Origin of the sequence: Methanoculleus sp. UBA291 (genome assembly GCF_002499755.1) — an archaeon.
GTDB classification, from domain to species: Archaea; Halobacteriota; Methanomicrobia; order Methanomicrobiales; family Methanoculleaceae; genus Methanoculleus; species Methanoculleus palmolei.
In genome coordinates, this window is the sequence record NZ_DANC01000059.1 from 43,757 (window position 1) to 92,413 (window position 48,657).

The window sequence follows — 48,657 nt, forward strand, 5'->3', positions numbered from 1 at the left end:
TCAAGTGTCTTCATGGTATGAAGAACGTAGATTTCTGGAGAATAAGATTCTGTCGATTATCCGGGATTTTCAGGGAATGCACGCTCGTCACGTGGATAGAAATGCTTTATATGGAGAACGTCATACGTATAAGTTACTCGCATAAGCAGGCTGTTTGAGCTGACAGACCTATTTGAGTGGAGGATATATCATGGCAGTTGAAAAGCCCCACATGAATTTAGCAGTAATCGGACACATCGACCACGGGAAGTCTACTACCGTCGGCCGGCTGCTCTTTGAGACGGGAGCCGTACCGCCCCACATCATCGAGACGTACAGAAAGGAGGCTGAAGCCAAGGGTAAGGGCTCATTCGAGTTCGCCTGGGTTATGGACAGCCTCAAGGAAGAGCGTGAGCGTGGTATCACCATCGATATCGCCCACAAGCGGTTCGATACCGACAAGTTCTATTTCACCGTCGTGGACTGCCCCGGACACCGTGACTTCGTCAAGAATATGATCACGGGAGCATCCCAGGCAGACGCCGCACTCTTGATCGTCGCCGCACCCGACGGTGTGATGGAGCAGACCAAGGAGCACGTCTTCCTTTCCCGCACACTCGGCATCAACCAGTTGATCATCGGCATCAACAAGATGGACGCCGTCAAGTACGACGAGAAGCGTTTCAACGAGGTTAAGGAGCAGTTATCCCAGTTGCTCAAGATTGTCGGTTACAAGCCCGACAGCATCAGCTTCATCCCGATCAGTTCGTTCGTCGGCGACAACATCTCGAAGCCCAGTGCAAATACCCCATGGTACAAGGGACCGACGGTGCTCGATGCGCTCAACGCGCTTAAGGAACCCGAGAAGCCCACAACCCTGCCCATGCGTCTCCCGATCCAGGATGTCTACTCCATCTCCGGTATCGGAACGGTGCCCGTCGGCCGTGTCGAGACCGGTATCATGAAGAAGGGAATGAAGGTCAGCTTCATGCCCGCGAACAAGGAGGGTGAAGTCAAGTCCATCGAGATGCACCATGAGGAGATCCCGCAGGCGCTCCCGGGCGACAACGTCGGGTTCAACGTCCGTGGCATCGGCAAAGGGGACATCCGCCGCGGCGATGTCTGCGGTCCCGCCGATGTGCCGCCGACCGTCGCAGACGAGTTCATCGCACAGGTTGTCGTGCTCCACCACCCGAGCGCCCTGACAGTCGGTTACACCCCGGTCTTCCACTGCCACACCGCTCAGGTTGCGTGCACCTTCGTCGAACTCCAGAAAAAACTCGACCCCCGCACGGGTCAGGTCAAGGAAGAGAACCCCACGTTCCTCAAGACCGGCGATGCCGCGATCGTCAAGATCAAGCCGACCCAAGCCATGGTCATCGAGAAGGTCAAGGTTATCCCGCAGCTTGGACGGTTCGCCGTTCGTGATATGGGCTCCACCATTGCCGCAGGCGTGTGCATCGACATCACGCCCAAGCAGATGAGATAAGAAGGTACCCATAATTTTTTGGTGGTAGATATGCAGAAGGCCAGAATACGTCTTTCCGGAACCGATTTTGAAAAGATCGAGATGGTCTGTGATAGGATCAAAGAAATAGCAGAGCGTACCGGCGTCAATCTGGCAGGCCCAATTCCGCTGCCCACGAAGAAACTCGTCGTGCCCACCAGGAAAAGCCCTGACGGCGAAGGTACCGCAACATGGGACCGCTGGCAGATGCGGGTGCACAAGAGGCTCATTGACATTGACGCCGACGAGCGCGCACTGCGCCAGTTAATGCGTATCCAGGTTCCAAAGGACATCGGCATCGAAATTGTGCTGGAGAGTTGAGGTGGGAGCGGCGTGAAGACCGCCGTGGTCACGGCCCGAATCCGTGAACGACTCTCATTCGAGGGGATTTTCCTCCTCATATTTCTGGCCGCAATTATTCTTCGCTTTTACACTCTCGACTTAAAGCTTTTTCATCACGATGAGGCTATTCACGCGTGGTTCTCCTATAAACTCCTGACCGAAGGGACCTATATCTACGATCCCATGTACCACGGGCCGCTGCGCTACTACGTCACGGCCGGGATGTTCGCGCTCTTCGGGGATTCCGACCTTGTAGGAAGGCTCATCCCGGCGCTGCTCGGCACCCTGCTCGTCCCGCTGCTCTACCCGATCTACAGACTCGGCTACCTCGATAAGAAGCAGACCCTGGTAGCGGCGCTTTTCCTCGCCGTATCGCCGAACATGGTCTACTTCTCACGGTTCCTCCGGGACGATCCCTTCATCATCTTCTTCACGATGGTGCTCCTCATCGCCCTTCTCTACTACTTCGAGCGGCAGAAGACGCGGTATGCACTCCTTGCCGGGGCGGCGGTCGGCCTCGGGATGTCCACGATGGAGAACATGCCGATAGTCATCCTGATCTTCGGAGCATACCTCCTTTACCTGGTCTGGACAGGAAAGGTTCGCCTTCCGACCCGCTGGGTCCGGGACCTCGCGCTCGGCGTCCTCCTCGCAGTCGGAATCGCGGCAGTCTTCTATTCGTCGTTCGGCGCCCATCCGGAGATGGTTCTGGACTGGTGGCTCCGGGCCATCGAGCACTGGACCGCCATGCACCAGATGCAGCGCCTCGGAGGACCGCCGTACTTCTACATCCTGCTCTTCATCCTCTACGAGTTGCCGATCCTGCTCCTCGCCATAGTCGGGGTCTTCCAGTTCATCAACATCCCCGCCCTTGTCTCTCAGTGGAGAGAGCGGAAGAGCCGCCATGCAGGAACCCCTGAGGATGGAGAAGGGGCCGAGGAGGCGGAAGAGGGGGTCCCGGAGGTTGCAGCCCCCCCCCCCATCCAGCCACAGGGCTGGAGGGACCGACTCCGCGAGATCCTTTCGGGCGGCGGGGAGATCCGGCCGATAGACCGGCAGAAGGAGTTCGCACGGTTCGCCATCATCTGGATGCTGCTCTCAATGACAGCCTACGCCTACATCGGCGAGAAGGTGCCGTGGCTGATCCTCCACCAGCTCCTGCCCATGATCTTCGTCGCGGTCTATGCGATGACCACGAAGAAGGCGGTCGTCGCCGTCGCGGCAAGCATCTTCCTGGTCGTCATGATGTTCCATGTGGCGTTCACCCCCGCAGACATCAACGAGCCTATCGTGCAGGTGCAGAACTCCGAAGACCTGCGGGAGGTCTTTAGAGTGATCAATGCCGCGGACCGGGTAGCGATCGCGACCGAGAATTATTGGCCGCTGCCCTGGTATTACCGGGGTGAAAACGCCTCGAAACTCAGTTACTACAGTCAGAAGGTAAGCGAATCGACGATCTACAGCGGCGATTACGACGTCGTGATCACCCATGATGCCGACACCTATCCGACCCTCGACGGCTACGTTAAGGAGACCTACCGGCTGAACTACTGGTTCTCGTATGAAGAGAATAAGGATCGGCTGATCGAGTATTACTTCCTGCGGGACGGGAAGTCGGGGAGCAGAAACATCGAGGTCTTCTCGAAGGTTCCCGGAGGGCCGACCGCCTGAGACCCGATGCAGGGCGGCCCCCCTGCCGACGCTCTTTTGAGATCCGATACTTCGCTCAAGCAACGGCTCTGTAGGAAGCCCCCGGAGGTCAAACTACCGCATTCCGGGGTCCGGGTACTGCTGACTCCCGTTACGGCGTCGCGGGAGACCGTATCGTTGCCGGACGCTCACATGACCGAAGCCCGGAAGATCGCGAGATTTCAGGGCTACGGATATCGTCATGACTGCCCCCGGCCCCCCGGGAGGCGAATAGCCGCTACGTTCCACTGCACGGAATATATCTCCAGAAGGACGTACGGATACCCTCCTGCGGGAGGGGGAAAATCCCCCTCGAAATCCTCCAGGTTTCTCAAGCTCGCTACGCTCGCACTCCACTCTCCGGCCTTGTCGACCCCACCCCTCCCGCACCTGCGGCGCTCCTCCCCCGTCCCCCCTTGGTGGGGGGGCGAGGGCAGTCATGGAGATATCCGATGAAAAATCGATTACGTCCTTCGAGGATGCACAATAAGGGACAATGAAATACCTTATTCCGGGACCGCCCCGGGTACTGTTTTTCATCAGGTTTCCCTTTGATCGCGCCTCAAACCTCTCCGGAATTTTCGCGTTTCAAACGTTCCATTTCCCGCATTTCGCACAAGATCACGGTGCTCGAATCTTTGCGTGAGAGTACTTCGCCTCCCCCCCAGGCGTCGGTTTGGGCGTCCCCGGCCTACAAGCCCCCTTGCCATATGCAGGATGAACATGCATTCGACCCAAGGGATGCCGTTCATCCGTACGGGCTGAGGATCGATTATGGCGGCAAGAAAAACGTCCAGTCAGAGACACTGGTGCCCCGCGAATACTCAAGGTCCGGGAGGGGCAGGATACGGACGAAAAAAGCTGGTGTGGAGAAGAGGGGAGTTAGTTGCCGGGGTCACCCGAGTTCGTCCCAGCCGGTCCTCTTTCGGTAGATCACAACACCCACAACGATCAGGATGATGACGACCCCGATGCCGATGTAGAGGAGGAGGTTGCCGCCGAGGCTGAATCCCTCACCGAGCTTCTCCCGGAGGGCGTTTGCATCGGTCAGGGCCTCGTTCGCCTTATTCAGACCATCGGCTGCCTTCGAACGCGCGAGAGAGTAGTTGTTCGCGTTCAGGGCATCCTTTGCCTGGGAGTAGAACTGGACGGAGCTCTCGCGCTTGGTCATGATGGCGACCACCTGCGGGTCGCTCGCCATCGAGCGGTTCTCGACGAAGTAGGTGATCATCCCGTCGAGAGACTCGATTGTCGCGGCGGCGTTCGAGACCTCCTTCTCGGCCCATGCCCTATCGAGGAGCGACTTCGCCTCGTCTATATTCTTCGTGGCGGTGGTGATGTAACCCGCTGCCTGTGACGGACTTGCCGCCGCGGCGCTCGTGAGCGCCTGGCTCGCGGCGTTGTACTTGGTCTGTGCGGCAGAGACGTCCACGCCCTCTCCGGCCTTTCCATCCATGTCGGCCTTCAGGTCCTTGAGGCGCTGCTGCTGGGCGGAGAGAGAATCCTCGACCTGACCCGCGCTCACAACGTCCCGGGTCACGGAATGAGTGTCCTTCACATCTTTATCCCGCAGGTGCTCGATCTTGGTCACCAGAATCGTTCCGCTCGCACTCGAAGGGACGGTGCCACGCACCTTAATGTCCAGTTCGGTATCACCCTGACCGTAGTCGATCTCGAACTCCAACAGGACCGGGTAATACCCGGCCTTCTTGATTGGGGTCCCAACCCCGTCGTGGTAGACCGTTATGTCCCAGGAGGGATTTTGCAGCCCGGTGCTGAGCTCGAACGTCTCATCGCTCAGGTCGGAGGTGATCATATCGTAGGTGAGCACATAACGCGCGCTCACCTGTTGACCGGGTTCGAGAGCGCCGCTCGACGGGTCAACGGTCTCGGTCTTGACGTCGAATGCCGATACAGCCTGCACGAAACAGAAGAGTGCGAGCAGGAGAACAATCCATTTGCCGCTGTTCGCCTTCATAATGCCCCCCTCACTCGAACAGCGGTTCAATGCCGTCATCGAACATAGTCGAGCGCTTTTCCTTCGATTTGATGACATCTTCCTTTGTAGCCTTTGCAATCTCAAGGAGATCGGTGATCCGGGGAGCGTCCCCGATCGTCGCAAGGACCACGACAGCTGCGACGTAGTCGCTCTGCACCGGGTAATCCCCGCCACGCACCTCGACGCCTGCGATGTTCTCCTCCACCCAGCTCTTCGACTTCTCCACACCCTTCCGGTCCATCTCATCGGGCGGGCCCGCGAGAAGAACCAAACCCCGCTCCGCCGTCGAGTAATCGCACGGCAGGGTGAGACGCCCGAGCATGGCACGCCTGACGAGAGCGATGATCTTCGCCGACTTGTCCTCCCCGGTCAGCACCTCTTCGGTCTTCTCCTTCTTGCGCATCAGGCCGGAGAAGAGCCCCTGATTCTGCTTTGTACGCGGGCTGACCTTCTCGCTGATGGCGTATCCGACGGTGCTGATGCCGCCGCCGCGCAGGGTGTTGATGACCTCGCTTGAGTCCACGACCATCTCCCCGACACCCGCCTTACCGACCTCGCCCGCACGGAAGAGCACGCCGAACCGGCGGACGATCTCGTCGTTCAGCCGGTTATAGGCGTCTTTAACGCTCTCTCCCTCGTTCTTCCAGGCGCTGTTGTCGAAGATGAAGGTATTATCCGCCTCGTTCACCAGGGTGCTCAGGGAACGGGCTGCATTGTATGAGTAGAGCCTGCCTTCCTCCGGAGCGGGAAGGATGCCGATCGCGTAGACCGGTTCCCGGTAGATGCGCTTCAGGTGCCGGGCAAGAACCGGCGAGCCCCCGGAACCGGTCCCGCCGCCGAGACCGGCGATGATGACGAAGGCATCGACATCATGCGTCCCCCTCGAGTCGATCGCGTTGATGATGGCGTCGATCTCATCGGCAGTCACCCGTGCACCGGTTACGTTATCGGTCCCGACGCCGTGGCCTTTGACCACCGTCTGCCCGATCAGGAGCCGATCTTTAAGTTCGATATTTTTAAGCCCCATCAGGTCGGTACGTGCTGTGTTGACTGCAATTCCCCTGAAATTCTGGGTCTGCATCCGCTTGTCCTGTCCAATGAACATATCGACAATTTTGCCCCCAGCCTGACCGAATCCTATAAAGAAGACCCTCATTCAGCTTCACACCCTCATATGGACTGGTTAATAATATCGCCGTTTATGTATAAAGACATTGTATACTTTATATTTCAAAAGTGTTCTTATAATTTTCAGTACATAGTGATGAGCAATGAAGATCTGCGTCGTAGGGGGAGGGTTGTGCGGACTTGTCTCGGCTCTCGAACTTGCCGAAACACACCAGGTAGATCTCTTCGAAAAACGCCCCATTCCGGGAGGATGCCTCAGTTCGTACCGGATTGACGATTACTGGATCGAAGAGTATTACCACCATTGTTTTGCCGGTGATACCAGCCTTCTCAGCCTATTCGATACGCTGCAGTTGACCGACCGGCTGGAATGGCTTCGAGGGTCCACCGGCTACTACGTCGACGGGACCATCCACCCGCTCACCACCCCGACCGAGATCCTGCGCTACCCCCACCTCACACTCGCCGAGAAAGCCCGCCTCGGCCTGCTGACCCTGCGCTCGCGGCGGCTCGACGTCTCAGCGCTCGACGGCGTCACCGCAAAGGAATATATCCTGGAACATCTCGGTCCCGGCCTCTACGCTTCGTTCTTTGAACCGCTCTTAAAGAGCAAATTCGGGGATCGTGCGGGCGAAGTCTCGGCGGCCTGGCTCATATCCCGCATCGCAATCCGATCCGACCGGGGTGTCCGGGGCGAGCGCCTGGGCTACCTGAAAGGGGGATTCCGACACCTCATCGCCCGACTCGAAGAAGCAGCAGCGAAGCGGGGCGCCTCGATCATGCTCGACTCCCCCGTCACGGAGATCCGGCCAAACGGCGACGGCTGGCTTGTCGACAACGAGGCCTACGACGCCGTCGTCTCGACACTCCCGCTGCAGGTGACTTCGGACCTCACCGGACTCGATATCACCCCGATTCCTTACCAGGGCGCCGCCTGCATGACCCTCGCACTCGACCGGGACGTAACCCGCGGCATATACTGGCTGAACATGAAGGACGCGGCCCCCTATGGTGCGGTGGTCTCGCACACCAACTTCGCCCCGCTCGCGTGGTACGGCGAACATCTTATCTACCTCGCGTCCTACTTCACCGACCGGCTCCCGGAAGGCTTCGAGCAGTCGATGCTCACGGATTTCTGCAGGCGATTTTCCGTCAGCGAAGATGAGGTGCACTGGCACCGGCTCGCTGTCGATAGGTATGCAGGCCCGGTCTACACGACCGGGCTCCGAAATCGCCTGCCTGCCTACGAAGAGCACGGCCTTTTCCTCGCCGGGATGTTCAGCCCCCCGAACTACCCGGAGCGGAGCATGAACGGCTCGGTCGTCGCCGGACAGGAAGCGGCAAAGCGGGTTCTCGCGAGGTTCCCGAATGCGTGAGATCGAGGTGAGCGCCGTCCTGCCGGTCTATAACGACCTTACGGCGCTCAAGACCGCCATACCGCGGTCGCTTGAGGCACTGGAGTCGATAGCCCCGGAGAGGTTCGAACTGATCGTCGCCGAGGACGGGAGCACCGACGGGAGCGCCGAGTTCGTCAGAGCGTACGAAACGAACGACCCCCGGGTCCGCCTGCTTCATTCCGACGAGCGGCTCGGGCGGGGTCGGGCCCTCAATCGTGCGTTTTCCGGGGCAAACGGGTCAATCGTCTGCTACTACGACGTCGACCTTGCCACCGACATGCAGCACCTCGCCGAACTCGTCGGCGCCGTCCGCGACGGCTACGATGCCGCAACGGGCTCCCGTCTCCTCCCGGAAAGCGTAATCACCCGGAGCGGGGGCCGGGAGATCGCGAGCCGCGGCTACAACATGCTGGTCAGGACGATCCTCGGAAGCTCGCTCCACGACCACCAGTGCGGGTTCAAAGCGTTCCGGCGCGACCGGCTCCTCGACCTGCTTCCATCGGTGACCGCAGGCCACTGGTTCTGGGACACCGAAGTGCTGATACGGGCCCAGAAGAACGAATATCGCATAAAAGAACTTCCTGTGAGGTGGCGGCAGGGGGAGGGGACGACCGTGCGCAGAAAAGACGTTGTCGAGATGGGATCGGCGATCTTACGCCTCTGGTGGAGACTCCATGTGGAAAAAGGCTAGCGCGATCGTCATTCCCACCCTGATCGCGATCGGGATCGTCGGCTACATGCTCTACCGCGTCTGGGACGACCTCCTGCTGACGCTCGAACACGCCGTGATACCCTTCCTCTTTGCCGCCGTCGGGATCTGCGTCGTCGCCTGGGTCCTCCGGGGGTTCCGGTACCGGTTCATCCTGAACGGCCTTGACATCAGAGAGAGTCTCGGGTTCTCGATCGCCTGCATCTTCGTCTCCCAGACGGCGAACCTCATCATCCCCGCACGCCTCGGCGACTTTGTGCGGATGCTCATCCTCAAGCACGAGGACGACGCCACCTACTCGCAGGGGTTCTCATCCATCGTCGTCGAGCGCGTCTTCGATATCATAATGATCGCGGTGCTCGGCGCCGTCGCGCTCCCGTTCGTCCTCGCGGTGCTCGACGTTCCCGACTGGTTCATCACGGTCATCATCGTCCCCCTCGCCGCAGGCGGCGTCTTCTTTGCCGTGCTCCTCTGGTCCGGCAGACTGAAGTCCGAGAACCGGATCGTCGTTGCCATCCAGAGGATGCTCGACGAGGTGAAGCAGGTCTCCCTCAATCCCCGGGCCCTTCTTACCCTCGGCGGGTCCTCGCTCCTCATATGGCTCGTCGATGTGCTGGTCTGCTACGCGGTCGTCCTGATGTTTCGGGAGTCAGTCCCGTTCGCCATCGTCGTCCTTGCAATCGTCATCGGGAACCTCGTCAAGGCGGTCCCGATCACCCCGGGGGGGGTGGGAACCTATGAACTCGCACTCGCGCTGACCCTCGGGCTCGCGGGAACCCCGGTCGCCACGGCGACACTGATCGCCGTCATCGACCACCTGGTCAAGAATCTGGTCACGCTCGTCGGCGGGGTCGGATCGATCTACTACTTAGGCAATTGGTCGATGGACCTCTTAAGAAAGGCTTTTTCCAGGGAGATCGAGAAGGAGGAGACGTTTGGCAGGTGAACTGATTGTCTCCGTGCTGCTCTGGCTTGCGGTTGTCAAACTGCTCCACCTCGGCACCTGGCCGGCACTCGACCGCACCTTCGGCACTCTCTCGGCCGCCGTCGCATACCCGGTATCGGTCCTCCTCTTCACGCTCGGGTCCTGGTACTGTGGACAACTTGGCCTCCCGGTCTGGCTCCCCCTCCTGCCGTTCCTCGCCATAGTCGCCTATGCAGGGTCGCAGGGATTCTACACACGAGAGCGCTTACGATCTGGCCTCACCTGGGACCTCGCCTTCCTGGTCCCTTTCCTCTTCATGCTTGAGGTGCGCTGGATCAACCCGACCATCTCCTACGCCGAGAAGTTCATGGACCACGCAATCCTCGCGTCGATCATGCGGCAGCCGGCCGTCCCGCCGCTCGACCCCTGGTATGCGGGAGGAACGCTCGACGTTTACTACTATCTCGGTTACTGGATGAGCGGAGCGCTCGGGCTTACGGCCGGTGTGCCTTCGACGATAACATTCAATCTTGTCCTCCCGACGGTGCTCGGTCTTGCCGCTGTCTCGCTCTACGCCCTCGGGCATCTCCTCCTTGAGCGCTATCGCTGGCTTCCGGTGCTTGCGCTCTTCCTCCCCAACCCTTCGGCGATTTACCACATCGCGATCGGAGATTCGTGGTTCGATGTCCTCTGGGGGAGCACCCGGACGATCACGAACACGATCAACGAATATCCCCTCTTCTCGATGCTCTGGGGCGACGTACACCCGCACGTCATGAGTTTCTTCAACCAGGGGCTCCTGCTCTTCCTCCTCGTATTTGCCTACATGCGGTGGGGGACCCTCACGGCGCGGGGGCGCGTAATCCTCTCGGGGCTTGCCGCCCTCTCCCTTGGGTCCATGCCCGGGTTCAACTCCTGGGACGTGCTGGTCTACGCCCCGGTCACGCTGGTCTTCGGCCTCCTCGTATGGCGGCGCTACGGGAACTTTTCACCGGACCGGGAGCGGTCCTGGATGGTGCTCGCTGTGGTGCCGCCGCTTGCCATCGCAACATATCTCCCGTTCTACCTGCAACTCAACAGCCCCGGTATCGAAGGGATCGGGATCGTTCCGGTGCCCTCCGATCCGGTGGAGTTCCTGTTAGTCCACGGACTCTTCCTCGCGATCCTCACCGCCTCCTGCGTCCCGGACATCAAAAAGCGCCCTTACCTGCTGCTCGCCGCGGTGCCGTTCGTGCTCGCCGGCTATCCGGCCGCGGCCATCGCCGCCGTCCCGCTGGCCTACCTCCTCGCCCGCCGCCGGTTCTCGGCCGCCGACACGCTCGCCATCCTCGGGCTCCTGATTATCCTCGCCACCGAACTGGTCTACCTTGTGGACAACATGGGGGAGACCTACTTCCGGATGAATACGGTCTTCAAGTTCTATCTCCCCGCCTGGTTCCTGATGGGAACGGCAAGCCTTGCCGTCGTCGGGGAGTGGCTCCGGAACGCCGGAATAGGTCGGCGTATGCCTGCCGGGACAAAATGGGTACTGCCGGTTCTCGCCGCGGCGCTCCTCCTTGTTGCACCTTTCGCGATCAACGTCGACTTCGGCTACGGGAGCCATACCCTGGACGGGGCGGCGTACCTTGAGGGCTCGCATCCGGAAGATGCGGCGGCGATCGCGTTCCTCCGGGATCTTCCCGGCGACCACATCATTGTCGAGGCGGAGGGCGGGGACTACACCTACTACTCACGAGTCTCGTCGTTCACCGGGATACCGGCCGTCATCGGGATGCCGTTCCACGAGTACATGTGGCGCGGGGACGAAGGACGCATAGGCGAGCGGAGCGCCGACGTGCGGGCTATCTATGAACAACCGTCCCGAACTGTCGACCTCGCGCGGGCATACAACGCCACGCTCCTCTACGTGGGTGCAGAAGAGCGCGAACGCTATAATGTCTCGATCCCGACGGATACGCTCGAACTCATCTACGACGCCCGGGGGGTCCAGATCTACCGGATCCCTGCATGATAGCGTAAGCAGCCGCACACACATCTCCGGCCGCCGGAACTGCCGAACGGTATCCTCGTCGCATGAGGGCGAATGACAAACATTTATCAGTCCTCCTATTGACATAATAGAGCGCATTCGATCAGCTACGCTACTGATGAATGATGACGGGGCAGTAGAAATCTGCCCTCGAAAGAGGCGAGTTATGGCAAAGGCATACGTAAAATTCGAGATTCCGGAAGAGATCCAGAATAAGGCCCTTGAAGCCCTTGAGATCGCAAGAGATACCGGCAAGGTGAAGAAAGGGTCCAACGAGGCAACAAAAGCAGTCGAGCGGAGCATCGCCCAGCTGGTTCTCATCGGTTCGGACGTTGAGCCTGAAGAGATTGTAATGCATCTGCCGCCGCTCTGCGAAGAGAAGCAGATCCCGTACGTCTACATCACGAAGCAGAACGATATCGGCTCCGCGAGCGGCCTTGAAGTCGGCTCGGCAGCCGCCGCTATCGTCAAGTCGGGCAAGGCGAAGGACCTCGTCGACGAGATCGCAAAGCAGATTGCAGCACTGAGAGCGTGAGGAGTAAGAGCAATGGCAAACGACGGAACGCCCGCAGAAGTTATCGAGATCATCGGCATGACCGGTATGCATGGCGAAGCCCAGCAGGTGAAGTGCCGGGTCCTCGATGGCCCGAACAAGGGGCGGATCATCACCCGCAATACGGTGGGCCCTATCAGGGAGGGGGACATCCTCTCGCTGCTCGAGACCGAGCGTGAAGCCAAGAAACTCTCGAGGCGGTAAACATGGCTGACAAATACGTCTGCAATTTCTGCGGAGAGACGCTCGAACCCGGCACCGGCAAGATGTTTGTCCGTAAAGACGGGACCATCTATTACTTCTGCAGCACGAAGTGCCAGAACAACTACAAACTCGGTCGGGTGCCGCGTCGCGTCGAGTGGACCGCGGCGGGGCGCAAAGCCCGCGGCAAAGAGTGACCGGTATGGAACGCACCTTTGTGATGGTCAAGCCGGACGGCGTCCAGCGCGGACTCATCGGGGAGATCGTCTCCCGGTTTGAAGCCCGGGGACTCAAACTCGCAGGGGCCAGGTTAGAACTCCTTCCCGAAGAACGGGTTATTGAGCAGTACCGCGAGCACCGGGAGAAGCCTTTCTTCCCGGGTCTCGCGGCCTACATCATGAGCGGCCCCTGCTTCCTGATGGCTTGGGAAGGGAAAGGTGCCGTCGCAGTCGTCCGCAGGATGATCGGCGCCACAAATCCTGCCGAGGCTGCACCGGGCTCCATCCGCGGCGACTTCGCCCTCGACATCGGGCGGAACGTGATCCACGCATCAGACTCTCCCGAGAGCGCCGCCCGCGAACTCGGCATCCATTTCGCACCCGGCGAACTGGTCGACTACAAAAAGATCGACGAGTCCGTAATCTACGAGTGAAGCCGTAGACCGCCCGATGCCGGCGGGACCAAACGCATACTTTTTTTCCGGGTCTCCGACGCAAAAACAGCGTGCCCGGATGTGCCTTCGGGCGTCAACAGGATTTGGGTCCATCCGGCCTGAGAAGACCATTCTTGAGGAGATTTTTGCAAAGCCGGATCGTCCGTTCCACCGGCAAACCACAAGGGCTAATATTGGACCTGTCATATACCTGATCGCGAATGGTGGACTTTCTGAGTTTTGCGCTGCTCTGTTTCTCTTCAGTCATCATCATAGTGAACCCGCTCGCAGCCACCCTGATCTTCGTCTCCCTCACGAACACGATGGACGGGCCGGCAAAACTCAAGGTCGCACATGATGCAAGCCAGTTCGCCCTGATCGTCCTGTTGATATTCACGTTCGTGGGCGGATGGATTCTGCAACTCTTCGGCATCTCCATCGAAGCATTTCGTATCGCAGGCGGTCTTCTTCTCTTCGGGATCGGCATGGACATGGTCTACGCAAAGACCTCGCGGGCCAAGATGACCGCTACCGAGAAGTACGGGGGACAGGACACGGACGACATCGCCATCATGCCGCTTGCGATTCCGATGATTGCGGGGCCCGGCGCAATCGCCTCCGTGATCGTATTGATGAACGAGGCGATGCTGATAGGCATCGCCGCAATCGCCGTCGTACCGCTTGCCGTTGTCACAGCGATCGGGATCACCTACTACATGATGCAACGATCCGATCTCATCGTCCGGCGCATCGGCCAGCGGGAGTTTCGTGCCGTCAACCGGCTGATGGGCATGCTCCTCATCGCGATTGCAGTCCAGTTCATCATCGTAGGGCTTCGGGCCGCATTCCCCATACTCTCCGGAGGCTCCGTATGAAACCCGACCGGACATTTCTCGGGGCGGTCCTCGTCAGCAGTTGCATCATTGCAGGCGGGCTCCTCATTGGAGCACGGATATTCGCAGTTGAGGTCCCGTTCGCCCCGTATATCATGGTGGTACTCGCCGCACTCGTCGTCCTCGGCGCCTTCGTGCTCATCCTCTCCTGCAGGGACCGGGACGAAATTCGGTCGCCCCAGCGATGACAAGGATAGCGCTCGCCCAGGTTGCCGGCGGTCGGGGCGACCCGGCCAGGGTGCTCGATGCGGCAGGCCGGATGGCCGGGGAGGCCGCGGCGGCCGGAGCATCGCTTATCTGTTTTCCCGAACAGTTTGTAACCGGCTGGTCCCCGACGGTCTCTCCCGCCGCCGGAGAGTCCGTGGACGGCCCGCTCGCGGCGGCCTTTCGGGATGTGGCGCAAAAGAACGATATCGCGGTCGCAGGGTCGATCGTCGAAACGGTGCCGGGGCGCCTCCCCCGAAATACCGTCGTCGTGCTGGATGCAGGCGGCGAACTCCTCGCTGCCTATGCAAAGATCCACCTCTTCTCTCCCGATGGAGAAGACGACAACTACGCTGCAGGCGACCGGATCGCAACTTTCACCGTCGGCGGAATGACGTTCGGGCTTGCCGTCTGCTACGACCTCCGGTTCCCGGAACTCTTCCGGATCTACGCGCTCGCCGGGGCGGAGTGCATGCTGGTGCCGGCTGCATGGCCCTGCTCGCGGCTCTCCCACTGGGAGACCCTGCTTTCCGCACGCGCCATCGAGAACCGGTACTACGTGGCCGGGATCAACACGGCCGGCGGGCCGGGCGGGATTTACTGTGGGAGATCGCTCGGCGCCGACCCGGACGGCACGGTCATCGCCCGGTGCGGGGCCGGCGAAGAAGTCCTCATTATGGAACTGGACCCGGGGGCGGTTCGTGAGGCCCGGATCAGGCTCCCTTCACTTTCAGACCGCAGAAGCGACCTTTATCACAGATTGCTCTCTAAACTCTAGAGATCGTCCATGCGGGGTGACCAGCACGTATCTCTCAGTCTCGCCACGGCCGGACTCGTAATTGCTCCCTGGGCTCCCGTCCTCGACCCGGTCAGGATTGCCGTTCTTTTCTTCGGCGTATTCGTCGGATCGCTCGCACCGGACGCGGACGCCGTCGATGCAGCGATATTCAACGGCAGGATCGGCGGACTGAAAGGAAAGAGGGGGCAGGTCTTAAACGGCCTTGCCGTGGTGCTTCCAATCTTCGGCTATACCATCAGGTATCTCATCTACTACCCGCTCTCCCTTGTATTCTCGCTGCTCCTCCGGAAGAGCTACCGGCACCGGCACCGGGGGCTGCTCCACTCGTTCGCGGGCATCGGACTGACCTCCCTGATCCTCTCCGGCTACCTGGCCCTCATCCTCACCTGGCTCGGCGGACCTCTGACACTCCTCCCCGCCTTCGGGTGTGCATTCTTTGCGGGGTGCGTCCTCCACCTCGTTGAGGACACCTGCACCCGGGCCGGCATCGCCTGGTTCTACCCCTTCTCCCGGAGGCGGATAGCAGGCAGCATCCGGACACAGGGGGGTCTCGAAGTGCGTCCGGCAGCCTTCGCCGTCGTTCTCGTGCTGGCGGCGGCCGGAATGCTCATTGCACCGTTCGTGACCACTGCATCGTCCGAGGACCTCAGGCTTCTTGCGCTCGCCGGCACTATTGTCCTCTGGCTCCTCTTCATGCTCATCTGCCGCGTCCGGCGCGAGCGGCGCGGTTGAACCGGTCGACGGAACCCGGCGCCGATCCGGGATACCATATCTATACGTATTCGGGCGATCAACGGTTTTCTATGTACCGTCTCGTCTGTGTTCACTGTGGTGCAACTTACACGCCGGACCAGATCATCTATACCTGCAGCCGTTGCGGACACCTGCTGACCGTCGAATACGACCTGGACGGCATTGACGTCTCCCGGGATGAATGGAACCGGCGCCCCCTCTCGGTCTGGCGCTACCGGGAGATTCTTCCGGTCAGGGGCGAGCCGGTCTCTCTCCAAGAAGGAGGCACGCCGCTCTACCACTTAACGAAGATCGGTAAGGAACTTGGTCTCTCCGAACTCTACGCAAAGCATGAGGGGATGAACCCGACCGGCTCGTTTAAGGACCGCGGCATGACCGTGGGCGTCAGCATGGCCCGCGAACTCGGGATGACCAGCGTCGCCTGCGCGAGCACCGGGAACACCTCGGCAAGCCTTGCCGCCTACGCGGCGAAGGCCGGCCTCCCCTGCGTCGTCCTCCTGCCGGCGGGGAAGGTCGCCCTCGGCAAGGTCGCTCAGGCACTTATGCACGGCGCGCGGGTCATCTCCATCCGCGGCAACTTTGATCGGGCACTCGAGATGGTACATGAGCTCTGCATCAGCCAGGGCATCTATCTCTTAAATTCGGTCAATCCTTACCGTCTGGAGGGACAGAAGACGATCGGGTTTGAGGCCGTCGACCAACTCGGCGGCGAGGTGCCCGACCGGATGGTCCTCCCCGTCGGAAACGCGGGCAACATCTCCGCGGTCTACAAGGGTCTCCGCGAACTTGAGGCGCTCGGGTTCATCGACCGTCTGCCGATGATGACCGGCATCCAGGCGGCCGGCTCGCAGCCGCTGGTGAAAGCGATAGAGCAAAACCTCGACGTACTGGTCCCGGAAGCCGCCCCCGAGACCGTTGCGACCGCAATCCGGATCGGCGCTCCGGTAAACGCGGAGAAAGCGCTTGTCGCCATCCGCGCAACCGGCGGGACGGCGGCGGCCGTGACGGACGAAGAGATCCTTGCCATGCAGCGGGACCTCGCAAGAAAAGAGGGCATCGGCGTCGAGCCCGCTTCTGCAGCTTCGGTTGCCGGAATACGGAAACTCGCCGAACTCGGTCTGATCGATAAGGATGAGCGGATCGTCTGCGTGGTGACCGGGCATCTCTTAAAAGATCCTGAAACAGTGGTACGACAATGCGAACCTCCCCTCGAGATCGACGCGGACCTGCAGTCATTGCTCTCTGTCTTGCGCTGATCCTGGTCAGCACCCCGGTTGCGGCCGGGGAGGCCGCCTTCCGGGTGGTCTCCGACGGCACCGCCTATGAAGCATCGGTCGAGGTTACGGGGAGCGAGCACGCCTTCTGGACCCCGGGACTGATGGGGGAACGGGTCCCGCTCCTGGTCGAAGATATCGAAGTGCTCGGCCCCTCGGGACCGGTTGAATACAAGGATGCGGGCCGGGGTGTCATCACCTTCCCGGAGGGGAACTACACCGTCACCTACCAGGCTCCCGTGAGAAACAACCACCTCGTGGCGGCATTCGATGACCCGTACGCCGTAACCGTCACCCTGCCCGAGGGGCTCGACGTAAGAAACCCGCTTATCGGCATGATCAGCCCTGGAGGAGTCGTCTCCTCCGGGACGAACGGAACCGCAGAGATCGCCTGGAACCGGACGACGGGCGTGGAGGTCCGCTATTATACCCCCGACCGCGAGATCCTGCTCACCACGTTCGGGACCATATGGCTCGCGGTCGCGCTCACCATGCTCCTCCCTCTCCTCCTCTCGCGGCGGAGGGGCGGGGGATGATCGATATAATCGTTGCGTCGTTCCTGATCGGGCTCTCCGGGGCCGCATCGCCCGGACCCATGACCGCCTCGGTCCTCGGCCTCGGTTCGCGGCGACCGGCGCCGTTCGTTGCAGGGCTTGTCGCAGGGCACGGCATCCCCGAGGCCGTCATGGTCGCGGCCATAGCCTGCGGCGTGCGCGACGTCCCCTACATCGATTTCATCGCTCTCCTCGGATCGGGCGTTCTCATCACACTCGGTATCGGGCAGTTTCTCCACGCGGAAGAAGTCGCCGTCGTGAACGAAGAGGCCCGGATGCCGGTTGCATTCGGGGTGGCCTGCACGCTCGGCAACCCCTACTGGTGGGTCTGGTGGCTCACGTTCGGCGTCGGGTTTCTCGCACTCCACCCGTCGTTTGGCGCGTTCTACGTCGGGCACATCGGTGCGGACATCGCCTGGCTCGGGCTCCTTGCTCTTGCCGTCTCACGGGGAGCGAACGTGCTCGGTCCCCATTACAAACGAGTGGTGCAGGCGAGCGGGATCGCCATGATGCTCTTCGGACTGTACTTTATCTGGACGATCCTTTCGGCCTGATCCCGGGCCTTCTGTCGGTGGTCCCGAACTCCGACGATGCGGGCACAGTACTTCGCTAAAGTAACGTTCTGAAGAAGCTCCCGGAGGTCAAACTACCGAATTCCGGGTGCGGCCGACTCCCGTTAAGGCGTCGCGGGAGACCGTATCGTCGCCGGACGCTAACATGAGCGATAGCACCGATTCTGGAAGATCGCAAGTTTTGGGGGGGAACGACTGGCCGACGGGCAGGAGTTTGAGAAGACCGATGATCTCGTACTCGTTGCCACCTCTTTTGTGCCGGCCGGGGAGTTGAGGGAGTTCTGTGCGGATTCTAAAATGAGCGAATTCCTGAGGTACATTGCGGCCGTCGGGTGCGATCACAAAACAGCGTCGCAACCGCTATCGGCGGGTCGAAACATCCAGGAGATATACCTGCTTTAAGGTTTGTACACTCATCGATTCGCCAGACACGCGGGACGCCGGAAAAAAAGCGGCCGGCCGGATGGACGGACATTTAACGGAGGAGAACACGGCATTCGACGGAATCTTCATTATTCGAGAGCAGTTCCGGAGTAGATCTTTCATCCGGTCGGCCTTATCGTGATTGACCCCGGAACAAATCCATTACCCTATGGAGATAGGCACCCTCACCAGGACCGGACGGTTCGGACCTCATTTGAGGTCCCGGTTCTGGATGGATCGACCTGCGTCTTGTCATATCACCTCCTGCGGCAGCCTCATGCCTTCATTGTTCAGACAACAATGCCTGCGGACCGGATTGTAGCAACCGGCGGTGCGAAGAACGGAAGAAGGTTTCCCGATCAATCCCACCCGGCTTCGGCCCGGGAGGCCGCTCTCCGATAGTATGATGAATAATATCATACGTAACATCGGATAACAAATAGTTCTAATGAAGTGGAACTATTTATAGGTTACCGTCGATGAAACACCGGCACTACTGGTGGCTCCCGGGAAAAGGGGTCGTCCGATAGACGGCCAGCCTCGTGCGGGCTCGACCAAAAAAAAATGTGAAGGGGTCCCGTCGCCGACCCGGTTTACTCCGAAGGCTCTTTCCGCTTGATGTCTATCCCGAACCGTTCGGCATTCGCATCGGCGATCGCCTGGATCTTTGCGATCTCATCGTCCCGCCGGGCGGGCTTGAAGAGGTGCCGGAACCGCTTCTGTTTTGAGAGGTACTCCTCGACGGGTTTTCGCTTCACTTTCTTTACCTTCTCTACCGCGCCGTCGACCATTTCGTAGTTCACCCAGAGACCGGTCTCGATGGCGAGTTTTCCCATGGCGAGCGTCTCCCCCGACTCAAAGCCCCACCCCGTGCAGCAGGGGGTGTGCACCTGGATGTAACAGGGCCCGGGGGTGTTGATCGCGCGCTCGACTTTCTGGACGAAGTCGTTCGGGTAGGCGATCGAAGCGGTTGCCACGTACGGCGCACCGTGGGCGGCGAGGATCGCGGGCATGTCCTTCTTCTGATGCACGTTACCGGGAGAACACTTCCCCGCGGGGCTCGTCGTGGTGCTCGCGCCGTAGGGCGTCGCACCCGACCGCTGGATGCCCGTGTTCATGTAGGCCTCGTTGTCGTAGCAGACGTAGGTGATGTCGTGACCGCGCTCGAAGGCGCCGCTGATGCAGAGCATGCCGATATCGAGCGTTGCCCCGTCGCCGCCGATGCAGACGACCTTCTCGCTGCGCCCCTGCCTCTTCAGCGACGCCTCGATGCCCGATGCAACCGCTGCAGGGTTCTCGAAGAGCGAATGGATCCAGGGGACTCCCCACGCGGTCTCCGGGTAGGGCGTGGAGAAGACCTCCATGCACCCCGTCGCTGCGGCAATGATGACGTTCTTTCCGGTCGCCTTGAGGAGGAGACGGGCCGCAAGTGCCGGTCCGCACCCTCCGCACGCCCGGTGTCCCGCCGAGAAGAGCGCGCACCCCTGTTCTACTTCAGCCATTCAGAGCACCTCCGTTCGTAATCCATAGAACATGTCTCCTTTCCCCTTCTCTGCGAGGTCGACAACCGCGGCGATGTCCCGCTTCCGGACATCGCGGCCGCCGAGGGCGATGATGTAGTCGTATACAGCCGCACCGGAACCCTGGAGCGCCGCTTTCACTTCGGTACCGACCGCTCCCCCGCAGCCGAGCGAGATGTTCCGGTCAAGCACCGCCACCGTCGAGGCACCCTCGAGCGCATCCGCAATCTCCCGGGCCGGGAACGGCCGGAACATCCGGATCTTCAAGAGTCCCACCTTCCGGCCGTGCTCGCGCATCTCGTCGACGGCGTCTTTGATGGTGCCGCAGATGGAGCCCATGGCGACGAGCACGGTCTCAGCATCCTCGAGGCGGTAGCCCTCCACAGGATCGGAGTAGTCCCTGCCGAACTGCTCGCCGAACGCACGCCCTGCTTTCGCAAACGCCTCTCCGGCACGGTGCATCGCCCGGTCGACCTCGTAGCGGAACTCCATGTAATACTCGGGCGTCGCATACATCCCGAAGCTCAGCGGCGCCTCGGCGTCCAGCCGCTGATACGGGTTAAAAGCGGGCAGGTAGGCGTCCACCTCTTCCTGGGTGGGGAGGGAGACCGGTTCGTAGGTGTGCGAGAGGATGAACCCGTCGAAACAGACGAAGGCAGGGAGGAGGATATCGTGATCTTCGCAGACCCGGTAGGCAATCATATGGAGATCGGCAGCCTCCTGGTTGTCCTCCGCGTAGAACTGCAGCCACCCGGAGTCGCGCAGGGATATCGAGTCCTGCTGGTCGTTCCAGATGGAGAGCGGCGCACCGAGCGAGCGGTTCGCAATCGTCATCACGATCGGCTGGCGCATCCCTGCCACGTTGAAGCAGACCTCAAACATCAGGGCGAGACCCTGGGAGGTCGTGGCCGAGTAGACCCGGGACCCGGCCGCGCTCGCACCGAGGCAGGCGGAGAGGGCGGAGAACTCGCTCTCGACCGTGATGTACTCGGCATCGATCTCACAGTTCGCCACCATCTGCGCAAGGTCTTCGACGATGTGCGTCTGCGGCGTGATTGGATACGCTGCAATCACCTGCGGACGACAGCGTTTCACGATCTCGGCCACCGCGTGCGACCCTTCCATAAACTCAAGCATTATTTCTCCTCCTTCTCCATCCGGATGCATTTCTTCGGGCAGACCTCTGCACAGATGCCGCAACCTTTGCAGTAATCGAGGTCCGGCTCGAACGTGCCCTCCTCCGTCTCGTGGACGCACCCTTCAGGGCATACCATAGCGCACATGCCGCACTTCGTGCACTTCTCAGGTTCAAAGGTAGGTTTGAAGACCCGCCAGGCGCCGGTCTTATTCTCGAGCGCCCTGCCCGGCGGCGCGACGCAGCCGACCCGCAACGCCATTACGCGGCACCTCCGATCAGGTCGTATGCGCGCTCCGCCGCCTTGATGTTTTTATCGGCCAGAGCCCCGGAGAAACGGCTCCGCAGCGCGTGCTCCAGCGGCTCCAGTTGTATCTCGCCGGTGGCTGCGGCGAAAGCGCCCATCAAGGTGGTATTGGTGATGGGCACACCCAGTTCTTCGAGCGCGATGGTGGTCGCATCGATGGTGTAGACCTTCACGCCCTCCGGGACCCGGGCACCGAAGTCGGGCTTCTCGGTATTGACGATGGCGATGCCGCCCGCCTTCATGCCCATGAAGACATCTACATCCTTGATCAGGGTCGGGTCCTGCACAATGATGTAGTCGGGCTCGTAGATCTGGCTGCGCAGCCGGATCTTTGCATCACTGAAGCGGACGAAGGCCTGAACCGGGGCGCCCCGTCGCTCTACGCCGAAGGCCGGAAACGCCTGGGCATACACGCCGCCTTCAAATGCTGCGAAAGCAATGAGCTCGGCGGCGGTCACGGAGCCCTGGCCCCCCCTGCCATGTATGCGTAACTCTCTCAAACAAAAACCCCCTTTAATCTTAATGATTAATAATATAAATACACCGGCGCTCAGTCCACGGCCGGGTTCCGGGCATGTCGGAACGTTCATCGCCCGCAGGCGATTTAAAAGCGCTCTTCCGGTTCCGGCAACAAGAGAGAAAAACCCGGGGGGGTGCCGGGACAAGTTCCCGTTTACTGAACGTTGGCGAGGCGGCTCTTGATCTCCTCAATGGTGCAGTGCCTCACTTCCATCAGAGCGGAGACGACTGCATCGGAGAAGACCAGCGCGGCGGTCTCAAAGAGCGTCCCGAGAGGGGCAAAAGAGCCGGACACCGACCGGTACTGACCGGTAAGCTGGCGGATCTCGAAGTCCTGCGGAATATCCGCATCCTTGAGCTGGTTATTCCCGATCTCGACGATGCAGTCGGCCATGCGCCCTATGTGCGAGTTCGGTGACGATGTGATGAGGCAGATCCTCCCCCCGATCTCCCGGGCGGTCTCACAGACGTCCACCACGGACCGGGTCTCTCCGGAACCGGAGAAGGCGACGAGCACGTCCCCCGGCCTGAACGCCGGCGTGATGGTCTCGCCGATGACGTAACTCTCAAACCCAAGGTGCATCAGGCGCTGGGCGAACGCTCTCGCGACGAGTCCTGAACGTCCGGCGCCGGCCACATAGACCCGTTTTGCATTGAGGATCTCATCGATAAACCGACCGGCAGTCTCCTGGCTAAGGGCACGCGCCGTCTCTTCGAGACGTGCCGTCATCAGGAGCATGAGGTTGGCGATACTGGGGCACTCCGGCTGCATGTCTCTGGTCCCTCTCTTTTTCAGTGCATTATACAACAACCCGGGGTCACATAAAAGAGTATGGATGGGAAGCACAGCCAAGGTGCGGGTTATCGCTCCACCGCGAGCCCGAGGATCCCGGTTGCTCCCGAGAAGACGTCACGGGCGATCCTGGCAAGCCCCCGGGCCGCGCACCACTCGTCGTAGACGGCAACCTTCCGGGAAAGGAGCGCCTCCACACCCGGTGCAACGGCAGACGCCATGGAGCCGGCGAGGGCGACCTTTGCGCCGGGATTGAGGAGGAGCATCGCGGCGCACTCCATCGCGGCAAACATGGCCATCGTCTCTACCCGGAACTCCGGGTTCATCGTATTGTCCACGCCCGCGTGGAGGAAGGCGTCGTTCGCCGTGGACTCGCCCCGGTCTATCCGACGGATGGCATCCACATCGAGAGCACCGTGCCGGGTGCCGGGCGCAAAGATGCAGGCATCGAATGCACCGACAATCCGGCCGCCGGTCACAAGGAGGGTGACGGTGTTCGAACTCGTGTCGCAGACCACGATATCCCCGCCGAGGTCGTGCGAGACCTCATACAGGATCCCGATTTTCTCGGGGCTCGCCTGGTGGGAGTAGGCCTTGAATCGCGGATCGGTCGGGGATGCACGGTGCAGTCCGGGAATCACGACGGCAGAAAGACCGCTCCTCCTGATCTCGTCGTAGACACGGGTGCCGCCGCCGATATGCTTGCCGGCGCCTTCCCGGGAGACGACGCCCCGGCCGGTAACCTTCCTGATATCGGTGATGGCCGAGATACCGTCGCCCATCGAATAACAGACGGCAATTCCCTCGATCTCGTCGAGAGGAGAGAGGCGGGCAAGATCGTCGGCCGTAAAATGCCGGGCTTCTTCGCGGGAGATCTTATAATCCTCCTCGCCGGTGGAGAAACGCATCGCGGTAGTGCCGTGGTCGATGCCGATAAACATGATACCGTACCTCTTTACATCCGGGGTTGAAGTAAGTTTTCGGATCCCCCGCGGGAAGGGGCAGGAATCAGGCTGCACTACCCTGGTGCCACCATTTCGCCTACTCCTCCGCGCCGACGGCGACAGGAACCGGCAAGGAAAAGACCCGGCGCTCTGGATGGAGCCGTCATCCAGTAACCCTATAGCGGGAGAAGGACATTACTCTATCATGTTCTGTATCGTAACAGGTGGTGCCGGGTTTATCGGTTCACACATCGTCGACGCCCTTGTCGCGGCGGGTGACGACGTGCTGGTCGTCGATGACTGCAGTGCGGGTACCGAGCGGAACCTCGCACACCACAGAGCGAGCGGGCAGGTCACCTTCCTCAGGCGGAACCTGCTCGACGACGGCTGGCAGGAGCGCATCAAGGGCGCCGACCGGGTCTATCACATCGCCGCAGACCCGGACGTCCGGCAGAGCGCCATGACCCCGGAGTCCCAGGTGAGAAACAACATCATCGCCACACACAGGGTACTCGAGGCGATGCGGGCGTATGGCGTGCCGGAACTGGTCTTCACCTCGACCTCGACCGTCTACGGCGATGCCACCGTCATCCCGACGCCGGAGACCTATACCCCGCTCGAACCGATATCGGTCTACGGCGCGACGAAACTCGCCTGTGAGGCGCTTATTTCGTCGTACTGCCATTCGTTTGAGATGCGGTCGTGGGTCTATCGGTTCGCAAACATCATAGGTGAGCGGAGCGGCCACGGCGTCATCTCCGACTTCATCTGGAAACTTCGCAAAAACCCGCACGAACTCGAGATCCTCGGCGACGGCAGGCAGACAAAATCCTATCTGGAGGTAGGAGAGTGTGTCCGCGCCGTGCAGTTCGGGATCGAACATTCCCACGACACGATAAACACCTTCAACATCGGATCTGAAGACTGGATCGACGTCGTCGCGATCGCCGATATCGTCGCAGAGGAGATGGGGCTCTCCGGTGTCCGCTACCGGTTTACCGGCGGTGCACGCGGCTGGGTCGGCGACGTGCCGAGGATGCAGCTCTCGGTCGAGAGACTCAAGGGTCTTGGCTGGCAGTGCAGGACCACCTCGGAAGAAAGTGTGCGCACGGCTGTTCGCGCCATGCTCGAATAACGGCGCACGGGTCCCCTCCAGGATGATTACGCCAAAGAGCATAAGCAATACAACGCCAAACGGAAGTACAGCAATTACCCGGCTATACTTGCAGCCGAATTGAAATATAATATCAAAACAGCACGAAGGGCATGCATGAAGTACGTCGTCATTCTCGGGGACGGTATGGCGGACGATCCGCTGGCCGAACTTGGGGGCAGAACACCCCTCGAATATGCAGACACACCGAATATGGACCGCATCGCCCGCGAGGGACGGTGCGGGATGCTCCGGACCGTCCCGGAGGGGTTCGAACCAGGGAGCGACATCGCGAACCTCTGCATCCTGGGCTACGACCCCCGCACCTTCTATACCGGGAGAGGGCCGCTTGAAGCGGCCAATATGGGAGTCGCCCTCCGGGACGGGGAGATGGCCTACCGCTGCAACCTGGTCACGGTTCGGGACGGGAAGATGGAGGACTTCAACGCCGGGCACATCTCGAGCGCCGAGGGTGCCGAACTCCTCCGCGCTCTGGACGCCGCACTCGGGAAGGTCCGGGTCTACCCGGGGGTCAGTTACCGGAACCTGCTGGTCGTCCCGGGGGCGCATGGAGCCGGGACCACCGCACCCCACGACATCGTCGGTCAGCCGGTGGCGGCGTTCCTCCCGCGCGGGGACGATGCTGAGGTCCTCCTCGACAGCATGGAGGTGTCCCGGGAGGTCTTTGCCGACCACCCGGTCAATCTGCGCCGTCGAGAGGAGGGAAAGACCCCGGCAACCGGGATCTGGCCGTGGAGCGGCGGGACAAGACCGTCGCTTACGCCTTTCCTGGAGAAATACGGACTTTCCGGGGGGATGATCTCCGCAGTCGACCTCCTGAACGGCATCGCACGCCTTGCCGGAATGGAGGTGATCCGCGTTCCGGGCGCCACCGGGTTCCTGGACACCGACTACGAGGCGAAAGCAAGGTACGCCGTCGATGCCCTCGACCGCCTCGACTTCGTCTACATGCACGTTGAGGCCCCCGACGAGGCCGGGCACATGGGAAGCGTGGAGGAGAAGGTGCGGGCAATCGAACGGCTCGACGAAGCGGTCGGGATCATCCTCGACCGACCGGACACGACCGTCGCGGTCCTCCCCGACCACCCGACGCCGGTACGGTGCAAGACCCACACCGCGGACCCGATACCGTTTGCGATACTCGGGAAAGGGAGGGACAACGTTTGTGCTTTTTCCGAGCGCGAGGCGGCAGAAGGGTCGTTCGGGCTCATGCAGGCGCCCGATCTCCTCCCTCTGCTCTTCTCAAGATGAACCGGCCCGGAACAGGGTCGGACGACCCGGCACCACCTTTTTGTAGTCGCTGTACACTACACCTATTCAGGTATGGAACCCCTGACGACAGAGAAGATCGGTGAGAGGATCCAGGAGATCGAGCAGCGTGTGGGGAGGCTCTCCCCGATGCAGAAGGTCCTCATCGGGACCGACGGGTCGGTGACAAACCTCCTCGAGATGGCAACCGGTCATCCCGTCACCATCACCACCCGGGTGCAGGATATCATCGCCGCCGACGCCGGGACGGCGGCGGCACTCGAGATCGAACCCGGAGACGAAGTCAATTACCGCATCGTCGAGTTAAAGGACAGCGTAACGGGAAAAGTCCTCATCTACGCGGTCTCCCGCACCCCGCTCCGGCGGCTTGCCCCGGAGTTCAGGCAGGACCTCATGAGGGCGGACATTCCCATCGGCAGGATCCTCCGCCGTCACCGGATAGAGTCGCGCCGGGAGATCACCGATGCCCGCATCGTCCCCGCCGGTACGGACCTGGCCCGGACATTCGGCGTTCATCGGTGCGAATCGATGCTCTCCCGGGAGTACCGGATCATCCACCGTGAAGAGCCGCTGATCGCAATCGAGGAGGTCTTCCCCTTCACGTCGTTTACGGACGAGATCAGAGTTCTGGTCGATGCTCCGTCCCGGATCCACATCACCCTGCTCGATATGAACGGCGCCTCGGGCAGAGTCGACGGCGGGGTCGGGATCACCCTCGACGAGCCCGGATGCGTCCTGGACGCGCGCAAAGGGCCGGACGTCAGCGTGCACGGCGGCGATGAGGAAGTCCGGCGCAGGGTCGCGGAGGCTGCCCGGACGGTGGCGAAAGGGCTTGGACTCCCCGGCGGCGCCGAAATCACGCTACATGCCGCCGCCCGGCAGCATGCAGGGCTCGGGAGCGGGACGCAGGTCGCGCTCGCCACCGCCGCCGCCCTCTGCCGGCTCTACGAACGGGACGCAGTCGTGTCCGACCTTGCGCGGATCGTCGGCCGCGGGGGGACGTCCGGGATCGGCACGGCGGCGTTCGAGCAGGGGGGGTTCATCCTGGACGGCGGGCACCGGTTCGGTTCTCCGGGAGGAAAGCAGGACTTCCGCCCGTCGGCGGCATCGCGGGGGGTGGCGCCGCCGCCGGTCCTCACCCGGCACCGCTTCCCGGAGGACTGGCGCATCCTGCTCGTCACCCCCGATACCGGTGCAGGGGCGCACGGGAGCGGAGAGGCCGATCTTTTCCGCACGTACTGCCCGGTTCCGCTAGATGAGGTGCGGGAACTCTGCCACGAGGTGCTCATGCGGATGATCCCGGGCCTGGTCGAGCACGACCTCGACCTCTTCGGCTCGGCGGTCAACAGGACTCAAACCCTCGGGTTCAAGAAGGTCGAGGTGGCCATGCAGCACCCGGTCGTTTCCTCGCTCATCGAGGCGACGGTTCAGGCCGGTGCCGCCGGTGCGGGCCTGAGCTCGTTCGGGCCGACGGTCTACGCCGTCGGCGATACGGATATGCAGGATGCGGCCCGCGCGGCGAGGGAGGTGCTCGGAGACTATGGGGGAAAGGTACTCCTGACGCGGGCGAGGAACTGCGGGGCGGTCGTGCGGGGGGAATGAAAGGAGATCCGTGATGCGGCGTCTTGAACAGGGATAATCGCCGTGGTGCCGACCGCTCACGTCGGATAGGGTTGCCCCGTGCCTTCCCGAACGACGCCCACGTACCGGTCTATGGATACCTGAAAGAGAAGAGTCGATGCGGCATCAGCCCCCTGCTTCATCACCAATCAGTGGGGGTAACTCTCATCATCTGCCGTTCGAAGGTCCGGATAAATAGTCGATGCGAGAACAGTTAATGGTTCGGCAGTCGGAAATGTGACGCGGCAGGCGTCCTCCATGCCCCGTCCGGAGCGCCGGGGTCACTACATGCTCAAATCCCGGCTGCCAGCGAAACCGTAAGCGGAGCAAACTATATATTGTTGCACGTTCCGTCTGGAACTCAACGCATCAAGGGGGAATACAGTATACCAGGTTATCTGCACGTGAAGCCTTTTTTCGGAGATATCAGCAGAGTTCCGGCGCCAGGAGCGACGAGGCCGGGTTTCAGACCGGGGCCTTCGAAGGGCAGCAAAAGGACTGCCGGGAGAACAGCGGCATGACGGCGATGCGGCTGCAGGCTGTCGGGGACGTGCTGCTCTGGACCAGGAACGGCAAAAAACCGTTTGCCCTGATACAGCACGAACTCCGGCAGAAGGACCTGCTCTTCGGGAACCTGGAGGCGGTCCTCTCCGAGAGCGGCACCGAAAGAAGAAAGCGCTGGATCAATGCAAACCCTCCTGAAGCAGGCGATTACCTCAAAGACGCCGGGTTCGACATCCTCAGCGTGGCGAACAACCACACGCTCGACATGGGCCGGGAAGGGCTCGAAAAAACTCTCGACGGCCTGGAAACCCGTCGTATCGCCTATATCGGAGGGGCACGGGGCGACAGACAGAGAGAACGGGGGCAGGTCCTCGAACGGAATGGGGTCCGGATCGGTTTTCTCGGCTACACGAGCGGGAGGTTTCGGTCACCCCCGGGTGTTACGCTTTCAAAACTGAAGAGAAGAACCGTCATCCAGGATATCAGGGCATTAAAGGACCGTTGCGATCATATCGTTGTCTCCCTGCACTGGGGGATCGAGAACGTCTATTACCCTTCCCCGGATCAGGTCAGACTCGCCCACGACTTCATCGACAACGGGGCGACCCTGGTTCTCGGACACCACTCTCACACAATTCAGGGGCTGGAAGAGTACAACGGCGGCCTGATCGCCTACTCCCTCGGGAACTTCCAGTTCGATACCGAACTCTTCAAGGAGGAGATCAAGAGTTCCATGATCCTCTCGGTAGACCTGGACCGGTACGGTATTCGGGATTACACAGTCACCCCCTGTGTCATCAACAGCAATTTCCAGCCCGCGGTGGCGGAAGGGCGGACCCGGGAACGGGTCAGGCACTGGATCGCGAAATGCTCGGACCGGGTGCAGAAAGGAGAGATCACCCGGAAATGGTGGTTTGAGCAGATCGGTGAGAATTACCTGACGTACAACATGGACAGTTACCGCTACCGGATCCGGCGGCACGGACTCGCGCCCCTGGTCGAATGCGGGGTCTGGCTGGTGACGCCGTTCTGCCTGAACTGCTATGCGGGTCTGATTAGAAAACGGTTGAGACAACGGCATGCGGGGGGGCATGCATGAAGATCTTGCAGGTCACCCCGTTCTTCAAACCGCTCTGGGAGGCGGGAGGGGTGGCACGGGTCGCGTACGACATCTCACACAACCTCCACCAGAACGGGCATGACATCACGGTCTATACGACGAACAGGAGCGTCTACCCAAACGACCTGCCCACGAACCGTCCGACCGGCGTCGACGGGATGAACGTCTACTACTTTGAGAATTTGCGAAAGTACGCCGGGGGCGCGACCCTGCCGGTGATACCCTACCGTATGCCTGAGGTTGCGAGAAAGAATGTGGCGCAGTTCGACCTGATCCACATCCACGACCATCGCACCCTGCTTACCGTCATTGCATCGCACTACGGGAGGAAATACGGCGTCCCCTATGTCCTCCAGGCGCACGGGGCGCTCCCGCAGGAAACAGGCTCGACCCATATGAAGCGGCTCTTCGACCGGCTCTGGTCGAAGAGGATACTCCTCGACGCCGCAGGAGTGATCGCACTCAACGAGACGGAAGCGGAGCGCTACCGCGCCCTGGGCATCGCTGAGGAGAAGATTGCAATCGTCCCTAACGGTATCGACCTTGCCGAGTACCCCAACCTTCCGCCCCGCGGCAGGTTCCGCGCGGCGTGGGGCATCGACGACGCCACGCGGGTCGTACTCTACCTGGGACGGTTCGATCCGACAAAAGGGATCGACCTCCTGATCCGCTCGTTTGAAAAGGTGGCACAGGAGGAAGACGACGTTGTCCTTATGCTGGTGGGAGGGGGTGTGGGCCACGACGGCAAGTTTCAGCAAAGGGTTCGGTCGCTCGGCCTCGAAGACCGGGTGATCTTCACAGGGTTCGTGAGCAAGGAGGATAAGATGGCTGCATACACCGACGCCGATGTCTTCGTGACGCCGAGTTTCACCGGGTTTCCGGTCACGTTCCTCGAAGCATGCCTTTGCGGAACGCCAATCGTGACGACGGGGCAGGGGGACCTGCTCGGATGGGTCGACAACACGGTCGGGTTCACAACCGCGTACACGCCGGAGGCCCTGGCCGATGCTATCGGGCGCCTGCTTGCCGACGACGCCTTACGGGCCAGGTTCGGCAAGCAGGCGAAGGAACTTGTTCGAACGCGGTACAACTGGCAGGCAATCATGCACGACGTCGAGCGTTTCTATGCGGGTATCGTAAACAACGGCCAGAGCAGGCGCCCGCCGGGAGGGGCCTGAACGAGACACCCCGGCAAATTTTTCTTAAAAAAACCAAAAAAGATTGGGCGGACCCGGGAACGGGTCCGAGAGTATCAACAGGTTTACGCGCTGGCAGGTGCAACCGTCATGCCCTCTGTCCGGACATTCTGGCCGCCTTCAACCAGGAACGCCTTCGGGGAGTCGGAGGTGATCTCACCGGTGTACTGGGCGTTCTGATTGTCCTTTGCCCAGACCAGCGTTTCGACCTGATCGCCGGAGGCGATGATGTCTACCGATGCGTCGCTGAACTGGCCGCCGAGACTTGAACCCTTACCGTCGATCCCGGCCGGGTTCACCATCTGGAAATTCTCGATCTGGACGTTGCTCGCGCGATCGATCTGGATACCGTAACCGTGCGAGTCGATGCTCGTGCAGTTCTCCATCACCAGGGAGGGGTTCGCAGAGCGGCACGGAGCACTGTAGTAGCCGGCCGGCTGTCTTTGGGTGTAGTCGGTCTTCCCGGCACCGGTGTCCTTCTCGACGCAATCATAGAGCTTTCCGCCGTTCGTCGTGTAGAAACCGTAGAGCGAGTTGCTCTCCGCCGTGCAGTTCTTGAACGTCACGTCGGCGTTCGGGGCGTAGTAGCCGGCCCCGAAGTAGTGGGTCGACATGTCGCTCTGCTGGTAGGGCCGGTCCGGGTAGGGCTTCTGCCCGTTGTTCCGGCTCACGCAGTTCTCAAGGACGGCGTCCGTCACCTTCGGGTCGAACTCGAAGTGGAATCCGGACTCGAGGTTACCCTCAGCGAGGCAGTTCGTCACCCGGAGACCCTCGATGTCGTTTAACTCCGCAAAGTCAAACCCGGTGATCCAGGGGTTGAACGCACCTTTGCTCCCGCAGTTGATCGCGGCACAGTTCTCGTAGCGGACGTCCTTGATCACCTTGTTCGACGAACCCCAGGCGTTGTGGAGGAACCCGTAGGTCCCGGTGTCCACGGCCTTGCAGTTGACGAACTCGATGTCCTCGAGGGTCGGAGCGTATACCGCCGGATCGTGAATCAGGAGGAAAACCGCCTGAATGCTTGCATCCGCGGTTCCCGTGAGGTTGTGGACCGCAGCATGGCTTGCCCGGACGGTGATCACGCCGAGCCACTTGACGCCGCTGCTGTAGCCGCTGCCTTCGACGTGGAACCCGTCGAGGGTCACATGCTCACGGTCGACGTCGATGCGCCCGTCGTTGGTGAACACGAGGTTCGTCGCATCCGGGCCCTGGCCGGAAAGCGTCGTCCCCGCCGGCGGTGCGATGACACCGGCACAGTTGAACGTGCCTTCCGAGAGAGCGACCGTACCGCCCTCGGGCAGTGCGGCGAGCGCTGCCTGGATCTCGGCCTGGTCGTTGACTCCATCACAGACATAGTCTGCCTGGTTCTTGGACAGTTCGGTACTATCGCTTGCAGCCACGGTGAGCGTGGCCGGGCTTGCAGACTCGGCTGCACTCACCGGAGCGAGTGCCGGAACAAGGAAACACGCCAGGAGTAGTGCAGTCAGTCTGAGTATGTTTTTCCTGTCTATCATGCCATTCAGCCTCTCTGTGAGGTATCACTACCGTCTTTTGATTGGTGTATAAATATTTTATTCAAAAAATAAAATTGCGGAGAATTATTGGCTTAGAATATAAACCTTCGAGCATCAGCCGGTTCGGAAGAAGGCGGAGCAGGGCGAAGAACAAGCGGTGCAGAAAAATATTATACTATCAGTTTCCGGAAAATCGGAAATTATAAATATTCGCGCCGGACCCCCTCCGATCACCCATAACGACCCATTCTAAATCGCTTTCCGGCGGTGTGGATGAGAGATCGGCTCCGTGCGCCTGGATGACCGCGGGACCCGGACCCTCGCTGCACGGCGATGGTGTGAAACGACGGGAAGATAGCCCCATCGACCGGAAATCAGGCTCACGGGCGCCGGATGCACCCTGAGCACTGGAGCGGGCAAGACCGCACGGGGCTCAAGACCACCCTTTCCGGGGGCACAAATCTATATACAGCCTCCTCACAGAGGGAGGCCTATGCGAGTGGCCTGTCTGACCTTCTGGTTCTACGATTACACCATCCAGATGGCGAACGAACTTGCCCGGCACACCGAGGTGTTGCTGCTGCTGCCGGACTACCGGTCGGAGGAGTACCTGGAGAGCATCGACCCGGGGGTGAAAGTCCATATCTTCGGCTACTCACGACACGCCGGGAAATTCGGTCCGTCATGCTACCCGGTGCTCAGGGAGATCGTCGCCGCAATCAACGACTTCGAGCCAGATATCGTCCACTTCCAGGTGAACAACCCCATGCTCTGCCCGCTCCTCCCCATGCTCCGGAATTATCCGCTGGTGGCGACGTTCCACGACGTTGAACCGCATCCCGGCGAAGACCGGCTCCTGGATATTGGCTCCCACCTCTACCGTCTCACTCTGTTCGTATCAAGATTCTTCCCCGACCGGATCTTCGTCCACGGGAAAGCACTCAGGGATATCCTGGTGAAAAATTACCGCATCCCCGACCGGAAGGTGCATGTCATCCCGATCGGCGAGCACGAAGTGGCGCCGTTTATAAAGTTCGAGCAGCAGGGCCGGGAACCGGAAGGCCGTCGGGTCCTCTTCTTCGGCCGCATCCACCGCTACAAAGGGCTCGACTACCTGATCCAGGCCGAGCCGCTCATCACCCGGGAAGTTCCGGACGCCCGGATCGTCGTCGCCGGGACGGGCGAGGATTTCGCCAGATATGAGATGGCGATGGCGAACAGGGACGCATTCGAGGTCTACAACTATCGAGTCCCCTACGAGGAGGGGGCCCGGCTCTTCCAGCAGGCGAGCGTCGTGGCGCTCCCGTACGTCGAAGCATCCCAGAGCGGCGTCATACCGACCGCCTACGGGTTCCGAAGGCCGGTGGTGGTCACGGATGTAGGGAGCCTGCCCGAGGTCGTCGACGACGGAAAGACCGGATATATCGTGCCCGCACGCGACCCGGCCGCGCTGGCCTCTGCAATCGTGAGCCTGCTCAAAGACCCGGCGGCGTGCCGGCTCATGGGAGAACAGGGCTATATAAAACTGAAGACGGACATGGCCTGGTCCACGATCGTGCAATCTCTCTTCGCGGTCTACGGTGAGCTCGCGGCTCCCCCGGGAAAGCCTGCAGACGGGGCACCCGCCGGGACAGCCTCCGTCGTCGGAAAAGAGCGTTGATCTCCCGTGCCTCCCGGCGGAAACCGTTGCAGCATGAGGAAGGGATGCCGCAAAAGGCCGGGTTGGCGAAATCCATTAATAGATGGACCTAAGAGTAGGTGCAGTGATACGGCACCGAACGCTGCCTGCATGCCACCGAAAAGGGAGAGACGTCTCTCGGACACAGGATCGGCCAGGGATTCACCAGAGGTACGTAGACCATGCACCTGCTCAACCCGTTCCAGATGAACGACTGGGATAACAAAACATTTTTTTGGGCATTCCAGGCATTCCAGATTGCCTTCATCGGTGTAGTCTCTCTGGGTCTCGTCGGGTATCATATCCCGATTGCACGAGAGGCCCTGGCCTTTCTCTACCTCACCTTCCTGCCCGGGGTCCTCGTCCTGAAGGCACTCAGACTCCACAATCTCGGCACGATCGAGACGGCGCTCTACTCCGTCGGGCTGAGTCTTGTCGTTCTCATGCTTACCGGCCTCGCCGCCAACACCGTCTACCCGCTGCTCGGGTATGCACGGCCGTTCTCGTTTGCAATCCTCTTTCTCACGATCATCGCCGTCGTGCAGGTCCTGCTCTACCTCGCGCTCACCAGAGACCGGGAGCATGCCGCCGTGAGCCCCGTGGTAGAGGTTAGTTTTCCACCCTCCCCCGCGGTACCGTTCCTTGCGCTGCTCCCGTTCCTTGCGATCATCGGGACGCACATGCGCGACGAATACCACATGGTCACCCTGCTCTTCCTGCTCCTCGTCCTCGTCGCCGTCACCGGGATCGCTGTCGGGTTCGACCGCCTCGTCCCGGCGTCCGCGTATCCGTTGGCGGTCTACACAATCGCGCTCGCGCTCCTCTACCATACCGCGTTGATATCGGAGTATGTCTGGGGCTACGATATCCATCACGAGCTCCACCTCGTAAACAGCGTGCTGATACCGGGGCTCTGGGACATGAACATCCCGTATAACACGAATGGAATGCTCTCCGTCGTTGCGCTCGTCCCCACCTACTCGCTCATCTGCGATCTCGATCCCATCTGGGTCTTCAAGATCATCTACCCCCTCCTCTTTGCGCTCGTGCCGCTCGGGCTCTACCGGGTGATAGAAAAACAGACGAGTCCGAAGATCGGATTTTTCTCGATCTTCTTCTTCGTCGCGTTCTTCACCTTTTATAACGAGATGATCTCCCTTGCCCGCCAGCAGATCGCCGAACTCTTCCTTGCGCTGACGGCGTTCGTGATGATCGACAAGGTCATGGACAGGGGCAGACGGGCATTCCTCATGGTCACGTTCGGCTTTGCCATGATCGTCTCGCATTACGGCCTCTCGTACATCTACCTCTTCTCGCTCATCCCGGCATGGCTGCTCCTGGTCGTTTTCGAACGCCTGCAGGTCCGGCTGCCGGAAAAAATCACCGAACGGTTTGGTTTCCTGAAGATCGACCCGCTCGCCCCGGCGGGGACCGGCGGGGGAAGATCGGTCCGGACGCTCGCCCTCCCTTACATCCTCATCTTTGCCGCCCTCGCCTACCTCTGGTACTCGACGGTAGCCGGAGGTATGGCATTTGCCACCATTGCCGGCATCGGGGACAGGATAGGGGATACTCTCTTTTCAAACTCCCTCAGCCCGAAAGCCGCTCAGGGGATGCAGATCCTCACCACTCAGTCGATCACGCCCCTGCACAGTCTGGCAAAAGTCGTCCATATCGCCACCCAGGGGCTCATCGCCGCAGGACTGCTTGCAACCCTCACGGCAAAGCGCGGGCGGTGGCGTATCGAGCCCGAGTACCTCGCCATCTCGCTTGTCTTCTTCCTCATCAACGTAGCCGGGATTATCGTCCCGTTCTTTGCAAGCTCGCTCAACACCAGCCGACTCTACCATATCACCCTGATCTTCCTTGCCCCGTTTGCGGTCATCGGCGGTATAGCGCTCTATGAGACGTTGATCGGAAAAATACACGGTTTCAAGGTTGTTCCGTTCATGAGAACGGCCTATCAGGCGCTATCGGTATTTTTTGTCGTGTTCTTCCTCTTCAACAGCGGGCTCATCTACCAGGTCGTGAACGACAGCCCGACATCGATGGCGCTTGAAACCACCGAAGATAAACCGGTCTTCAACGGCAAAGAGGTGCAGGGAGCAAAATGGCTCTTCCAGGAAGGAGGGAGCGAGCGCCCCATCTACGTTGACGGCACGCGCTGGTGGCTCCTGCTGGGGTTCGATCCGGACCATCAGCGATACCTCCCGGCAAACGCTTCACTGATGGAGCCGAGTTCGTATCTCTACTTCGGCACTTACAACCTGGTGCGGGAGAACGTCAGGATCGAGGCGCAGAAGGGCACGGTCACTGTGGCGGGCTATACCGACGCCGTGCAGTACATCCGGGACCGGAACCGGATCTACGACAACGTCGGTGCCGTCGTGTATTACCGGTGAAGAACAGGCGATTAGATCCAGCCCTTCTTCTTCAGGATCACGCCGATCAGGACCGTGCCTGCCGCATACGTGCCGAACCACGCATACCCCATGCCGATGAGGCCGAACCGGTTCATCATGGTATACCCAAGCCCGAGCAGGGCGACACTGATGAACCCGCTGACAATCATGAGGCTCCGGATATCGTTTCTGACCTTTGCGATGGATATGAAGGTCTGGCAGAGGGAGACAAAGAGAGCGGATGCGGCGAGCACCCGGAGCAGGGCCATCCCTTCGACGTAATCCTTGCCGATCAGGTTGAGGATCGGCTCCCCGAAGAGGGAGAGCCCGATGATTGCAGGTATCAGCAGGGCGAACATGCTTGCAAGCGTCCGGAGCACGCTCTTCTTCATCTCCCCTCCGTGACTCCCCTCGACGAAGAGCGAGGTCGTAAACGCGTACGGGATCATGAAGAGGATCGAGACGATTGCGTAGGTGATGTAGTAGTTGGCGGTGCTCTCCGCCCCCAGCACGTGAAGCACCATGATCGGGATGACCATGTTCGGAGCGGACATCAGTATCCCGGCGACGTATGCACCGGCGGAGAATTGCCATGCTTCCCGCAGGAAGGCCCGGTCCACGCCCAATTCCGGCCGGATGGAGCACCGGGAGAGGAGAACAAGGGCAAAGGCGAGGCCGATGATAAACGAGAGACCGAAGGCGCTAAAGATGCCCGTCGCCCCGAGGAAGACCAGGGGAAAGAGGAAGAGAATCCTCGACCCGTAGATCAGGTTCAGGGTGAAGTAGTGTTCGGACTTTCGGAGAGCATTGAACGCACCCTCAAGGACCCAGGTGATGGAGTAGGCTCCTAGGATGGCGAGGTAGAGCGGCGCGATTGTCCGGACAATTGTAAGTTCGGGGGATACGACGTCCACTGCGGCGATGAAGGCGAGCCCCGCACCGAGCGCCGCCGCGGTCGGTACGAGGAGGGCGGTTCCAAGCACCTTGTTCTTGTCACGGGTGGGAAAAAACCGGATAACCGACTGGTCCAGGCCGAGCCGGGAGATGAGGATGAGAAGCCCCATGGACGACATCAGGGCAGTAGCAATGCCCACATCAGCCTGGGAGTAGAGCCGGGCCGCGATCATCCAGAAGAAGAACCCAAATCCCGCAGCGACAAACGACGACGCCATGATGAAGAAGGAATTCCGGATAAGCGGCTCCTGAAACTGCTGTCTGACCTCGCTGAAATTTTTGGGGAGTGCTACTGCCATCGGGCCGCCAGTATTGGGCGGAACCTATATAGATGTATCCGCCGCTTCCGCTTCGATGGAAGAGACGTTCCGGCGTCGTCTGTCCGGCAGGGTTCACAGACCATGAGAAAAGGTTAAGATCATAGCCACGAGATATGGAGCGGCAACTGCGGGCGGAATAATCGGGGAGACAGGTGGATAGCCTGCCTCCCGGAAGACGTTACAGTGATGAAACTCTGCCGAAGAAGAAGTCGGCGAGCAGAGCAACATCCTTCCAGCCCGCGGTGCCGTCTCCATCAAGATCGGCAGCCGCACTGGGGTCCGTCTTTCCCTGCGCCATATCGGCGGCGATTATCACGTCGGCCCAGTCCACGCTGCCATCTCCGTTGAGGTCTCCCTTCACGGGAGCCTGCTGGGCTCCGACGACGATCTTTTTACTCATAACGTTGTTCTTCTCATCGCTCTCTGCAATCCGGTTGACATCGTCCACGGTGGCCTTCACGGTGTGAGTGCCGAGGGCGGCCTTCCAGGTTGCACCGGCCGAACCGCCGTTTGCAGTCAGCGTGACCCATGCGCCCGGAGCAATCGACCGGGTGTAGGTGTCGGACCAGACGCCCGAACCGGCGGCACCGTCGTCGAACGTGAAGAGGACGCCGTGTTTAGCGCCCGCAGGCGTCGCGGCGTCACCCTGGTTCTTGACGGTCGCCTTGAGCGTCACCGCATCCCCGGAGGCCGGGTTTGCCGGCGTCCAGGAGATATCGGTCACCACCAGGTCCGGCTTCCCGGAGGGGGCCGGGGTGGTGGGGACCGGCGTCACGGGGACGGTCGGGGTCGGAGTGGGTACCGGCGATCCGGTGGGCGTCACCCTGACGTTCTGAAGGGTCGCCTGACCGGCCGGAACCGTGCCGACGACGGTCACGCCGGAGGAACCGGCAGGGAGGGTCTTTGAGATAATCTCCATGTCCTTAACAAGGACGTTCCGCGTGCCGTAGCCTTCGATTACAAAGGGCTTTGCAGCATCGGAGACGATCTGTCCGGAGAAGACGGTGTTCTCGTTCTCCTTCGCCCAGACCAGCGTCTCCACACGGTTGCCCGATGCGTAGATGCTCACCTCGGCGTTGTCGAACTGGCCGTTCGTACCGCCGAGGCTCGAACCCTTACCGTTGTACCCGACCGGATCGATCAGGTAGAAGTTCCGGATTTTCACATTGTTCGCGAGATCTACCTGGAGGCCGTAGCCGTTCGAGGTGATGCTCGTGCAGTTCTCCATCACCAGGGAGGGGTTCGCAGAGCGGGTCGGGACGCTGTAGTAGCCGGCCGGCACCCGGTAAGAGAAGTCGGTCCTTCCGATACCGGTGTTCTTCTCGACACAGTTGTAGAGCTTTCCGCCGTTCGTCGTGTAGAACCCGTTCATGGAGTTGCCCTCCGCCGTGCAGTTGAGGAACGTCACGTCGGCGTTCGGGGCGTAGTAGCCGCATCCGAAGTAGTGGGTCGACATGTCGTTCGGGTTGTAGGCCCGGCTCGGGAAGGGCTTCTGCCCGTTGTTCCGGCTCACGCAGTTCTCAAGGACGGCGTCCGTCACCTTCGGGTCGAACTCGAAGTGGAATCCGGACTCAAGGTTGCCCTCAGCGAGGCAGTTCGTCACCCGGAGACCTTCGATGTCGTTTAACTCCGCAAAGTCGAACCCGGTGATCCAGGGGTTGAACTGACCGTACTTGCCGCAGTTGATCGCGGCACAGTTTTCGTAGCGGACGTCCTTGATCACCTTGTTCGACGAACCCCAGGCGTTGTGGAGGAACCCGTAGGTCCCGGTGTCCACGGCCTTGCAGTTGACGAACTCGATGTCCTCGAGGGTCGGAGCGTATACCGCCGGATCGTGAATCAGGAGGAAAACCGCCTGAATGCTTGCATCCGCGGTTCCCGTGAGGTTGTGGACCGCAGCATGGCTTGCCCGGACGGTGATCACGCCGAGCCACTTGACGCCGCTGCTGTAGCCGCTGCCTTCGACGTGGAACCCGTCGAGGGTCACATGCTCACGGTCGACGTTGATGCGTCCATCGCGGGTGAATTTCAGGAATGTCTCCGATTCACCTTCCCCCATCAGAGTAGAGCCTGCTTTGGGAGCAATGATCCCCGCACAGTTGTATGTGCCGCTGGAAAGGAGGACAACACCGCCGGATGATGGCAGGGCATTCAGTGCTGCCTGAATCTCCACATGATCATTGACCCCGTCGCAGACATAGTCGGCCGCTGCTTTGTCGGCCGCACTACTGTCGCTTGCCGCGACAACCACGTCGGGGGTCGTCTCGAGTGCTCCGACAATCGGGACAAGCCCGACGATCAGGAACACCGCGATTAGAAGCTTCGTTGTCCGTCTATCTCGCACTATCTCACCTCTTAGGAGGCATTGCATTATCTGATGCCTCAAATTTAAAATGTTTTTCAAATTGATTAAACGCATAATATATGCCAGAACTTCAAATAAATCAATATATTTGCTTAAAATTGGTAATTTTTACAATTTTAAGTGGTGAAGTAGAAATAGAAAGGCACATATATAATATAAAATTTTATCATGGAAGCGCCGGAGAATGACCGCCGGAACATGAGATCCCGGGGGACTATCTGGACCGGCCAACGGGACCCGGAGACCCATTATAATTCTTAAAAGAATATAAAATAATGAGAATTTAAGGGCTTGCATCTCCGTCCCCCGGGACGGCAGGCCGACCCCCTGCCGCACCCCGGGAGACATCAACGGCACCACCCCGCGCAAGACACCCCGACCGCACGAGAGCCCCGGAAATGACGCCGGGTACCGGCCTTCCGGTCGAACCCGGCGGCGGACCTCCGGGCGGGTGCAGGGTCCCGAACCGACACGGCGAGCATCATTGCTCTTTCGAGGTGACCGCCACGTTCTCAAACGTCACCGCCCCGGAAGGCACCGTATTTGTGAGGATTACACCGTTAGTGAACGGCGCGAGGTTTGCGGAGACAATCTCCATATTCTTGATCCGAACATTGCGGGTGCGGTCCCCCTCGATCACGAACGGCTTTGCCGTGTCCGAGACTATCCGCCCGGAATATTCGACATTTTCGTTATTTCTCGCCCAGATCAGCGTCTCGGCCCGGTCCCCCGAGGCATAGATGTTTATCACGGAGTTAGACAACGGCCCGCCCTGCGACCCCCCGAGGTCCGTCGCCTTTCCGTCAATCCCGACCGGATTCACCAGGTGAAAGTTCTTAATCCAGACATCGCTTGCAAGGTCGATCTGGAGGCCGTAACCATTGGAATCGATGCTCGAACAATTTTCGAGCACCAGGGACGGGGATATGGACCGGGTAGGGGCAGCGTAGAATGACGCCGGCTGGACTATCCGGTAGTCGTCCTTCCCGGCGCCGACGGATTTATCGATGCAATTGTAGAGTTTGCCGCCATTGGTGGCGTAGAACCCGTACCGGCTGTTCCCCTCGGAGTAACAACTGATGAAGGTGACATCTCCCCGGGGGGCATAGTAGCCGCACCCGAAGTAGTGCGTCGACATATCATCTTCCCGGTAGGTCTTCGTCGGGTAGGCTTTTTGTCCGTTATTCCTGCTGATGCAGTTCTCAAGAATGCAGTCCCGCTTCTCGGGGTCCCACTCGAAGTGGAACCCGGATTCGAGGTTGCCTTCCGCAAGGCAGTTCGTCACCCGGAGACCCTCGATATCGTTTAACTCCGCGAAATCGAACCCGGTGACCCAGGGATTGAACTGACCATACCTGCCGCAGTTGATCGCGGCGCAGTTCTCGTAGCGGACGTTACGGATCACTGTATTCTCCGTTTCCCAGGCGTTGTGGAGGAACCCGTAAGTCCCGGTGTCCACAGCCCTGCAGTTGATGAACTCGACATCCTCGAGGATGGGCGCGTAGACGTCCGGGTCGTGGAGCAGGAGAAAGACCGCCTGAGTGCTTGCGTCGGCGGTTCCCTCAACGGCGAGGACCTTCGCGTGACTCGCATAGAGGGTGACCACACCGAGCCAGCGGTCGGGTTCGATATCCGGGTAGTCGGTGCCCCGGACATGAAAATTGTAGAGTGTGACGCGTTCCTGTGAGACATTGAGCCGCCCGTTCCTGCTGAACTCGAGAAATGTTGATTCCGGCCCTTCCCCGCGAAGCATGGCATTTACGCCGGGGTAGATGCTCCCCGTGCAGGAGAACGTCCCTTCGGTCAGAGCGACCGTGCCGCCCGATGCCGGCAATGCGTCGAAGGCAGCCTGAATATCAAGGTGATCCCCGGTCCCGTCGCACCGGATATCGGCCCGGGCTTTCGACGCGGAGGTGCTATCGCTTGCCGCAACGACAATCGTCGGCCCGGGCACCTCCGGGGGCGCTACCGGCGTCGTGGGAATCGGGGTGAACGGCGGGGGAGGAGGAGGCGGGAGCGCCGGGCCCGGCGGATAGAAGTGCATGACCAGCACGACGGCGCCGATCACCGAGAGTATAAGAGCGATGGCAATGAGAGTGCGCCTGTCTCCAGGCCCAAGAGGGGGTCTTGCCGACATGGGGTGATTGACCTTGCCCGTTATTTTTCTTCGGCGCCGTGAACGTGAGAGGTTGCCGTCCCGGGTTCACATCGAACCGCAACGTCTTCTGCCCGGCCCATACCCCTATGAGGCAGAAGTACCATTTAAGGGTTTAGCCGACCCGCTCTCGCAGACGGGTTCGGCTCCGAAGCCGGAAAGGCCGACGGGGATTTTTCAGCCATCCTCCGGTTCAACCACCCGTGCGTGAAGCAACGGTGGCCGGGTGCTATGCCGTTTTGTTGACCGCAAGCACCCTGAGGCCGGAGAGGTCCACCCCCACCCGATCTCCCTCGACCAACACCGGCAAAGCGGCATCGGAGATGACCCTGCCCGAGTAGGTGACGTTACTGTTATTCACGATATAGACCAGCGTTTGTGGCCGGTCTCCCGATGCGACAAGATCGACGGTCGAGTTGGAGAGACCCGCATCGATCGTCGAGTTCACCAGGAATTTCCCGGAAGGGCAACCCAATACCGCGCCGATTCCGTCTATGCCTGCCGGATCGGTCATGGTGAAATTCCTGATGAGCGCGTTCTTTGTGCCGCAGACAAACAGGGCCCAGCCGTTTGAATCAAGACTCCGGCAGTGCTCCATCACAAGAGAGGGGTTCTCTGAGACGGGCAGGGACTGGAGAACGCAGTAGGAGATGGGCCCTGGAGAGGAGCCGCCGGACGAGATCCGCCCGGTGCCGTTCTCGGCACAGTTGTAGAGGAGCATACCCTTCGGGTTGACGATAAAGAACCCAAACGCGCTGTTCCCTTCGGCCAGGCAGTTTATCAGCGATACCTGCCCTCCCGGAAGGTAGAAGCCGGACCCGAAGAAGTCCGGATTGCCCACCAGGTAATCTTTGGGATGTGGTTTCTGCCCGTTATTCCGGCTCGTACAGTTAATGAGGACGCAGTCCCGCTTCTCGGGGTCCCACTCGAAGTGGAACCCGGATTCAAGGTTGCCCTCAGCAAGGCAGTTCATCGCCCGGAGACCCTCGATGTCGTTTAACTCCGCAAAGTCGAACCCGGTGACCCAGGGGTTGAACTGACCATACCTACCGCAGTTGATCGCGGCGCAGTTCTCGTAGCGAACGTTACGGATCACCGTGTTCTCCGTTCCCCAGGCATTGTGGAGGAACCCGTAGGTCCCGGTGTCCACGGCCCTGCAGTTGACGAACTCGACGTCCTCGAGGATGGGCGCGTAGACGTTCGGGTTGTGGAGCAGGAGAAAGACCGCCTGGATGCTTGAATCGGCGGTGCCCGTGACGTTGTGGACCCGGGTGCCGCTTGCATAGATGGTGAGCACGCCGAGCCACTGGCTGAGATCGAGGGTCGTGTTCGTACTTGCATTCACGTAGCCGGACCCCATGATATGAAACCCGTCCAGGGTAATGGATTCCCTGGAAATGTTGAGCATCCCGTTCCGGCTGAACGAAAGGTTTGTTTTTTCCGGGCCCTGACCGAGGAGCGTCGTGCCTGACGCCGGAACAACGCTTCCCGAACAGTTGAACGTGCCCTCCGAGAGAACGACCGTCCCGCCGCCCGGCAATGCGGTGAGCGCCGCCTGGATCTCCGCCTGGTCGTCGAGACCGTCGCAGATGTAGTTCGCCTGCATCTTGGATGCCGGGCCGCTATCGCCGGCCGCCACAACGAGCGACGGCGCCGATGCTGCAGCAACGCTCTGGGCAAGCAGAAGGCCAAAGACAATGGCGACCAGAAGTGGGCGGAGCGCGGCCTCCCGATATAAAACACCCCGTATGTACTCCAGGATTACGGAAAGGCGCATACAATACCACCAATTTCTTCAAAGACCCAAAAACGGAGTCTCAATGCTTCGCCGCCATCGCACGGGTTCGCGCAACGTCTGGTAAGCCCGGCCAGATATAATTTCGCAACTATAAAAATCAGAGGTGCGGCAATATCCATATCTCCCCAGAATCCAGATCTTCAACCGTTTCGAGCGGGAGCGGGCGCCGCAAGCAAAGCAGCACCACAATTCATACCCAATCGGGATTCCAGGATTGGGATCACCGCCGAAAACCGGAGTGCCGAGTCCGGGACCGGGCTTGAAGGAAGAGAGGAATGTTGCAGGCCGCCGGTGGGATTGTATATAATGGAATACAAATATTTACAGGAATATATGTCCAGAAAGAAGGAAGTCACCATCGGGATCACCGTCAACCTCGATAACTATGAGAACCTTCGTCTCGAGGTCAAGGGAGATGTAGAGGCCCATGAGGATGTGGACGACCTTATCACGTTCCTCGACGGGATGCTTGCACGATTCGGGCGCGGTGATGCGGCGACCGCAGAGCGGGTGAATGCGTATCGCCGACGCGTTCTCGCGGCCAGACCTGCAGAGCCACAGGCATCGGCGGCCACACGAGCGGCCCCGGAAGAGATGCCAGCAACCACCGCAGCGGAACCGACGCACCGGACAGAAGAGGATGTCTGCCCTTCGACCGATGTCATCGCGGCAGCGATCCCCCCGGCGCCGGAGCACCCGGAGCCTCCCCGAATCCCGGAACCGCCTGCAAAACAGGAGGAGAAAAACCCGGAGCCGGCCCGACCGGTACAGACACCGCAGCAACAGGAACCGGCCATAGCAAAGCCGGCCGCCGCCCCGGGAGAAGACGTCTGCGAGATATGCGGGGCAGCAGTTTCGAAATCGCAGGCAAAACTCTCCCAGCTCTTTATGGGTAAAACGCTCTGTAAAAAGTGCATGGAACAGCCATAAACCCCGTTAATGGGAAATACCAATCTGGAGGTTATATATACTACAATACCCGAGGAATTTATTATGAAGAAGAACCTGCTCATGTGGGACGAGACGCTTTTTCGGGACCCCGACGTCTTCGAGATCGATTATGTCCCCGAGCAGTTCAATCATCGTGATGCCCAGATCAGGGAACTCGCCTTCCAGGTTCAGCCGGGCCTGCGGGGGGGGCGACCCCTCAATACCATCTGCCGGGGTCTTCCCGGGACGGGGAAGACGACAAGCGTCAAGAAAATTCTCGCCGAGATCGAGGAAAACACCAAGAAACTGGTCCCCGTCTACATCAACTGCCAGATCGACAACACCAAGTTCGCCGTCTTTTCGCAGATCTATCGTCGGGTTACCGGGCACTCGTTGCCTGCATCAGGTACGTCGTTCAAAAAGGTCTTCGACGCCATAGCCAGGACTCTGCTGCGAGAGAAGCAGGTGCTCCTGGTGACGCTCGACGATGCGAACTACCTCCTCTATGAAAACGAGATCAACCATGTCCTCTATCCCCTGCTCCGCTCCCACGAGGCCTACCCGGGAGTCCGAATCGGCGTAATCGCCATCGTCAGCGATATGTCCGTCGCCCTGCAAAGCGAGGTGGACACCCGGGTGGCGTCGGTTTTTCGGCCTACCGAGATCTACTTCCCCCCCTATTCGGAGGAGGAAGTTCACGGCATCCTTGAGGAGCGGGTCCTGCAGGGGCTCTACCCGAACATTCTCCGGCCGGATATGCTGGATCTCGTGGTGGAGCAGACGATGAAGAGCGGCGACCTCCGCGTCGGCATCGACCTCCTCAAACGGGCGACCCTCAACGCCGAGAAGGAGGCACGTCGTTCTATCGAGCGTGAGGACGTCTGCAAGGCATACGAGGTTTCCCGGTACCTGCACCTGGCCTACTCGCTCCGGACGCTCAAGGCCGAAGAGAGGACGGTGTTAGGCAGGATTGCAGAGATGGCTGCCCGTGACGACCGGGAGATGAACGCCGGGGAAGTTTACCGTTTTGTCAAGGAGAAGGCGGGGGTCAGTTACACCAGATACTACGCGATTCTTCAGAAGTTTGATTCGATGCGGCTCTTAAACCTCAATTATCGCCAGGGAAAGGGGCGAACCCGTCTGATCAGCCTCCGCTACGATCCCGGGCGCGTGCTGGAACACCTGGGGCAGGGGCAGACGGTCTGACTGACGGCGTTTATTTCGTGCTCGGTGTTGGGCGCCACACTCCCGCGATTCAGCATAGATAGGTCGGCCACTTCACCATCTGTTCCTGGAAGTCGATGGTTTCGCCGTCGACTACAAAGGTACCATCCCCGTTGTGATGGATGACCCGGCGTTCCGCGCGCTCCGGATCGACCCAGGCCTTAACCACCTCCAGGATGAAGAGGTTGTACCTGTCGACCAGACCTGCATCCGCCACCTGGCACTCGAGATTGACGGGGCACTCGGCCACGAGCGGCGGCTTCACCTGTCTAGCAGGCATTGGCGTCAGACCAAAGGCATTGAACTTGTCGATATCCCGGCCAGAACAGTTGCCGATCGCGACCACCCTGGATGCGAGATCGACCGCGGGAACGGCGATCACACACTCCCCCGTCGCACAAAGCGCTGTGAAACTGTGATCCCAGGGCCCGATGATGCAGCCGATCAAAGGACGGCTGTCGTCTATCACCATGTGGTAACTCATCGTCATGATGTTATTGTGCCCGTTATCCACGGTCGTCACCAGCACGACCGGCCCCGGCTCGATGAAGCGATACACCCTGTCCAGCGGAATCTCATTCATGGATCATCATCTCTTCGTGCATCTCGATCACTCATTAGGTCATTGCTCCGCATCGGAGACCGGTACCTCCGGTCGAGAACCGGAGTAAGGTCTATCGGAAGCACCGATCTCAATATTAATCCGAAAACTTCTCGCTCCCCTTCCGGGACCCCGGATCGGGTCGGGGTTATCTTACGGGCCCGCAATCCATTCATAATCCTTATCTATTTCCCCACCGTTTGTACTCTGATGAGGTTTTCCACATGCTCAGCGTAAACGAACTGGCACTGGATATTTTTGAGGAACTCTTCGAATACGCCGAGGAGTTTCATGCCGTCCCGCACGAGCTCGATAACGGCGCACGCATTGTTGACTGCGGCGTCAGCACCAGCGGCGGGTACCTGGCAGGAAGACGGTTCACCGAGATCTGCATGGGCGGACTCGGTGAGGTCGACATCGCGATGGGCCGGGTCAAGGACGTCCCGATCCCGTTCATCGAGGTCAGCACCGACTTCCCGGCCATTGCATGCCTCGGCTCCCAGAAAGCGGGCTGGACGGTCAACGTCAATAAGTATTTCGCCATGGGCAGCGGCCCTGCACGGGCACTCTCCCTGAAGCCCAAGCACACCTACGAGGTCATCGACTACGAGGATGAGTTCGATTACGCGGTCATCTGCCTTGAGAGCGACCACCTCCCGAACGCAGGCGTGATGGAGAATATCGCCGAAGCCTGCAACGTGGACGTTGCAAATACCTGCGCGGTTGTGGCCCCCACGGCGTCGGTCGTCGGCTCAACCCAGGTTGCCGGCCGCTGTGTCGAGACGGCGGTCTACAAACTCAACGAACTTGGTTTCGACACGAAGAAGATCACCGCCGCGATCGGCCACGCCCCGATCGCCCCCGTCAAGAAGGACGGCACGAAGGCGATGGGCAGCACCAACGACGCCACGATCTACCACGGCAGCATCATGCTGACGATGAACGCGCCGGAGATCAAGGATTACCTTGACAGGATTCCGAGCAACAAGTCCCGGGGATACGGCAAACCGTTTTATGAGATCTTCAAGGAAGCCAACTTCGACTTCTATCAAATCGACACCTCGCTCTTCTCGCCGGCCGAGGTCGTCATCAACGAACTCTCCGAGGGCGCGGTCTACCACGTGGGAGCCGTCAACCCCGACGTGACGTTGAAGTCGTTCGGCTTCATCTGAACCTCTTTTTTGCGGCCGGACCCGGCGATCCTTTGTACGTAATCGGGCGGCAGCAGGAGCTGCCGTGAAGAATGGCGGACGACTCATGCATGGCTGTCCGCGGGAGGGCAGGGGACCGGACGATACGGTCTCTTACGCGAAGAATGATTTCCCCGAAGGGGAAGGAGTTCGAGAAAACCCGTCTTCGACCATTCCGGGGATCGGCGACGGGACGCTCCGGAACCCCGAAGAGATGCCGCCCCTCTGCCCCGGGATCTCCGAGAGGCAACACGTTTATCCGTCACGGTGCAAATATTCTAAGGCATCCGCAGGGCTTGTGGTCTAGTCGGTTATGACGTCGCCCTTACACGGCGAAGATCGCCGGTTCGAATCCGGCCAGGCCCATTTTCCTCTTCGCTTTTGCAAATTAGAACCAGTTTTGAAGGTATTTTCGTTCTGAGTTCAGAAACCGTGTTATCGAGCAATTGGCCCACGTTTAGGGCTGTTTCTTTCAGATACTCGTAAGTTTCCGGGGATACTGTAGTATGCACCCTTTTTCTAATCCGATGGATTACGGTTGTTTTATATTTTTCTCCTTTTTCCATTTCTCTTTTCTCCTGTCCGGACATGTCCGGACACGTCCGGACATATTCGTGTATCTGAGACTCTGCACAGAGGGTGATAAAGGGGGGGTTCCCTGACCGGTGGGGGAACCCCCTCCTTAAGAGGCAATACTCACCACGTACAGGCTATGAAGAGAATCAACGCAAAAGGAGAGGTCTTTCAGCAGACTTCCATCTACATCCGTGAGAATGTCTACCTCCTCGCGAAGGAGGCGAGCATCCCCATGTCTGAGGCGGCAGAGCAGGGTGTGATCGCCGC

At 60.2% G+C, this 48,657-nt stretch carries 42 protein-coding genes and 1 tRNA gene; 29 read left to right on the forward strand and 14 right to left on the reverse strand.

Annotated elements, in window-relative coordinates; all coding sequences use genetic code 11:
* The first annotated feature begins 190 nt into the window (after positions 1 to 190).
* The 3 genes from tuf to BP737_RS13840 are packed head-to-tail and all read left to right on the forward strand — an operon-like array spanning position 191 to position 3,499.
* Positions 191 to 1,468, forward strand: coding sequence for a translation elongation factor EF-1 subunit alpha (gene tuf / locus BP737_RS13830; RefSeq protein ID WP_292405655.1), 1,278 nt, complete (start codon positions 191 to 193; stop codon positions 1,466 to 1,468).
* Between the two features lie 30 nt (positions 1,469 to 1,498).
* Positions 1,499 to 1,807, forward strand: coding sequence for a 30S ribosomal protein S10 (gene rpsJ, locus BP737_RS13835; protein WP_011843573.1), 309 nt, complete (start codon positions 1,499 to 1,501; stop codon positions 1,805 to 1,807).
* A gap of 12 nt (positions 1,808 to 1,819) precedes the next feature.
* Positions 1,820 to 3,499, forward strand: a complete 1,680-nt coding sequence (locus BP737_RS13840; protein WP_292405652.1) for a flippase activity-associated protein Agl23 — start codon at positions 1,820 to 1,822, stop codon at positions 3,497 to 3,499.
* 913 nt (positions 3,500 to 4,412) lie between these two features.
* Here BP737_RS13840 and BP737_RS13845 read toward each other — a convergent pair.
* Together BP737_RS13845 and BP737_RS13850 are read right to left on the reverse strand one after the other, a co-directional pair.
* Positions 4,413 to 5,495, reverse strand: a complete 1,083-nt coding sequence (locus tag BP737_RS13845; RefSeq protein ID WP_292405650.1) for a hypothetical protein — start codon at positions 5,493 to 5,495, stop codon at positions 4,413 to 4,415.
* A 10-nt stretch (positions 5,496 to 5,505) separates the two neighbouring features.
* Positions 5,506 to 6,672 carry a tubulin/FtsZ family protein gene (locus tag BP737_RS13850; RefSeq protein WP_292405646.1) on the reverse strand — a complete coding sequence of 389 codons (1,167 nt, stop codon included), beginning with the start codon at positions 6,670 to 6,672 and terminating at the stop codon, positions 5,506 to 5,508.
* A 115-nt stretch (positions 6,673 to 6,787) separates the two neighbouring features.
* Between BP737_RS13850 and BP737_RS13855 the strand changes: the two genes are divergently transcribed.
* The 15 genes from BP737_RS13855 (at position 6,788) to BP737_RS13925 (ending at position 18,141) form a co-directional block, all read left to right on the forward strand.
* Positions 6,788 to 8,020, forward strand: a complete 1,233-nt coding sequence (locus tag BP737_RS13855; RefSeq protein WP_292405643.1) for an NAD(P)/FAD-dependent oxidoreductase — start codon at positions 6,788 to 6,790, stop codon at positions 8,018 to 8,020.
* Positions 8,013 to 8,732: a dolichyl-phosphate beta-glucosyltransferase gene (locus tag BP737_RS13860; RefSeq protein ID WP_292405640.1), complete on the forward strand. Its 720-nt coding sequence runs from the start codon at positions 8,013 to 8,015 to the stop codon at positions 8,730 to 8,732. The genes BP737_RS13855 and BP737_RS13860 overlap by 8 nt, the downstream gene beginning before the upstream one ends.
* Positions 8,716 to 9,696, forward strand: coding sequence for a lysylphosphatidylglycerol synthase transmembrane domain-containing protein (locus BP737_RS13865; RefSeq protein ID WP_292405638.1), 981 nt, complete (start codon positions 8,716 to 8,718; stop codon positions 9,694 to 9,696). The genes BP737_RS13860 and BP737_RS13865 overlap by 17 nt, the downstream gene beginning before the upstream one ends.
* Positions 9,686 to 11,686 (forward strand): DUF2298 domain-containing protein, encoded by a 2,001-nt coding sequence (locus tag BP737_RS13870; protein WP_292405635.1) that lies wholly within the window; start codon positions 9,686 to 9,688, stop codon positions 11,684 to 11,686. Before BP737_RS13865 ends, BP737_RS13870 begins: the two co-directional genes overlap by 11 nt.
* Before the next feature lie 184 nt (positions 11,687 to 11,870).
* Positions 11,871 to 12,239 (forward strand): 50S ribosomal protein L7Ae, encoded by a 369-nt coding sequence (gene rpl7ae / locus BP737_RS13875; protein ID WP_292405633.1) that lies wholly within the window; start codon positions 11,871 to 11,873, stop codon positions 12,237 to 12,239.
* A gap of 12 nt (positions 12,240 to 12,251) precedes the next feature.
* A complete protein-coding gene (locus BP737_RS13880) occupies positions 12,252 to 12,461 on the forward strand; it encodes a 30S ribosomal protein S28e (RefSeq protein ID WP_011843564.1) in 210 nt (69 codons plus the stop codon).
* Between the two features lie 2 nt (positions 12,462 to 12,463).
* Positions 12,464 to 12,655, forward strand: coding sequence for a 50S ribosomal protein L24e (locus BP737_RS13885; protein ID WP_292405630.1), 192 nt, complete (start codon positions 12,464 to 12,466; stop codon positions 12,653 to 12,655).
* 5 nt (positions 12,656 to 12,660) lie between these two features.
* Positions 12,661 to 13,110, forward strand: coding sequence for a nucleoside-diphosphate kinase (ndk, locus tag BP737_RS13890; RefSeq protein WP_292405627.1), 450 nt, complete (start codon positions 12,661 to 12,663; stop codon positions 13,108 to 13,110).
* Between the two features lie 221 nt (positions 13,111 to 13,331).
* Entirely contained in the window at positions 13,332 to 13,985 is a 654-nt protein-coding gene (locus BP737_RS13895) for a MarC family protein (protein ID WP_292405624.1), read from the forward strand.
* Positions 13,982 to 14,191 carry a hypothetical protein gene (locus tag BP737_RS13900; protein WP_292405621.1) on the forward strand — a complete coding sequence of 70 codons (210 nt, stop codon included), beginning with the start codon at positions 13,982 to 13,984 and terminating at the stop codon, positions 14,189 to 14,191. Before BP737_RS13895 ends, BP737_RS13900 begins: the two co-directional genes overlap by 4 nt.
* Positions 14,188 to 14,985 carry a nitrilase-related carbon-nitrogen hydrolase gene (locus BP737_RS13905; protein ID WP_292405619.1) on the forward strand — a complete coding sequence of 266 codons (798 nt, stop codon included), beginning with the start codon at positions 14,188 to 14,190 and terminating at the stop codon, positions 14,983 to 14,985. The genes BP737_RS13900 and BP737_RS13905 overlap by 4 nt, the downstream gene beginning before the upstream one ends.
* A 9-nt stretch (positions 14,986 to 14,994) precedes the next feature.
* Positions 14,995 to 15,738, forward strand: a complete 744-nt coding sequence (locus tag BP737_RS13910) for a metal-dependent hydrolase (RefSeq protein ID WP_292405616.1) — start codon at positions 14,995 to 14,997, stop codon at positions 15,736 to 15,738.
* A gap of 71 nt (positions 15,739 to 15,809) precedes the next feature.
* Complete coding sequence (gene thrC / locus BP737_RS13915; RefSeq protein ID WP_292405614.1) at positions 15,810 to 17,015, forward strand: threonine synthase; 1,206 nt, start codon at positions 15,810 to 15,812, stop codon at positions 17,013 to 17,015.
* Positions 16,955 to 17,569, forward strand: a complete 615-nt coding sequence (locus BP737_RS13920; protein WP_292405610.1) for a DUF5803 family protein — start codon at positions 16,955 to 16,957, stop codon at positions 17,567 to 17,569. Before thrC ends, BP737_RS13920 begins: the two co-directional genes overlap by 61 nt.
* Positions 17,566 to 18,141, forward strand: a complete 576-nt coding sequence (locus tag BP737_RS13925) for a LysE family translocator (RefSeq protein WP_292405606.1) — start codon at positions 17,566 to 17,568, stop codon at positions 18,139 to 18,141. The genes BP737_RS13920 and BP737_RS13925 overlap by 4 nt, the downstream gene beginning before the upstream one ends.
* A 1,034-nt stretch (positions 18,142 to 19,175) precedes the next feature.
* Here the strand turns inward: BP737_RS13925 and BP737_RS13930 are convergent.
* From BP737_RS13930 to BP737_RS13955, 6 genes are all read right to left on the reverse strand, one after another.
* On the reverse strand, positions 19,176 to 20,084 hold the full coding sequence (locus BP737_RS13930; RefSeq protein ID WP_292405604.1) for a thiamine pyrophosphate-dependent enzyme: 909 nt from the start codon (positions 20,082 to 20,084) through the stop codon (positions 19,176 to 19,178).
* Positions 20,085 to 21,239, reverse strand: coding sequence for a pyruvate ferredoxin oxidoreductase (gene porA, locus BP737_RS13935; RefSeq protein WP_292405602.1), 1,155 nt, complete (start codon positions 21,237 to 21,239; stop codon positions 20,085 to 20,087).
* Positions 21,239 to 21,499 (reverse strand): 4Fe-4S binding protein, encoded by a 261-nt coding sequence (locus BP737_RS13940; protein ID WP_292405600.1) that lies wholly within the window; start codon positions 21,497 to 21,499, stop codon positions 21,239 to 21,241. Before BP737_RS13940 ends, porA begins: the two co-directional genes overlap by 1 nt.
* Positions 21,499 to 22,044 (reverse strand): pyruvate ferredoxin oxidoreductase subunit gamma, encoded by a 546-nt coding sequence (locus BP737_RS13945; RefSeq protein ID WP_292405597.1) that lies wholly within the window; start codon positions 22,042 to 22,044, stop codon positions 21,499 to 21,501. The genes BP737_RS13940 and BP737_RS13945 overlap by 1 nt, the downstream gene beginning before the upstream one ends.
* Positions 22,045 to 22,217: 173 nt before the next feature.
* Entirely contained in the window at positions 22,218 to 22,835 is a 618-nt protein-coding gene (gene hxlB, locus BP737_RS13950) for a 6-phospho-3-hexuloisomerase (protein WP_292405594.1), read from the reverse strand.
* Positions 22,836 to 22,924: 89 nt separating this feature from the next.
* A complete protein-coding gene (locus BP737_RS13955) occupies positions 22,925 to 23,797 on the reverse strand; it encodes a methanogenesis marker 12 protein (protein WP_292405591.1) in 873 nt (290 codons plus the stop codon).
* A gap of 208 nt (positions 23,798 to 24,005) precedes the next feature.
* On the opposite strand from BP737_RS13955, the gene BP737_RS13960 reads away from it, so the two are divergent.
* From BP737_RS13960 to BP737_RS13980, 5 genes are all read left to right on the forward strand, one after another.
* Complete coding sequence (locus BP737_RS13960; protein WP_292405588.1) at positions 24,006 to 24,935, forward strand: NAD-dependent epimerase/dehydratase family protein; 930 nt, start codon at positions 24,006 to 24,008, stop codon at positions 24,933 to 24,935.
* A gap of 135 nt (positions 24,936 to 25,070) precedes the next feature.
* A complete protein-coding gene (locus tag BP737_RS13965) occupies positions 25,071 to 26,225 on the forward strand; it encodes a cofactor-independent phosphoglycerate mutase (protein WP_292405585.1) in 1,155 nt (384 codons plus the stop codon).
* 72 nt (positions 26,226 to 26,297) lie between these two features.
* Entirely contained in the window at positions 26,298 to 27,845 is a 1,548-nt protein-coding gene (locus tag BP737_RS13970; RefSeq protein ID WP_292405582.1) for a beta-ribofuranosylaminobenzene 5'-phosphate synthase, read from the forward strand.
* A 535-nt stretch (positions 27,846 to 28,380) separates the two neighbouring features.
* Positions 28,381 to 29,466 (forward strand): CapA family protein, encoded by a 1,086-nt coding sequence (locus BP737_RS13975; protein ID WP_292405579.1) that lies wholly within the window; start codon positions 28,381 to 28,383, stop codon positions 29,464 to 29,466.
* On the forward strand, positions 29,463 to 30,665 hold the full coding sequence (locus BP737_RS13980; protein WP_292405576.1) for a glycosyltransferase: 1,203 nt from the start codon (positions 29,463 to 29,465) through the stop codon (positions 30,663 to 30,665). The genes BP737_RS13975 and BP737_RS13980 overlap by 4 nt, the downstream gene beginning before the upstream one ends.
* A gap of 83 nt (positions 30,666 to 30,748) precedes the next feature.
* Here the strand turns inward: BP737_RS13980 and BP737_RS13985 are convergent, their stop codons facing one another.
* Positions 30,749 to 32,197, reverse strand: coding sequence for a right-handed parallel beta-helix repeat-containing protein (locus BP737_RS13985; protein WP_342686273.1), 1,449 nt, complete (start codon positions 32,195 to 32,197; stop codon positions 30,749 to 30,751).
* 493 nt (positions 32,198 to 32,690) lie between these two features.
* Here BP737_RS13985 and BP737_RS13990 point away from each other — a divergent pair, with 493 nt between their 5' ends.
* Positions 32,691 to 33,857, forward strand: a complete 1,167-nt coding sequence (locus BP737_RS13990; RefSeq protein ID WP_292405571.1) for a glycosyltransferase family 4 protein — start codon at positions 32,691 to 32,693, stop codon at positions 33,855 to 33,857.
* Between the two features lie 200 nt (positions 33,858 to 34,057).
* Positions 34,058 to 36,277, forward strand: coding sequence for a DUF2206 domain-containing protein (locus BP737_RS13995; RefSeq protein WP_292405568.1), 2,220 nt, complete (start codon positions 34,058 to 34,060; stop codon positions 36,275 to 36,277).
* Between the two features lie 11 nt (positions 36,278 to 36,288).
* On the opposite strand, the gene BP737_RS14000 is transcribed toward BP737_RS13995, so the two are convergent.
* The 4 genes from BP737_RS14000 to BP737_RS14015 all read right to left on the reverse strand — a co-directional run bounded on the left by BP737_RS14000 (position 36,289) and on the right by BP737_RS14015 (position 43,848).
* Positions 36,289 to 37,530: an oligosaccharide flippase family protein gene (locus BP737_RS14000; RefSeq protein WP_292405565.1), complete on the reverse strand. Its 1,242-nt coding sequence runs from the start codon at positions 37,528 to 37,530 to the stop codon at positions 36,289 to 36,291.
* 199 nt (positions 37,531 to 37,729) lie between these two features.
* Complete coding sequence (locus BP737_RS14005) at positions 37,730 to 39,895, reverse strand: CARDB domain-containing protein (protein WP_342686274.1); 2,166 nt, start codon at positions 39,893 to 39,895, stop codon at positions 37,730 to 37,732.
* Positions 39,896 to 40,397: 502 nt separating this feature from the next.
* Positions 40,398 to 42,053: a hypothetical protein gene (locus BP737_RS14010; RefSeq protein WP_292405560.1), complete on the reverse strand. Its 1,656-nt coding sequence runs from the start codon at positions 42,051 to 42,053 to the stop codon at positions 40,398 to 40,400.
* A 247-nt stretch (positions 42,054 to 42,300) separates the two neighbouring features.
* Positions 42,301 to 43,848 (reverse strand): glycosyl hydrolase family 28-related protein, encoded by a 1,548-nt coding sequence (locus tag BP737_RS14015; RefSeq protein WP_292405557.1) that lies wholly within the window; start codon positions 43,846 to 43,848, stop codon positions 42,301 to 42,303.
* A gap of 354 nt (positions 43,849 to 44,202) precedes the next feature.
* On the opposite strand from BP737_RS14015, the gene BP737_RS14020 reads away from it, so the two are divergent.
* The gene (locus tag BP737_RS14020) at positions 44,203 to 44,799 is read left to right on the forward strand and encodes a hypothetical protein (protein WP_292405554.1); all 597 of its coding nucleotides are present in this window, start codon (positions 44,203 to 44,205) and stop codon (positions 44,797 to 44,799) included.
* A gap of 63 nt (positions 44,800 to 44,862) precedes the next feature.
* Positions 44,863 to 46,005 carry an ORC1-type DNA replication protein gene (locus BP737_RS14025; RefSeq protein WP_292405552.1) on the forward strand — a complete coding sequence of 381 codons (1,143 nt, stop codon included), beginning with the start codon at positions 44,863 to 44,865 and terminating at the stop codon, positions 46,003 to 46,005.
* Positions 46,006 to 46,054: 49 nt separating this feature from the next.
* Here BP737_RS14025 and BP737_RS14030 read toward each other — a convergent pair whose 3' ends face one another.
* Positions 46,055 to 46,606: a flavin reductase family protein gene (locus tag BP737_RS14030; protein WP_292405549.1), complete on the reverse strand. Its 552-nt coding sequence runs from the start codon at positions 46,604 to 46,606 to the stop codon at positions 46,055 to 46,057.
* A gap of 242 nt (positions 46,607 to 46,848) precedes the next feature.
* Here BP737_RS14030 and mch point away from each other — a divergent pair, with 242 nt between their 5' ends.
* Together mch and BP737_RS14040 are read left to right on the forward strand one after the other, a co-directional pair.
* A complete protein-coding gene (gene mch, locus BP737_RS14035) occupies positions 46,849 to 47,796 on the forward strand; it encodes a methenyltetrahydromethanopterin cyclohydrolase (RefSeq protein WP_292405546.1) in 948 nt (315 codons plus the stop codon).
* 310 nt (positions 47,797 to 48,106) lie between these two features.
* Positions 48,107 to 48,180: transfer RNA gene (locus BP737_RS14040), tRNA-Val, on the forward strand.
* Positions 48,181 to 48,657 lie beyond the last annotated feature (477 nt).

What these genes read in the sequence shown, in the direction of transcription:
- BP737_RS13970 (WP_292405582.1), top strand. Translation starts at nt 26,298, where the DNA reads ATGGAACCCCTGACGACAGAGAAGATCGGTGAGAGGATCCAGGAGATC.
- BP737_RS14015 (WP_292405557.1), bottom strand. Translation starts at nt 43,848, where the DNA reads ATGCGCCTTTCCGTAATCCTGGAGTACATACGGGGTGTTTTATATCGG.
- tuf (WP_292405655.1), top strand. Translation starts at nt 191, where the DNA reads ATGGCAGTTGAAAAGCCCCACATGAATTTAGCAGTAATCGGACACATC.
- BP737_RS13995 (WP_292405568.1), top strand. Translation starts at nt 34,058, where the DNA reads ATGCACCTGCTCAACCCGTTCCAGATGAACGACTGGGATAACAAAACA.
- BP737_RS14030 (WP_292405549.1), bottom strand. Translation starts at nt 46,606, where the DNA reads ATGAATGAGATTCCGCTGGACAGGGTGTATCGCTTCATCGAGCCGGGG.
- mch (WP_292405546.1), top strand. Translation starts at nt 46,849, where the DNA reads ATGCTCAGCGTAAACGAACTGGCACTGGATATTTTTGAGGAACTCTTC.
- BP737_RS13920 (WP_292405610.1), top strand. Translation starts at nt 16,955, where the DNA reads ATGCGAACCTCCCCTCGAGATCGACGCGGACCTGCAGTCATTGCTCTC.
- BP737_RS13930 (WP_292405604.1), bottom strand. Translation starts at nt 20,084, where the DNA reads ATGGCTGAAGTAGAACAGGGGTGCGCGCTCTTCTCGGCGGGACACCGG.
- BP737_RS13960 (WP_292405588.1), top strand. Translation starts at nt 24,006, where the DNA reads ATGTTCTGTATCGTAACAGGTGGTGCCGGGTTTATCGGTTCACACATC.
- rpl7ae (WP_292405633.1), top strand. Translation starts at nt 11,871, where the DNA reads ATGGCAAAGGCATACGTAAAATTCGAGATTCCGGAAGAGATCCAGAAT.
- BP737_RS13845 (WP_292405650.1), bottom strand. Translation starts at nt 5,495, where the DNA reads ATGAAGGCGAACAGCGGCAAATGGATTGTTCTCCTGCTCGCACTCTTC.
- rpsJ (WP_011843573.1), top strand. Translation starts at nt 1,499, where the DNA reads ATGCAGAAGGCCAGAATACGTCTTTCCGGAACCGATTTTGAAAAGATC.
- BP737_RS13885 (WP_292405630.1), top strand. Translation starts at nt 12,464, where the DNA reads ATGGCTGACAAATACGTCTGCAATTTCTGCGGAGAGACGCTCGAACCC.
- BP737_RS13990 (WP_292405571.1), top strand. Translation starts at nt 32,691, where the DNA reads ATGCGAGTGGCCTGTCTGACCTTCTGGTTCTACGATTACACCATCCAG.
- BP737_RS13925 (WP_292405606.1), top strand. Translation starts at nt 17,566, where the DNA reads ATGATCGATATAATCGTTGCGTCGTTCCTGATCGGGCTCTCCGGGGCC.
- BP737_RS13905 (WP_292405619.1), top strand. Translation starts at nt 14,188, where the DNA reads ATGACAAGGATAGCGCTCGCCCAGGTTGCCGGCGGTCGGGGCGACCCG.
- hxlB (WP_292405594.1), bottom strand. Translation starts at nt 22,835, where the DNA reads ATGCAGCCGGAGTGCCCCAGTATCGCCAACCTCATGCTCCTGATGACG.
- BP737_RS13975 (WP_292405579.1), top strand. Translation starts at nt 28,381, where the DNA reads ATGACGGCGATGCGGCTGCAGGCTGTCGGGGACGTGCTGCTCTGGACC.
- BP737_RS14025 (WP_292405552.1), top strand. Translation starts at nt 44,863, where the DNA reads ATGAAGAAGAACCTGCTCATGTGGGACGAGACGCTTTTTCGGGACCCC.
- BP737_RS13955 (WP_292405591.1), bottom strand. Translation starts at nt 23,797, where the DNA reads ATGTTTATCGGCATCGACCACGGCACTACCGCGATGCGTTTCTCCACC.
- BP737_RS13855 (WP_292405643.1), top strand. Translation starts at nt 6,788, where the DNA reads ATGAAGATCTGCGTCGTAGGGGGAGGGTTGTGCGGACTTGTCTCGGCT.
- BP737_RS13850 (WP_292405646.1), bottom strand. Translation starts at nt 6,672, where the DNA reads ATGAGGGTCTTCTTTATAGGATTCGGTCAGGCTGGGGGCAAAATTGTC.
- ndk (WP_292405627.1), top strand. Translation starts at nt 12,661, where the DNA reads ATGGAACGCACCTTTGTGATGGTCAAGCCGGACGGCGTCCAGCGCGGA.
- BP737_RS13985 (WP_342686273.1), bottom strand. Translation starts at nt 32,197, where the DNA reads ATGATAGACAGGAAAAACATACTCAGACTGACTGCACTACTCCTGGCG.
- BP737_RS14010 (WP_292405560.1), bottom strand. Translation starts at nt 42,053, where the DNA reads ATGTCGGCAAGACCCCCTCTTGGGCCTGGAGACAGGCGCACTCTCATT.
- BP737_RS13900 (WP_292405621.1), top strand. Translation starts at nt 13,982, where the DNA reads ATGAAACCCGACCGGACATTTCTCGGGGCGGTCCTCGTCAGCAGTTGC.
- BP737_RS13865 (WP_292405638.1), top strand. Translation starts at nt 8,716, where the DNA reads ATGTGGAAAAAGGCTAGCGCGATCGTCATTCCCACCCTGATCGCGATC.
- BP737_RS13895 (WP_292405624.1), top strand. Translation starts at nt 13,332, where the DNA reads ATGGTGGACTTTCTGAGTTTTGCGCTGCTCTGTTTCTCTTCAGTCATC.
- BP737_RS13940 (WP_292405600.1), bottom strand. Translation starts at nt 21,499, where the DNA reads ATGGCGTTGCGGGTCGGCTGCGTCGCGCCGCCGGGCAGGGCGCTCGAG.
- porA (WP_292405602.1), bottom strand. Translation starts at nt 21,239, where the DNA reads ATGCTTGAGTTTATGGAAGGGTCGCACGCGGTGGCCGAGATCGTGAAA.
- BP737_RS14000 (WP_292405565.1), bottom strand. Translation starts at nt 37,530, where the DNA reads ATGGCAGTAGCACTCCCCAAAAATTTCAGCGAGGTCAGACAGCAGTTT.
- BP737_RS13860 (WP_292405640.1), top strand. Translation starts at nt 8,013, where the DNA reads ATGCGTGAGATCGAGGTGAGCGCCGTCCTGCCGGTCTATAACGACCTT.
- BP737_RS13965 (WP_292405585.1), top strand. Translation starts at nt 25,071, where the DNA reads ATGAAGTACGTCGTCATTCTCGGGGACGGTATGGCGGACGATCCGCTG.
- BP737_RS14020 (WP_292405554.1), top strand. Translation starts at nt 44,203, where the DNA reads ATGTCCAGAAAGAAGGAAGTCACCATCGGGATCACCGTCAACCTCGAT.
- thrC (WP_292405614.1), top strand. Translation starts at nt 15,810, where the DNA reads ATGTACCGTCTCGTCTGTGTTCACTGTGGTGCAACTTACACGCCGGAC.
- BP737_RS13980 (WP_292405576.1), top strand. Translation starts at nt 29,463, where the DNA reads ATGAAGATCTTGCAGGTCACCCCGTTCTTCAAACCGCTCTGGGAGGCG.
- BP737_RS13880 (WP_011843564.1), top strand. Translation starts at nt 12,252, where the DNA reads ATGGCAAACGACGGAACGCCCGCAGAAGTTATCGAGATCATCGGCATG.
- BP737_RS13910 (WP_292405616.1), top strand. Translation starts at nt 14,995, where the DNA reads ATGCGGGGTGACCAGCACGTATCTCTCAGTCTCGCCACGGCCGGACTC.